Annotated in this window: 53 protein-coding genes, 3 tRNA genes and 2 pseudogenes (2 of these 58 running past the window's edge); 26 read left to right on the top strand and 32 right to left on the bottom strand. The window is 68.2% G+C overall.

Features of this window, described 5'->3' with window-relative positions:
- Together rplC and rpsJ are read right to left on the bottom strand one after the other, a co-directional pair.
- Positions 1-555 carry the 5' portion of a 50S ribosomal protein L3 gene (gene rplC / locus AB0959_RS16245; RefSeq protein ID WP_366827046.1) on the bottom strand. 90 nt of this gene lie to the left of the window's left edge, so 555 of the gene's 645 nt are visible here — the first part of the coding sequence; the start codon lies at positions 553-555; the stop codon falls past the left edge of the window.
- A 17-nt stretch (positions 556-572) separates the two neighbouring features.
- Positions 573-881 carry a 30S ribosomal protein S10 gene (gene rpsJ / locus AB0959_RS16240; protein ID WP_003948644.1) on the bottom strand — a complete coding sequence of 103 codons (309 nt, stop codon included), beginning with the start codon at positions 879-881 and terminating at the stop codon, positions 573-575.
- Between the two features lie 552 nt (positions 882-1,433).
- On the opposite strand from rpsJ, the gene AB0959_RS16235 reads away from it, so the two are divergent.
- Together AB0959_RS16235 and AB0959_RS16230 are read left to right on the top strand one after the other, a co-directional pair.
- The gene (locus tag AB0959_RS16235) at positions 1,434-3,113 is read left to right on the top strand and encodes an RNA ligase family protein (protein ID WP_366827045.1); all 1,680 of its coding nucleotides are present in this window, start codon (positions 1,434-1,436) and stop codon (positions 3,111-3,113) included.
- A gap of 3 nt (positions 3,114-3,116) precedes the next feature.
- A complete protein-coding gene (locus tag AB0959_RS16230) occupies positions 3,117-5,948 on the top strand; it encodes a poly(A) polymerase (RefSeq protein WP_366827044.1) in 2,832 nt (943 codons plus the stop codon).
- 102 nt (positions 5,949-6,050) lie between these two features.
- Here the strand turns inward: AB0959_RS16230 and AB0959_RS16225 are convergent, their stop codons facing one another.
- The 6 genes from AB0959_RS16225 to rpsL all read right to left on the bottom strand — a co-directional run bounded on the left by AB0959_RS16225 (position 6,051) and on the right by rpsL (position 14,825).
- Positions 6,051-7,118: an endo-1,4-beta-xylanase gene (locus tag AB0959_RS16225; RefSeq protein ID WP_366827043.1), complete on the bottom strand. Its 1,068-nt coding sequence runs from the start codon at positions 7,116-7,118 to the stop codon at positions 6,051-6,053.
- Positions 7,119-7,135: 17 nt separating this feature from the next.
- Positions 7,136-10,276 (bottom strand): glycosyl hydrolase 115 family protein, encoded by a 3,141-nt coding sequence (locus AB0959_RS16220; protein ID WP_366827042.1) that lies wholly within the window; start codon positions 10,274-10,276, stop codon positions 7,136-7,138.
- A 189-nt stretch (positions 10,277-10,465) separates the two neighbouring features.
- The gene (gene tuf, locus AB0959_RS16215; protein ID WP_030839706.1) at positions 10,466-11,659 is read right to left on the bottom strand and encodes an elongation factor Tu; all 1,194 of its coding nucleotides are present in this window, start codon (positions 11,657-11,659) and stop codon (positions 10,466-10,468) included.
- A gap of 155 nt (positions 11,660-11,814) precedes the next feature.
- Positions 11,815-13,941, bottom strand: a complete 2,127-nt coding sequence (gene fusA / locus AB0959_RS16210; RefSeq protein ID WP_366827041.1) for an elongation factor G — start codon at positions 13,939-13,941, stop codon at positions 11,815-11,817.
- A gap of 39 nt (positions 13,942-13,980) precedes the next feature.
- The gene (gene rpsG, locus AB0959_RS16205) at positions 13,981-14,451 is read right to left on the bottom strand and encodes a 30S ribosomal protein S7 (RefSeq protein WP_366827040.1); all 471 of its coding nucleotides are present in this window, start codon (positions 14,449-14,451) and stop codon (positions 13,981-13,983) included.
- A 2-nt stretch (positions 14,452-14,453) separates the two neighbouring features.
- Entirely contained in the window at positions 14,454-14,825 is a 372-nt protein-coding gene (gene rpsL / locus AB0959_RS16200; RefSeq protein ID WP_003948652.1) for a 30S ribosomal protein S12, read from the bottom strand.
- A gap of 656 nt (positions 14,826-15,481) precedes the next feature.
- Between rpsL and AB0959_RS16195 the strand changes: the two genes are divergently transcribed.
- Positions 15,482-16,000, top strand: a complete 519-nt coding sequence (locus AB0959_RS16195) for a hypothetical protein (protein ID WP_366827039.1) — start codon at positions 15,482-15,484, stop codon at positions 15,998-16,000.
- Positions 16,001-16,182: 182 nt separating this feature from the next.
- On the opposite strand, the gene AB0959_RS16190 is transcribed toward AB0959_RS16195, so the two are convergent.
- Both AB0959_RS16190 and AB0959_RS16185 read right to left on the bottom strand, forming a co-directional pair.
- Entirely contained in the window at positions 16,183-16,392 is a 210-nt protein-coding gene (locus AB0959_RS16190; RefSeq protein WP_366827038.1) for a DUF397 domain-containing protein, read from the bottom strand.
- Positions 16,389-17,264 carry a helix-turn-helix transcriptional regulator gene (locus AB0959_RS16185; protein ID WP_366827037.1) on the bottom strand — a complete coding sequence of 292 codons (876 nt, stop codon included), beginning with the start codon at positions 17,262-17,264 and terminating at the stop codon, positions 16,389-16,391. The genes AB0959_RS16190 and AB0959_RS16185 overlap by 4 nt, the downstream gene beginning before the upstream one ends.
- A 157-nt stretch (positions 17,265-17,421) precedes the next feature.
- On the opposite strand from AB0959_RS16185, the gene AB0959_RS16180 reads away from it, so the two are divergent.
- The 3 genes from AB0959_RS16180 to AB0959_RS16170 all read left to right on the top strand — a co-directional run bounded on the left by AB0959_RS16180 (position 17,422) and on the right by AB0959_RS16170 (position 20,060).
- On the top strand, positions 17,422-17,910 hold the full coding sequence (locus AB0959_RS16180) for an ATP-binding protein (protein WP_366827036.1): 489 nt from the start codon (positions 17,422-17,424) through the stop codon (positions 17,908-17,910).
- 228 nt (positions 17,911-18,138) lie between these two features.
- A complete protein-coding gene (locus AB0959_RS16175; RefSeq protein WP_366827035.1) occupies positions 18,139-19,086 on the top strand; it encodes a helix-turn-helix domain-containing protein in 948 nt (315 codons plus the stop codon).
- A 92-nt stretch (positions 19,087-19,178) separates the two neighbouring features.
- The gene (locus AB0959_RS16170) at positions 19,179-20,060 is read left to right on the top strand and encodes a hypothetical protein (RefSeq protein ID WP_366827034.1); all 882 of its coding nucleotides are present in this window, start codon (positions 19,179-19,181) and stop codon (positions 20,058-20,060) included.
- A 110-nt stretch (positions 20,061-20,170) separates the two neighbouring features.
- Here the strand turns inward: AB0959_RS16170 and AB0959_RS16165 are convergent, their stop codons facing one another.
- The 11 genes from AB0959_RS16165 to AB0959_RS16115 all read right to left on the bottom strand — a co-directional run bounded on the left by AB0959_RS16165 (position 20,171) and on the right by AB0959_RS16115 (position 34,482).
- On the bottom strand, positions 20,171-24,070 hold the full coding sequence (locus AB0959_RS16165; RefSeq protein WP_366827033.1) for a DNA-directed RNA polymerase subunit beta': 3,900 nt from the start codon (positions 24,068-24,070) through the stop codon (positions 20,171-20,173).
- A gap of 118 nt (positions 24,071-24,188) precedes the next feature.
- The gene (rpoB, locus tag AB0959_RS16160) at positions 24,189-27,674 is read right to left on the bottom strand and encodes a DNA-directed RNA polymerase subunit beta (RefSeq protein WP_366827032.1); all 3,486 of its coding nucleotides are present in this window, start codon (positions 27,672-27,674) and stop codon (positions 24,189-24,191) included.
- A gap of 603 nt (positions 27,675-28,277) precedes the next feature.
- A complete protein-coding gene (rplL, locus tag AB0959_RS16155) occupies positions 28,278-28,661 on the bottom strand; it encodes a 50S ribosomal protein L7/L12 (protein ID WP_366827074.1) in 384 nt (127 codons plus the stop codon).
- 122 nt (positions 28,662-28,783) lie between these two features.
- Positions 28,784-29,314, bottom strand: a complete 531-nt coding sequence (gene rplJ, locus AB0959_RS16150; RefSeq protein WP_366827031.1) for a 50S ribosomal protein L10 — start codon at positions 29,312-29,314, stop codon at positions 28,784-28,786.
- A 336-nt stretch (positions 29,315-29,650) separates the two neighbouring features.
- A complete protein-coding gene (locus tag AB0959_RS16145) occupies positions 29,651-30,514 on the bottom strand; it encodes a DUF1396 domain-containing protein (RefSeq protein WP_366827030.1) in 864 nt (287 codons plus the stop codon).
- Between the two features lie 90 nt (positions 30,515-30,604).
- On the bottom strand, positions 30,605-31,504 hold the full coding sequence (locus AB0959_RS16140) for a hypothetical protein (RefSeq protein WP_366827029.1): 900 nt from the start codon (positions 31,502-31,504) through the stop codon (positions 30,605-30,607).
- 173 nt (positions 31,505-31,677) lie between these two features.
- Complete coding sequence (gene rplA / locus AB0959_RS16135; RefSeq protein WP_366827028.1) at positions 31,678-32,403, bottom strand: 50S ribosomal protein L1; 726 nt, start codon at positions 32,401-32,403, stop codon at positions 31,678-31,680.
- Positions 32,404-32,484: 81 nt separating this feature from the next.
- Positions 32,485-32,919 carry a 50S ribosomal protein L11 gene (rplK, locus tag AB0959_RS16130; RefSeq protein ID WP_019756559.1) on the bottom strand — a complete coding sequence of 145 codons (435 nt, stop codon included), beginning with the start codon at positions 32,917-32,919 and terminating at the stop codon, positions 32,485-32,487.
- 157 nt (positions 32,920-33,076) lie between these two features.
- Positions 33,077-33,931: a transcription termination/antitermination protein NusG gene (gene nusG, locus AB0959_RS16125; RefSeq protein ID WP_366827027.1), complete on the bottom strand. Its 855-nt coding sequence runs from the start codon at positions 33,929-33,931 to the stop codon at positions 33,077-33,079.
- 77 nt (positions 33,932-34,008) lie between these two features.
- Positions 34,009-34,293 (bottom strand): preprotein translocase subunit SecE, encoded by a 285-nt coding sequence (gene secE / locus AB0959_RS16120; RefSeq protein ID WP_366827026.1) that lies wholly within the window; start codon positions 34,291-34,293, stop codon positions 34,009-34,011.
- Between the two features lie 116 nt (positions 34,294-34,409).
- Positions 34,410-34,482: transfer RNA gene (locus AB0959_RS16115), tRNA-Trp, on the bottom strand.
- 351 nt (positions 34,483-34,833) lie between these two features.
- Here AB0959_RS16115 and AB0959_RS16110 point away from each other — a divergent pair.
- Both AB0959_RS16110 and AB0959_RS16105 read left to right on the top strand, forming a co-directional pair.
- Entirely contained in the window at positions 34,834-36,060 is a 1,227-nt protein-coding gene (locus AB0959_RS16110) for a pyridoxal phosphate-dependent aminotransferase (protein WP_366827025.1), read from the top strand.
- 140 nt (positions 36,061-36,200) lie between these two features.
- A complete protein-coding gene (locus AB0959_RS16105; protein WP_366827024.1) occupies positions 36,201-37,241 on the top strand; it encodes an adenosine deaminase in 1,041 nt (346 codons plus the stop codon).
- A 37-nt stretch (positions 37,242-37,278) separates the two neighbouring features.
- On the opposite strand, the gene AB0959_RS16100 is transcribed toward AB0959_RS16105, so the two are convergent.
- The 6 genes from AB0959_RS16100 to AB0959_RS16075 form a co-directional block, all read right to left on the bottom strand.
- On the bottom strand, positions 37,279-38,334 hold the full coding sequence (locus tag AB0959_RS16100; RefSeq protein WP_366827023.1) for a UDP-N-acetylmuramate dehydrogenase: 1,056 nt from the start codon (positions 38,332-38,334) through the stop codon (positions 37,279-37,281).
- A gap of 82 nt (positions 38,335-38,416) precedes the next feature.
- The gene (locus tag AB0959_RS16095; RefSeq protein WP_366827022.1) at positions 38,417-38,845 is read right to left on the bottom strand and encodes a MaoC family dehydratase; all 429 of its coding nucleotides are present in this window, start codon (positions 38,843-38,845) and stop codon (positions 38,417-38,419) included.
- Between the two features lie 4 nt (positions 38,846-38,849).
- Complete coding sequence (locus tag AB0959_RS16090) at positions 38,850-39,335, bottom strand: MaoC family dehydratase N-terminal domain-containing protein (protein WP_366827021.1); 486 nt, start codon at positions 39,333-39,335, stop codon at positions 38,850-38,852.
- Between the two features lie 163 nt (positions 39,336-39,498).
- The gene (gene rpmG / locus AB0959_RS16085) at positions 39,499-39,663 is read right to left on the bottom strand and encodes a 50S ribosomal protein L33 (protein ID WP_003948671.1); all 165 of its coding nucleotides are present in this window, start codon (positions 39,661-39,663) and stop codon (positions 39,499-39,501) included.
- Positions 39,664-39,752: 89 nt separating this feature from the next.
- A tRNA-Met gene (locus AB0959_RS16080) sits at positions 39,753-39,825 on the bottom strand.
- A 46-nt stretch (positions 39,826-39,871) separates the two neighbouring features.
- Positions 39,872-39,944: transfer RNA gene (locus AB0959_RS16075), tRNA-Thr, on the bottom strand.
- 301 nt (positions 39,945-40,245) lie between these two features.
- On the opposite strand from AB0959_RS16075, the gene AB0959_RS16070 reads away from it, so the two are divergent.
- Both AB0959_RS16070 and AB0959_RS16065 read left to right on the top strand, forming a co-directional pair.
- Positions 40,246-41,529 (top strand): amidohydrolase family protein, encoded by a 1,284-nt coding sequence (locus AB0959_RS16070; protein WP_366827020.1) that lies wholly within the window; start codon positions 40,246-40,248, stop codon positions 41,527-41,529.
- 187 nt (positions 41,530-41,716) lie between these two features.
- On the top strand, positions 41,717-42,373 hold the full coding sequence (locus AB0959_RS16065; protein WP_366827019.1) for an SDR family oxidoreductase: 657 nt from the start codon (positions 41,717-41,719) through the stop codon (positions 42,371-42,373).
- 86 nt (positions 42,374-42,459) lie between these two features.
- Here AB0959_RS16065 and AB0959_RS16060 read toward each other — a convergent pair whose 3' ends face one another.
- From AB0959_RS16060 to AB0959_RS16050, 3 genes are all read right to left on the bottom strand, one after another.
- Positions 42,460-42,666, bottom strand: a complete 207-nt coding sequence (locus tag AB0959_RS16060; RefSeq protein ID WP_366827018.1) for a hypothetical protein — start codon at positions 42,664-42,666, stop codon at positions 42,460-42,462.
- Positions 42,667-42,773: 107 nt separating this feature from the next.
- On the bottom strand, positions 42,774-43,106 hold the full coding sequence (locus tag AB0959_RS16055) for a peptidoglycan-binding domain-containing protein (protein ID WP_366827073.1): 333 nt from the start codon (positions 43,104-43,106) through the stop codon (positions 42,774-42,776).
- A gap of 365 nt (positions 43,107-43,471) precedes the next feature.
- The gene (locus AB0959_RS16050) at positions 43,472-43,840 is read right to left on the bottom strand and encodes a DUF6009 family protein (protein WP_366827017.1); all 369 of its coding nucleotides are present in this window, start codon (positions 43,838-43,840) and stop codon (positions 43,472-43,474) included.
- A gap of 369 nt (positions 43,841-44,209) precedes the next feature.
- On the opposite strand from AB0959_RS16050, the gene AB0959_RS16045 reads away from it, so the two are divergent.
- The 6 genes and pseudogenes from AB0959_RS16045 to AB0959_RS16020 all read left to right on the top strand — a co-directional run bounded on the left by AB0959_RS16045 (position 44,210) and on the right by AB0959_RS16020 (position 47,746).
- A complete protein-coding gene (locus AB0959_RS16045) occupies positions 44,210-44,728 on the top strand; it encodes a TIR domain-containing protein (RefSeq protein WP_366827016.1) in 519 nt (172 codons plus the stop codon).
- Between the two features lie 5 nt (positions 44,729-44,733).
- Positions 44,734-45,603, top strand: a complete 870-nt coding sequence (locus AB0959_RS16040) for a macro domain-containing protein (RefSeq protein ID WP_366827015.1) — start codon at positions 44,734-44,736, stop codon at positions 45,601-45,603.
- Positions 45,604-45,656: 53 nt separating this feature from the next.
- Positions 45,657-46,034 (top strand): annotated as a pseudogene (locus tag AB0959_RS16035) (toll/interleukin-1 receptor domain-containing protein); the annotation flags it as partial.
- A 357-nt stretch (positions 46,035-46,391) separates the two neighbouring features.
- Positions 46,392-46,547, top strand: a pseudogene (locus tag AB0959_RS16030) (Rho termination factor N-terminal domain-containing protein); the annotation flags it as partial.
- 168 nt (positions 46,548-46,715) lie between these two features.
- The gene (locus tag AB0959_RS16025) at positions 46,716-47,183 is read left to right on the top strand and encodes a GntR family transcriptional regulator (RefSeq protein ID WP_366827014.1); all 468 of its coding nucleotides are present in this window, start codon (positions 46,716-46,718) and stop codon (positions 47,181-47,183) included.
- Positions 47,180-47,746: an HD domain-containing protein gene (locus tag AB0959_RS16020; protein ID WP_366827013.1), complete on the top strand. Its 567-nt coding sequence runs from the start codon at positions 47,180-47,182 to the stop codon at positions 47,744-47,746. Before AB0959_RS16025 ends, AB0959_RS16020 begins: the two co-directional genes overlap by 4 nt.
- Here AB0959_RS16020 and AB0959_RS16015 read toward each other — a convergent pair.
- Positions 47,734-48,207 carry an NUDIX domain-containing protein gene (locus AB0959_RS16015; protein ID WP_366827012.1) on the bottom strand — a complete coding sequence of 158 codons (474 nt, stop codon included), beginning with the start codon at positions 48,205-48,207 and terminating at the stop codon, positions 47,734-47,736. The genes AB0959_RS16020 and AB0959_RS16015 overlap by 13 nt on opposite strands.
- 2 nt (positions 48,208-48,209) lie before the next feature.
- Positions 48,210-48,983, bottom strand: coding sequence for a helix-turn-helix transcriptional regulator (locus tag AB0959_RS16010; protein WP_366827011.1), 774 nt, complete (start codon positions 48,981-48,983; stop codon positions 48,210-48,212).
- Positions 48,984-49,648: 665 nt separating this feature from the next.
- On the opposite strand from AB0959_RS16010, the gene AB0959_RS16005 reads away from it, so the two are divergent.
- The 10 genes from AB0959_RS16005 to AB0959_RS15960 form a co-directional block, all read left to right on the top strand.
- Entirely contained in the window at positions 49,649-49,915 is a 267-nt protein-coding gene (locus AB0959_RS16005; RefSeq protein ID WP_366827010.1) for a DUF6284 family protein, read from the top strand.
- Positions 49,915-50,202: a DUF6303 family protein gene (locus AB0959_RS16000; RefSeq protein ID WP_366827009.1), complete on the top strand. Its 288-nt coding sequence runs from the start codon at positions 49,915-49,917 to the stop codon at positions 50,200-50,202. Before AB0959_RS16005 ends, AB0959_RS16000 begins: the two co-directional genes overlap by 1 nt.
- Positions 50,199-51,239: a DUF2637 domain-containing protein gene (locus tag AB0959_RS15995; RefSeq protein ID WP_366827072.1), complete on the top strand. Its 1,041-nt coding sequence runs from the start codon at positions 50,199-50,201 to the stop codon at positions 51,237-51,239. Before AB0959_RS16000 ends, AB0959_RS15995 begins: the two co-directional genes overlap by 4 nt.
- Positions 51,239-51,580: an RRQRL motif-containing zinc-binding protein gene (locus AB0959_RS15990; RefSeq protein ID WP_366827008.1), complete on the top strand. Its 342-nt coding sequence runs from the start codon at positions 51,239-51,241 to the stop codon at positions 51,578-51,580. The genes AB0959_RS15995 and AB0959_RS15990 overlap by 1 nt, the downstream gene beginning before the upstream one ends.
- Before the next feature lie 26 nt (positions 51,581-51,606).
- Positions 51,607-52,122, top strand: coding sequence for a hypothetical protein (locus tag AB0959_RS15985; RefSeq protein WP_366827007.1), 516 nt, complete (start codon positions 51,607-51,609; stop codon positions 52,120-52,122).
- Positions 52,122-52,664 (top strand): plasmid transfer protein TraA, encoded by a 543-nt coding sequence (gene traA, locus AB0959_RS15980; RefSeq protein ID WP_366827006.1) that lies wholly within the window; start codon positions 52,122-52,124, stop codon positions 52,662-52,664. Before AB0959_RS15985 ends, traA begins: the two co-directional genes overlap by 1 nt.
- A 12-nt stretch (positions 52,665-52,676) precedes the next feature.
- Positions 52,677-54,686, top strand: coding sequence for a plasmid transfer protein TraB (gene traB, locus AB0959_RS15975; RefSeq protein WP_366827005.1), 2,010 nt, complete (start codon positions 52,677-52,679; stop codon positions 54,684-54,686).
- Positions 54,687-54,856: 170 nt separating this feature from the next.
- The gene (locus AB0959_RS15970) at positions 54,857-55,165 is read left to right on the top strand and encodes a hypothetical protein (RefSeq protein WP_366827004.1); all 309 of its coding nucleotides are present in this window, start codon (positions 54,857-54,859) and stop codon (positions 55,163-55,165) included.
- 16 nt (positions 55,166-55,181) lie between these two features.
- Complete coding sequence (locus AB0959_RS15965; protein ID WP_366827003.1) at positions 55,182-55,472, top strand: hypothetical protein; 291 nt, start codon at positions 55,182-55,184, stop codon at positions 55,470-55,472.
- An 86-nt stretch (positions 55,473-55,558) separates the two neighbouring features.
- Positions 55,559-56,074, top strand: the 5' portion of a protein-coding gene (locus AB0959_RS15960; protein ID WP_366827002.1) for a DNA methylase. It continues 225 nt past the right edge of the window; the window shows 516 of its 741 coding nt (coding positions 1-516); the start codon lies at positions 55,559-55,561; its stop codon lies beyond the right edge, outside the window.

The raw sequence follows: 56,074 nt of genomic DNA, 5'->3' as shown, positions 1-56,074 counted from the left end.
GTCAACGGCGTGGACGGTCAGGTTCTGGGTGGTGACCCGCTCGTTGCCCATGCGACCCGCCATGCGGAGGCCCTTGAACACGCGGCCCGGGGTGGCGCAGCCACCGATCGAACCGGGGGAGCGGTGCTTGCGCTGGGTGCCGTGTCCGGCGCCGAGGCCACGGAAGTTGTGGCGCTTCATGACACCGGCGAAGCCCTTGCCCTTGCTCTTGCCGGTCACGTCGACCTTGAGGCCGGCCTCGAACACCTCGGCGGTGATCTCCTGGCCGAGGGTGTACTCGCTGGCGTCAGCGGTACGGATCTCGACGAGGTGGCGGCGGGGAGTGACGTCGGCCTTGGCGAAGTGGCCCTTGAGGGGCTTGTTCACCTTGCGCGGGTCGATCTCGCCGAACGCGATCTGGACGGACTCGTAGCCGTCGGCGTCGTTCGTGCGGACCTGGGTGACGACGTTGGGGCCGGCCTTGACGACGGTGACCGGAACAACACGGTTGTTCTCGTCCCACACCTGCGTCATGCCGAGCTTCTCGCCCAGGATGCCCTTGATCTGCTTAGCCATTCTCAGATCACCGGCCCTCAGAGCTTGATCTCGATGTCGACACCGGCCGGGAGGTCGAGTCGCATCAGAGAGTCAACGGTCTTGGGCGTCGGGTCGAGAATGTCGATCAGGCGCTTGTGCGTGCGCATCTCGAAGTGCTCGCGCGAGTCCTTGTACTTGTGCGGCGACTTGATGACGCAGTACACGTTCTTCTCAGTGGGCAGCGGCACCGGGCCCGCGACCGACGCACCAGTGCGAGTCACCGTCTCGACGATCTTCTTCGCCGAGGAGTCGATGACCTCGTGGTCGTAGGCCTTGAGCCGGATGCGGATCTTCTGTCCCGCCATGGCTACTTCGTAGTCCTGTCTCTCTTTACGCTCTGGAACCCGGTGTTCCCTTTGCTTCGTCCGACCCACGCGGTCGGGCGTGTCGCGCTTCCGCTGACACAGATGTCCCTTGTTCGAACATCCCTACCGGGGAAACGCGGCCCTATCAGAACCGCAGGCCGGGAGCAAAGTTGCCCACCGAATGCCTGGCCGGTGCCGCGCCCACACTTCCCGGAAGATTCCCGTACGTCCGTCCCAGCGCTGCCTTACGGCAGTTGGGACGACGAGTACTGTGGGACTCGCTTCCAGTCCTCCCGGCGGGAGGCGCGCAGCATCAACACTCGACCGAGCAACCCCGCTAGTCTGCCATACGGGACGCGGGGCTGGCCAATCGAGCCGTAGAGAGTACCCGGAGAGTGACGAAGGTCAAACCAAGGTTCGGTCGAGTCCCCCTCCCGGACGAGAGCGCACCTGGTCGCGGACCCTCTGGCCACCGCTAATCCGCTGGCCCGCCCCTCCCCCGCGCTCCTACGCTGATCGTGTACGTCGGTTGCCACGGGGGGAACGTTCAGCATGCGTACGCACTACCCACGCACCCGGCATCTTCCCTGGTCGCCCGGCGCGACGGCGGACGATCTCCGCGTCACGGACCTCTCGGGCCTGCGGGGACGCGAGGTCGTCGTCACCGAGAAGCTCGACGGCGAGAACACCACCCTGTACGCCGACGGCCTGCACGCCCGTTCGCTCGACTCGGCCCACCACCCCTCCCGAGCCTGGGTCAAGGCGCTCCAGGGGCGTATCGGTCATGCGATCCCCGAGGGCTGGCGCGTGTGCGGCGAGAACATGTACGCCCGGCATTCGATCGCGTACGAGGACCTGGAGAGCTGGTTCTACGGCTTCTCCGTGTGGGACGCGGACGGCCGCTGCCTGGACTGGGACCGGACGGTCACGTTTCTGCGCGGGCTCGGCGTTCCCGTGCCGGGTGTGCTGTGGCGGGGCCCGTTCGACGAGCGCGCGCTGCGGGCGCTGCGGCTGGACCTCGGGAAGCAGGAGGGGTACGTCGTCCGGGTCGTCGACGCCTTCGACGCGCGGGAGTTCGGGCAGCGGGTCGCCAAGTGGGTGCGGGCCGGGCACGTGCGCACGGACACGCACTGGATGCACGCGGCCGTCGTGGAGAACGGGCTCGGGCCCGGGGCCGCTCTGTGGGCGGTGCGTTCGGGCGCGGCGGTCGACGCGGATGTCCTGCTGGGCGCGGTGGGCCTGGCCGGCGAGGGAGACCCGGAGGCAGCGGCCCGGTTCGATCCGGCGGGGCGGTCCGGGGACGACCGGCTCGCCGGTGTCCTGGCAGCGCTGCTCCACGGGGATCGGCGGGCCCGGATCGCGGCCAGGATCGCCGGGACGGCGGGGATGCCGCTCGCACGCCGGGTCGCGGACCTCGTCGGACTGCACCCGGCACTGCACCGCCCGTATCCGGACGAGGACCGGCGGTCCGGCCTGGTGCGGCTGTCGTACGCCGCCGATCTCGGTCTCCTGCACACGGTGGCCCGGGCCGCGGCGGACACGGACGAGGCACGTGAGCAAGTGGAGTGGTCGGCACTGCACGCCGAGGACGTCATCGGCTGTCTGGAAGAGAGCGGTCTGGACGGCGGCGGGCTGCGCGAGGCCTTCGCCGGTCTGCCGGGCGACGCCGCCGCCCGGTGCCGGGCCGAGGCGCGCGAGGCGTACGCGCGGGGGCGGATCCGCGGTCGCGACGAGGCGGTCGCCGCCACGTGGCGGTGGCGCTCCGGCGCCTTCCCCAAGCTGATCCAGACGGTCGGCCCCGCGGGCAGCGGCAAGAGCACCTTCGCCCGGGGCCTGCCCGGCGTGGACGCGTACATCAGCCTGGACGACCTGCGCGAGGCCCGCGGATCGCGCGCCGACCAGCGGGCGAACAAAGAGGTCCTGCGCGAGGGTCTCGACCGGCTGGACAGGGCCCTGGCCGCCGGAGGGACCGTGGTGTGGGACGCCACGTCCCTCAACAAACAGCAGCGCTCACTCGTCCCCGCGCTCGCCCACCGCCACGACGCCCTGCTCACCCACGCCGTGTTCCTGGTCGACGAGGACGAGCTGGTACGGCGCAACGCCCGCCGCGAGCACCCGGTGCCGCCCGAGGTGCTCACCGCCCAGCTGCGCCGCTTCGGGCCGCCGTACCCGGGCGACGCGCACCGCACCTGGTACATCGGGGCGGGCGGGACCGTCGAGGAGGAGGTCTGAGGGGTGCGCACGAGCGAGGAGATCTATCACCGGGTGCGCTGGGACGCACGCTTCGACCCGGCCCGCTTCGTGCTGGGCGTGCTGCAGCGGGGCGCCGGACCCAAGCGCGTTCCGCTGCCCGCCTTCGTGCCGGGCGGTGAGATCCCGTGGCACCGGGTGCTGTTCTTCGAGGCCGACGGCGAGGTGGTGTGGGACCGGACCACGGGGGTGGACCGGATCGACGCGACGGAGGCCGGGCGGGTGCGGGAGGCACGACGGCTCCGGGCGCCGTTCTTCACGGCCCGTACGCCGCACGCGTGGGACGGCGAGGACTGGCGTCCCGTGCCCCCGCCCCACGCCTCCGTGTCCGGTGTCGGCCCCGGTGCCGGTTCCGGTGATGTGCGGGTGCTGACCTGGAACACCCTGTGGGACCGGTACGACGCCGACCGGATCGACACCGCCCGACGCCGGCCACTGCTCCTGTGGGCCCTGCGGGAGGCCGACGTGGACGTGATCGCGCTGCAGGAGGTCGAGGCCGGGCTGCTGGGCATGCTGCTGAGGGAGCCGTGGGTCCGGGCGGACTGGACGCTGGGCACGGACCCCGGCGGTGGGGACGTGGACGACTGCGGCCTGCTGCTCCTGAGCCGGTTGCCCGTCCGCGAGGCGGCGCACCACGCGCTGGGCCCGCACAAGGCGGTCTCCGCCCTGGTCGTGGAGACGGGCACCGGGTCCCTCGTCGTCGCCGCGACCCACCTCAGCAGCGACCACTCCGAGAACGGCGCCGGCCGGCGCGAGGCCGAGCTCGTCCGTATCGCCGAGGGCCTGGCGGGCCTGGAGGACGACCTGGTCCTGATGGGCGACTTCAACGACGGCGGCGACGCGCCCCAGGTGACCCTCGGTATGCGGGATGCCTGGAGCGAGGCGCACGGAGCCGACGACTCGACGCCGACGTTCGACCCGGGCGCCAACCCGTTGGCCGCGGTCTCCTCCCTGACCGGCCGGGCCTCCCGGCTGGACCGGGTGCTGCTGCGCGCACAGGACCTGCGGGTACGGCGGGCCGAGCTGTACGGCGACAGGCCCTCGGCCGAGGGCCTCCACATCTCCGATCACTACGGGGTGCGGGTCGAGGTGGTGCCGGACTCGGCCGGGCCGGGGGCGGACGACGTCCTCGACGCGCGGCCGACTCCCCGTACGGCCCTCGCGTGGATCCCGCCCCGGGAGCTGTGGCCGTCCGTCCAGGACATCCGCCGGGACCACGACCCGCAGATCCACCGCTGGCCCCCGCACGTGAACCTGCTCTTCGGTTTCGTACCGGAGCACGCGTTCGAGGAGGCGGCGACGGTGCTCGCCACGGCCGCGGCCGCCACGGCTCCCTTCGAGGCCCGGCTGGAGGGCGTGCACTGGTTCGGCCACCGGGACGCGGCCACCGTCTGGCTCGACCCCGCTGCCGACGGCGAGGAGCCGTGGGCCGCCCTGCACCGGACCCTGGTGCGGCGCTTCCCCCGCTGCCGTGGCCGCCACGCGGGCTTCACCCCTCATCTGAGCCTGGGCCGCACCACCGATCCGAACGCCCTGGCCGCCGACTGCGAGGCCCGTCTCGCTCCGATGCCGGTCCGGGTGGGCGAGCTGGCGCTGCTGTCGCGCCGCGGGGACGAGCCGATGCGCGTACGGGCGACGGTGACGCTGGGGACGGGTGAGGTCCGCTGGGCCCAGGACGCCGCTCGGTTCGCGGACGCAGCCGTCCCCGCCGAGAGCGCCACGGCCGAGACCGCCACGGCCGACCGGATCGTCACCCGCGTCTCGGACGCGCTCGCCGACGGCGTCGTCCACCTCGTGGGCTCCCGGCGGATGGGCTGCGCACTGCCAGGGGCGGACGTGGACCTGGTGGCGGCACTGCCGGGCTCGGTCGACCTCACTGCCGTACAGGAGCGACTGGCGTCCGCGCTCCCCGACGCGACCGACGTGTGCGAGGTGGTCGGGGCACGCGTACCCGGCCTGCGGTTGCGGGTCGACGGGCTGGGCGTGGACCTGGCCGTCGTCGCCACCGGCCCGATGGACCCCGCCGACGCGGTGGCCCGCCGGGCCGAGCTGGGAGAGGGAGCCGAGATCGCGCTCAGCGCCGTGAGCGACGCCGACGCGCTCCTCGCCTCGGTCGGCGCCCGCAGACCGGCCTTCGTCAGGCTGGCCGGGCAGGTCAAGACGTGGGCGAAGGCGCGCGGCCTGGACTCGGCCCCGTTCGGCGGGCTGCCGGGCCTGGCCTGGTCCGTCCTGGCGGCCCGTACCGCGAGCGAGGCCGGCGACCTGCCCCCGGCCGATCTCCTCCGGCACTTCTTCGCGACGTGGGCCGCCTGGGACTGGCGCGAACCGGTGGGAGAGCCGGCCGAACCAAGTGCCCGGGCTCTCCCCCTGACGATCACGACGCCCTCCGCCCCGGTGCGCCCCTGCACGGACCAGGTCACGGCGGGCATGCGGGACCTCGTCACCCAAGAGCTCTTCCGGGCCTGGGAGATGCTGGACTCCTCCAGTGGCCCGTTCCCGTGCCCCGAGCTGCTGACCTCTCCCCCGCTCCACCGCCGTCACGCGGCCTGGGCGGTCGTGACGGTGGGCCCAGGCTCGGACGAGGGCCGGGTACGGGGCCGGATGCGGGCCCTGCTGACCGAGCTGTCGGAGATGGCTCCGGCCGCCCACGCCTGGCCGCGCCCCTTCACCACGGACCCGATCCGCTATGCCATCGGCCTGGGCCCCACCCCACCGGCTCCCGACCGCCTCGCGGCCGTCGCCGAACGCCGGCTGCGGGGCCTGCCGGGGGTCACGCTGAGGAGAGCCGAGGGCGGCGAGGTCCCGACCCTGTACTGATCGGCGTGCGGTTTCTACCGCGGGTGCAATCGTGGCTGATCGCGCAGTTCCCCGCGCCCCTTAAAAGCCTGGGGCGCGGGCTCGTACCGATCGGCGTGCCGGTCAGCGCCCCGCTGCCAGCAGCCCCTCCCGCAGCGCCCCGTACGCCGGTTTCCGCCCGAATTCCTCGTCCATCGGCGTCGCCGCGCCCTGCCCGGTGAAGACTCCGGGCACCCACGAGTACTTGTCGGTGTAGCCCCACACCGTGAACGACCTGCAGCTACGGGCGCCCAGGCACGCGTCCAGCAGCCGTCGGAAGTAGTCCGCCTGGGTCGCGAGCTTCGCCGAGTCCGCCGGCAGGACCATCCGTACGTCCACCTCGGTGAACGCCGTCTGCATACCCAGCGCCTCGAAGCGGGCCAGGTTCTCGGCGACCTGCCCCGGGAAGCCGTACTGGATCGCGAGGTGACCCTGGATGCCGAAGCCCTGGACGGGGACGCCCTCAGCCCGGAGCCGTTTCGCGAGGTCGTAGTAGGCCGTGGACTTCGCGTTGACGCCCTCGACGTTGTAGTCGTTCAGGAAGAGCTTCGCCTTCGGGTCGGCCGCGTGGGCCCAGCGGAAGGCGTCGGCGATGTACGACGGGCCCAGCTTCTGGAGCCAGATCGAGTTCCGAAGCGAGCCGTCCTCCTCGAAGACCTCGTTCACGACGTCCCATTGCTGGATCTTGCCCTTGTACCGTTTGACCTCGGTCGTGATGTGGTCCCGGAGTATGCCGCGCAGCTCCTTCGCGTCGATCGAGCCGTCCGCCACCCCGGCCGTCAGCCAGGTCGGCAGCTGGCTGTGCCAGACCAGCGTGTGGCCGCGCACGACCTGACCGTGGGCGCGGGCGAAGCGGACCAGGTCGTCGGCCTTCTTCCAGTCGTACTCGCCTCGCCGGGGCTCCACCGACTCCCACTTCATGACGTTCTCGGCGGTCACCGAGTCGAACTCGCGGGCGGTCGTTCTTCGGTACGTCCTGTCCTCGGCCAGCGCCGTCATGTCCACGGCCGTGCCGACGCGTACGCCGGCGCGGTCGGCGAGGACGCGCAGCGGGGCCGGGGAGTGAGCGGCGGCGGGCTGCGCCACGGCGCCCGTGACCAGGAGTGCCGTACCCAGCAGGGCAACGGCGGCGGGCAGGCGGAAGCGGTTCATGTGCGGATCCCCTCTCGTCAGCGAACGCGGTGGCTCTCCAGCGGGCCCAGATACGTCGGTGTGAGTCCTCCCGTGTCGATCACCAGCCGTTGCAGCACCACCGTCGGGTCGACCATCCAGAACTTCAGGCGGTGCACGCCCGCGCGGGCCATCGTGTGCTGCGTCGCCGTCACGTTGACGTTGTCCGACGTGTTCCGGGCCCACTGCTTGTTCATCAGGCCGTCGTCGGCGCCGGTGGCCGCGTGGATGTCGACGACCTGCGGCTCGCCGTCGTCGAACGACACCCCGTACCGCAGGCCACCCGTCACCAGCGCCGGGTTCCGTGGCGAGAGGTACGACCAGACCGTCACCTCGCCGGCCGACAGCAGCGTCACGTCGTACTCCAGGCGCGGCCCGGCACCGCCCGGTGTCTGGCGCGGTGCCGTCACCGGCCACGGGGCCATTCCCGCTCCCGTACGCCCGATCCGGTCGATGCGCCTCCAGCGCACGCTCCGGGTTCCGACGACCCTCGTGGTGTTCTCCGCGTCGATCGCCACGTACCCGCCCGCCTCCACGAAACCCCGCAGCCCGCGCCGCGCCGGTTTCTCGGCCACGGCCCTGACGGTCACCGAGGCCCCGGCGCCGCGCACCACCACCGCCCCCTCCGCGCGGCCCTCCGGTACCCGCGCCCAGTCCACCGTCAGCGTCACCCGCACCTGCTGCTCGACCCGGCCCCGGGGACGGTCGGCCCGCAGCCACGGCACCGAGGGCTCGATCCGGTACTCGAAGGGCGCCCGGCCCCGGTTGAAGACCTCGATGTACTGGTCGGGGCGGGTCTGGTACGGGCTGAACGCCGGGAGCACGGCCGTGCCCGAGGCGCCACCCGGCCACCACTCCCCCGAGTCCAGCGAACCGTCGACCGTCACCCCCAGTTCGGCGGCGGACGGCACCTCGATCCTCTTCACCTTGGGGAAGATCTCGTCGGGCAGCGCCACGTTGTCCTTCTCGGGCTGCTGCCAGCCCGCGTTCGGCCCGTACCGCTCCACGTCCCCGTAGCCGATGTGCGGCTGCGTCTGGAAGCCGTCCCACTTGCCGCCCGCCACCTCGGTGTTGAAGCGCCGGGCGAGAGCGAAGTCGCGTTCCAGGCCGGCCTCCGCCTCGGCCGCCCGGTCGTTCGTCGCCGCTCGGCCCTGGGCCGCGTACAGCAGGTTCGTGAACTCGGCCTCGCGCAGCGCGTACAGGTTGGCGGTCGCCTGCACCTGGTATCCGACCAGCTCGAACCACGCGTCCCGCACCCGCGCCGGAAGCCGCCGGGCGATCCGGTCCGCCGACTTCGCCAGCCTCCGCCACTCCTCGGTGACCCGCTCCAGCTCACGGTGGCCGAAGTAGTACGGCGTCTCCTGGTCGTCGTACACGACCGCGGACTCCTCCGTGGTCGGGTCCTTCGCCGGGTCGAGCGTGATCCGGCGGTTCAGCAGCTCGGGCTTGCGGCGCGCCTGGAGCTGTCCGTACGCGGCGAGCACGGCGGCGACGCCCTCCGCCTGTGCCGGCCCGAAGTTCTGCCGCGCGTAGCGCCGTTCCCACTCCTCCAGGTCCTCCAGCCCCAGGCGCTCGGGGTTCCAGGCGTAGTTCAGGAAGAACTCGGTCGGCAGCTCGTTGCCCTTGAGGTCGCCGACGTTCGTCACCCACAGCCCGTGGTTGCCGTAGGCGTGTGCCTGGTGGAGCTGGTCCCAGAGGTTGGCGAGGTTGGCGGTGTCGACCCACTTGTAGTTGCGGCCCACGCCGACGTAGTCGAAGTGGTAGTACAGGCCGTGGCCGCCGCCCCGGGGCGCCTGCGGGTCCGGGTGCTTGCGGATGTTGCCCCAGTTGTCGTCCGTGAGGACCACGGTCACGTCGTCGGGCGCGCGCAGTCCGCGGTCCCAGTAGCGCTGGACCTCCTTGTAGAGCGTCCACACCTGCGGGGTCTCCTCCACCGGCCGTCCCGTGACCTCCGCGATGATCTGCCGCTGGGTCGCGATGATCTCCCGCATGAGCTCGATGCCGTCGCCGTCCGGGAGGCTGGTGTCCCCGTTCCCCCGCATGCCGAGCGTGACGACGCCCTCGAAGTCCTGCTCGACCATGCGCCGGATGCCGTCGCGCCAGTAGGCCTTGATGGCTTCGGCGTTGCGCCGGTACGACCACTCGCCCGTGCCGCCGTACGGGTCGCTGCCCGGCTTCACGATGGCGCCCGTCGCGTCCCGCACCGCGGGCACGGCATGGCGGTTCCACTCCTCGATGCCCCGCATCATGGGCGCCTCGTGGGACGTGCCCATGACAATTCCGTACTCCTTGGCCCGCGCGTGGTTCTCCGGATCGTCCTCGGCGAAGGCCCTTCCCCACACCGCGGGCCAGAGGTAGTTCCCCTTCAGCCGCAGCACCACCTCGAAGACCTTGGCCCAGAAGTCCGCGTTGAAGCCCCCGGGATGCCCCGGCGCCTTCCCCGGACCGAAGTACTTCGGCGCCCACGTCCCGAGCGCCGGGTTCTCGTCGTTGATGAAGACACCCCGGTACCTCACGGTCGGCGCGCCCTGGCTGAACCGGCCCGGCAGCACGTACACCGCGTCCCGGTGGACCGGCGGCACGTCGTCCCACCAGTACCAGGGCGAGACCCCGATGCCGTACGAGACGTCGTACGCGCCGAAGATCGTGCCGCGCGGATCGCTGCCCGCGATGACAAGTGCGCGCTCGACCCCGGGCATCGGGCGCTCGACGACGGTCTGCAACGAGGTCTCCCACCTGCCCCGCACACCCGTCACGTCGAGCTTGCCCGCGGCGATCAGTCCGTCGATCAGTGGACTGCGGCCGATCGTCCCCACCAGCACGGCCTCCCGCGCGACCGTCCCGCCGGGCCGCACGCCCGTCACCCGCTCGATGTCGTCACGGAGGTCCCCGGCCACCCGTACGACTCCGGGGTGGTCCTCGGGGCTGACGACGACCGGGACGCCGACGAGCGGGAGGGCGCCCGCCTTCGGCGAGAAGGAGATGTACGCCCCGGGATCGGTCGCCTTCAGCGCCCCCGCCCCGGCCCCCACCTCCGCTTCCGCATCCCCCTCCGCCCACGCGACCCCGGACAACGCGGGCAGCGCCACAAGCCCCGCCCCCGCGCCGAGTACGGCTCTGCGCCTGACGCGTCCAGACATGCCTCACCCCTCGGTCCGCATGCGACTCGAATTTGCTCAGCGGCATGACAAATAGTGAGGGGAGTGACGGGCGAGGGGAACGGTCCGTCCGGGTCGAATAGTTTCGTAACAGCTGGCAGGACACAGCAAGGAGGCCCGTACGACCGAAGTCGTACGGGCCTCCTTGGAGACTACCGAGTCAGTTCAAGATCACTTGTTGATCTTGGTGACCTGGCCGGCGCCCACGGTCCGACCACCCTCACGGATGGCGAACTTCAGGCCCTCCTCCATGGCGACGGGCTGGATGAGCTCCACCTTCATCTCGGTGTTGTCACCCGGCATGACCATCTCGGTGCCCTCGGGGAGGGTCACGACGCCGGTCACGTCCGTCGTACGGAAGTAGAACTGCGGACGGTAGTTGTTGAAGAACGGCGTGTGGCGGCCACCCTCGTCCTTGGAGAGGATGTAGGCCTGCGCCTCGAACTCGGTGTGCGGGGTGACCGAGCCCGGCTTGATGATGACCTGGCCGCGCTCGACGTCCTCGCGCTTGATGCCGCGGAGCAGCAGACCGACGTTCTCACCGGCCTGGCCCTCGTCGAGCAGCTTGCGGAACATCTCGATGCCGGTGACCGTGGTGGTGGTCTTCTCCTGCTTGATGCCCACGATGTCGACGGTCTCGTTGACCTTGAGGACACCACGCTCGATACGGCCGGTGACGACCGTACCGCGACCGGTGATCGTGAAGACGTCCTCGATCGGCATGAGGAACGGCTTGTCGACGTCACGCTCGGGCTGCGGGATGTTCTCGTCCACGGCCTTCATCAGCTCGAGGACGGAGTTGCCCCACTCCTTGTCGCCCTCAAGGGCCTTGAGCGCCGAGACCTTGACGACCGGCAGGTCGTCGCCCGGGAACTCGTACTCGGAGAGCAGCTCGCGGACCTCGAGCTCGACGAGCTCCAGGATCTCCTCGTCGTCCACCATGTCGGCCTTGTTCAGGGCGACGACGATGTACGGAACGCCGACCTGGCGGGCCAGGAGCACGTGCTCCTTGGTCTGCGGCATCGGGCCGTCGGTGGCGGCGACCACGAGGATGGCGCCGTCCATCTGGGCAGCACCGGTGATCATGTTCTTGATGTAGTCCGCGTGACCCGGGCAGTCGACGTGCGCGTAGTGACGCGTCTCCGTCTGGTACTCGACGTGCGCGATGGAGATGGTGATACCGCGCTGGCGCTCCTCGGGAGCCTTGTCGATCTGGTCGAAGGCCGAGGCCTCGTTCAGGTCCGGGTACGCGTCGTGCAGCACCTTGGTAATGGCGGCCGTGAGGGTCGTCTTACCGTGGTCGATGTGACCGATGGTGCCGATGTTGACGTGCGGCTTAGTCCGCTCGAACTTCGCCTTCGCCACTGGGGTCCTCCTGTGGAGTGGTTCTGAACGCCTTGCTTCATCGGCGCCAGGTGATCTTTGCTGGAAAGCCCGGGCCCCGGGGCATTCCCCCACGAACGCGGGTGAATGCCCCTCAAGGCTCCGGAGTCAAGCCTACGGCGTGTGAACGGGGTGCGTTACTCGCCCTTGGCCTTCGCGATGATCTCCTCGGCGACGTTCCGCGGAACCTCGGCGTAGGAGTCGAACTGCATCGAGTAGCTCGCGCGACCCGACGTCTTGCTGCGGAGGTCGCCGACGTAGCCGAACATCTCCGACAGCGGCACCAGGCCCTTCACGACGCGGGCACCGGCACGCTCCTCCATGGCCTGGATCTGGCCACGGCGGGAGTTGATGTCACCGATGACCTCACCCATGTAGTCCTCGGGCGTGGTGACCTCGACGGCCATCATGGGCTCGAGCAGCACGGGGCTGGCCTTGCGCGCGGCCTCCTTGAAGGCCTGCGAACCGGCGATCTTGAACGCCAGCTCGGAGGAGTCGACCTCGTGGTAGGCGCCGTCGATCAGCGTGACGCGGACGCCGGTCATCTCGTAACCGGCGAGGATGCCGAACTGCATGGCCTCCTGCGCACCGGCGTCGACCGAAGGGATGTACTCCTTCGGGATACGGCCACCGGTCACCTTGTTCACGAACTCGTACGACGTGTCGCCGCCCTCGAGGGGCTCGATCGCGATCTGCACCTTGGCGAACTGGCCGGTACCACCAGTCTGCTTCTTGTGCGTGTAGTCGACGCGCTCGACGGCCTTGCGGATCGTCTCGCGGTAGGCGACCTGCGGCTTGCCGACGTTGGCCTCGACCTTGAACTCACGGCGCATACGGTCGACCAGCACCTCGAGGTGCAGCTCGCCCATGCCGCCGATGATGGTCTGGCCGGTCTCCTCGTCGGAGTGGACCTGGAAGGAGGGGTCCTCCTCCGCGAGACGCTGGATCGCGACGCCCAGCTTCTCCTGGTCACCCTTGGACTTGGGCTCGATGGCGACCTGGATGACCGGCGCCGGGAAGTCCATGGACTCCAGGATGACCGGGTTCTTGTCGTCGCTCAGCGTCTCACCGGTGGTGGTCTGCTTCAGGCCCATGACGGCGACGATGTCGCCGGCGCCCACCGCGTCGATCTCCTCACGCTTGTTCGCGTGCATGCGGTAGATCTTGCCGATGCGCTCCTTCTTGCCCTTGACCGAGTTCAGCACCGCGGTGCCGGACTGGAGGCGGCCCGAGTAGACCCGGACGAAGGTGAGCTTGCCGAGGTGCGGGTCGCTCATGATCTTGAACGCCAGCGCGGACAGCGGCTCGTCCTCGGACGGCTTGCGCTTGACGACCAGCTCCGGGTCCTTCACGTCGTGGCCCTCGATGGCCTCGACGTCGAGCGGAGTCGGCAGGTAGCGCACGACCGCGTCGAGCAGGGGCTGGACGCCCTTGTTCTTGAACGCGGTGCCACAGAACACCGGGGTGACCGTGGTGTCGTTGGACTTGCCGGACGCGATGGTGATGCGACGGATCGCGGCGTACAGCTGCTCCTCGGAGGGCTCCTCGCCCTCCAGGTACAGCTCCATGATCTCTTCGTCGTTCTCGGCGACGGCCTCGAGCAGCTTGCCGCGCCACTCCTCGGCGGCCTCGGCGTGCGTGGCCGGGATGTCGACGGTGTCGTACATCTCGCCCTTGGCGGCCTCGGCGGACCACACGAGCGCCTTCATGCGGACCAGGTCCACGACGCCCTTGAAGTCGGCCTCGGCGCCGATCGGAAGCTGCATGACGAGCGGCTGGGCGCCCAGGCGGTCCGAGATCATGTCCACGCAGCGGTGGAACTCGGCGCCGGTACGGTCCAGCTTGTTGACGAAGCAGATGCGCGGCACGCCGTAACGGTCGGCCTGACGCCACACCGTCTCGGACTGCGGCTCGACACCGGCGACACCGTCGAACACCGTCACGGCACCGTCGAGCACACGCAGGGAGCGCTCCACCTCAACGGTGAAGTCGACGTGCCCCGGGGTGTCGATGATGTTGATGGTGTAGTCGTTGTCCTCGAGCGGCCAGTGACAGGTGGTCGCAGCAGACGTGATCGTGATGCCACGCTCCTGCTCCTGCTCCATCCAGTCCATGGTGGCGGCGCCGTCGTGGACCTCACCGATCTTGTAGCTGACGCCGGTGTAGAAGAGGATCCGCTCGGTGGTGGTCGTCTTGCCCGCGTCGATGTGGGCCATGATCCCGATGTTGCGGACCCTGGCCAGGTCAAGTGAAGTGGTAGCCATAAGGCTTCAGTCTTCTCTCGGTCTCGATGGGGTCTGCGACTACCAGCGGTAGTGCGCGAAGGCCTTGTTGGACTCGGCCATCTTGTGGGTGTCCTCGCGCTTCTTCACAGCGGCACCGAGGCCGTTGGAGGCGTCGAGGAGCTCGTTGAGCAGACGCTCGGTCATGGTCTTCTCGCGACGGGCGCGGGAGTAACCCACCAGCCAGCGCAGCGCCAGGGTGTTGGCGCGGCCGGGCTTGACCTCGATCGGGACCTGGTAGGTGGCGCCACCGACACGGCGGGACTTGACCTCGAGGGTCGGCTTGATGTTCTCGAGAGCGCGCTTCAGCGTGATGACCGGGTCGTTGCCGGTCTTCGTGCGCAGGCCCTCCATGGCGCCGTAGACGATGCGCTCGGCGGTGGAGCGCTTGCCGTTCAGCAGCACCTTGTTGATGAGCGACGTGACCAGAGGAGAACCGTAGACCGGGTCGATGATGACCGGGCGCTTCGGGGCGGGGCCCTTACGAGGCATTCTTACTTCTCCTTCTTGGCGCCGTAGCGGGAACGGGCCTGCTTGCGGTTCTTGACACCCTGGGTGTCGAGGGAGCCTCGGATGATCTTGTAGCGAACACCCGGCAGGTCCTTCACACGGCCGCCGCGCACGAGCACGATGGAGTGCTCCTGCAGGTTGTGTCCCTCACCCGGAATGTAAGCGGTGACCTCGATCCCGCTGGTCAGACGCACACGCGCGACCTTACGCAGGGCCGAGTTCGGCTTCTTCGGGGTGGTCGTGAACACACGCGTGCAGACGCCCCGGCGCTGAGGAGAACCCTCGAGTGCGGGCGTCTTGTTCTTCTCGACCTTGTCCTGCCGGCCCTTGCGGACCAGCTGCTGGATCGTAGGCACTACTTCTCCGGTTTCTGTGTGCCGAATGGTGAAGCTAACCTGGAACGTCGCCGACCCACGCGGTCGGGTGTGTCGAATCCGGCAGGCTCCCGCCGCAAGGCAGGAAGGGCGCAGATCACAGTGGCCGCTTACGGCTCCCCCAGTGCGGTGTGAAGGCACGCACGAGAGCCAGGGCACACCCCAGGCACAAGGTCTGAGCGTACCTAGCGCAAGGACTCCGGTCAAAACAAATGGGCAGCGCATGACACGCCAGAGGTTTAAGCGGGGGCGCGACTGGTGAGAAGGGCAGCTCGGCGGGGCCGGGTGCTGTTGTCGAGAGCACCGCCATGAGGTCATCGAGTGGCTCGCGAGTCCCAGCGTCACAGCGCTTTCACGGCGTGTGGCTGGGACTGGGAAACCAATTGGTCTCGTCTGCGGATTCGCCGGCGGCGTCGGGCCGGGATCGGGACCAGGGCCCCGCCGGACCTCGTGTGCCCGGGGTGGCCTGGCGCACCGCTACGTACGGACCCTCGTGAGCTCGGGTGGCTCCGCAGGCAGCGGTACGGCGCACAGCCCCGTTCTGTACGTTCGCTGCGTGGAGTGGGAATGTGAAGGCCTGCGGTGGTCGGGCCCGTCCTCGGCTGCAGGCCTTCCACTCGCCGTAGAGAGGATCGAACGTGGCCTCGGACCGCGACGTGGCCTCGGACCGCGACGTGTTGTGGCGTCGTTGCGCACACCTGGGCCGTGTCCTGCTGCCGCTGGTGGATCAGGAGCCATGGCGGCAGGCGCGTCGCCGCGAGACGCTGCGGGCCTGGGGCATCGACATGGTGGTGGGCGAGCGGCTGATCGAGGTCTTCGCGGCCGTGGCCGCCCATGCCGTCGCGGTCGACGCTTCTCTGTCCGCCGCGGGATTCGATGCTCTGCCCCTCAGGGACGTGGCCGACGCTGCGACTGGCAAGCGCGACTACGAACTGCTCGCCGGGCTCCCGGACACCTTCGCCGACGACCGTGACGGACAGGCGGTCAATGTCTTCCGCCTGCACATCTACAAGGGCGGACAGCACCGCCACCGGCTCTTCCGGCTGAGCGCGGAACTGCGCCATACGCTGATCGTCCTCGCCGAACGCTCGCCGATAGCGTCCCCCACGTGTGGGGACGTCTTCCGCCGGGCGGCCGAGCTCGGCCTGCCGCAGTGATCACGAAGATCAGACGAGCTGAGGGTGCACCCCCACGGTGCCGTCGGGACGGCGGTACGTCACTTGCGCCGCCGTCGGCCCGAACGACCTCACCGCGACGACGGCGACGTCACTGTCGGTGGCGATGTCCGATGCGGCACGCCCCCGGTGACGAACACGTCCGGGCTCTGGGCACTGAGGAGTCAGTACTGCGAGGCGTACGTCACGAAGCTCGTCCACGCGTCGGGCGCCAGGGCCAGCTGTGGGCCTGGGATGTGCTTGGAGTCGCGGACGTGGACGGTGCCCAGAGCGTGGGCGATCTCGACGCAGGAGTTGCCGTCGTTGCCGCTGCTGTAGCTGCTCTTGAACCACGCCAGCTCGGAGGCGTCCCCGGCAGTGGTCTTGCGGATCATGTTTCTCCCAGCAGTTTCTCGATGAAGGCCAGCGACTCCCGTGGGGCGAGCGCCTGAGCGCGGATGGTGCCATACCGCAGTTCCAGGATGCGCAGCTGTTTGGGTTCGGAGGTCGGCCGACCGTTGAACGCTCCGTCGGAACGGCCCACCGCCGATCCGTCCGCGAACTTCAGCAGCTCGATCTTGCCGTCCATGCCGGAGTGGGTCTCGCAGTTCAACGGCATCACCTGGAGAACGACGTTGCGCAACCGCCCCACCTCCAACAGGCGTTCGAGCTGCTGGCGCCAGACCATTGTGCCCCCGATCGGGCGCCGCAGGGCCGCCTCTTCCAGGACGAAGCTGAGCGCGGGAGCGGGTGAGCGCTCGAAGATCGACGCGCGAGCCACGCGGGCGACCACCATGCGCTCCACCTCGTCCGGGGAGTACGGAGGTTGCATGGCCTCGAACAACGCCCGTGCATGATCAGAGGTCTGCAAGAGACCGTTGACGCCGTTGCACTCGTACACGCCGATCTCGACCGCCTGAGCCTCCAGCTTCGCCAGTTCCCGAACCTTCTTCGGGTACCGGACCTTCTTCACGTCCTCCCAGGCCGCCGCGATGAGCCCACCCGCGTCCAGCACCTCGTCGGCCCTGTCCAGATAGTCCTTCCGGGGAATCCGCTTCCCGCCCTCGATCTTGTAGACGAGGTCCTCCCCGTACCCGACCGCCGTCCCGAACTCGGCGGCCCGCATCCCCACCGCCTCCCGCCGCAGCTTCAACTGCCGCCCCACGGTGGTGATGACCGCGACACCCCACGCGTCGTCCGGGTCCACCTCCCAACCCGGCTCGTCCGCCTCACCCTTGAGCCGTCCCGCGTCCGTGTCCACCGACATTCCGCGCGCCCCTCCGCCGTACCTCGTCGTACCGCCACGCCCCTGCCCGTACGCCCCGCCCGACAGCCCGGACACCACCGGACAAGCTCCGGACAGTCACCGTACGCAACGGCGCAGTCACTCCCTACGGTAGGCGTGTGCGGCCACGCTGAGTGACATGAATCAAGAAACCCGGGAAACCGCCGACCCCACGGCCCAACTCGGCACCCGCATCCGCAACTTCAGCCTGCTCCTGTCCCCCACACCCCGCGGCGCCCGCCTCGCCCGCCTCCTCGCCACCGAGCAACTCCGCACCTGGGGACTGCCGTCGCACCCGGCGGAGCACATCGTGGCCGAACTGGCCGCCAACGCCGTCACCCACGGACGCGTCCCCGGCCGGGACTTCCGCCTCACGCTCAACGTCGTCGGCGTCACTCTCCGCATCGAGGTCACCGACACACGCGGTGACCGGCTGCCGTACGCCCAAGAGACCGCCCCCGATGGCGAGTCCGGCCGTGGCCTCCTCCTCGTGGACGCGCTCGCCGACCGCTGGGGAGTGGCCCACGGTCCCGCCCCGTGCAAGACCGTCTGGGCCGAAGTGGAGTTCCGTGCCACCGGATCGCGGCCCGCCTCGCGCCGGTGCCCCACCGACCGGCCCGACGCGTGATCAAAGCTTTTCCATGCCCCTGGAGCGAATACCCACCCAGCCCCACCTCACCGAACCCCCACAGAAACCCTGGTCACCCGGAAGAGTGGCAATCCTCAACTCGGCTGGATTTCAGACCGGTTCGCAGGCATATGCTCGCCGCGATCACACCACAGACATGCGACGGCCCCCGCCGGGACTGCAATCCCAGTGCGAGGGCCTGACCACCGAGGAAGTAGGAGCTTCCTGATGGATACGCAGAACCTTAGCGCTCCGGCGCGCCCTCAGCAGCTCAATCCCCGCGGTATCACCCACATCAACACCCCCCACACCACCCGCTACACGGTCGTCGGCAACCATCTCGCCCAGCACCGGCAGCTCTCCCTCAACGCGATCGGGCTCGCCCTGCACATCCAGTCGCTGCCCGACCAGGCCCGGGTCGACATCAAGACCCTCGCCGACCGCTTCCCCGAGGGCGAGACCCGTATCGCCGCCGCCCTGCGCGAGCTGAAGGCCCACGGCTACCTGGCGCAGGTCCGCAAACGCCTCCCCAACGGCCGCGTCGTCACGCACACGGTGTCGTACAACCAGCCGCAGGCCCAGCACCCCGAGAGCGGTCCCGCTCCCGCAGCCCCCAGGACACCACCCCGGCCGGCCTCCGACGACCTACCGGCACCGGCTCCACTCACCGATCCGGACCCCACCCCCGAGCCCGACCCCGACCCCACCGCGACGCCTCCCGCTCCCCCGCCCTCGCCCGCCCCCAAGCCCTCACTCCCCGAACCTCAGACCCCCGACCTGGACCGCCACCGCACCGCCACCGCCCTCCTCACCACGCTCCACCACGACGACCCCCGCCTCCTTCTCTCCGAACGCGCCGTCCGCCACCTCGCCCCGGCCGTGGCCGCCTGGCTCGAACGCGGCGCGCGCATCGGGGCCGTACGTCACACGCTGACCGCTGACCTCCCCGAGCCCCTCCGCAATCCGGCCGCCCTCCTCGCCCACCGCCTCACCGAGCTGCTGCCGCCGCCTGCACCGGCGACACCACCCCTGCCGCACGGCAACCGCCAGCCCGCCGCCCCTCCTCCGTTCCTCAACTGCGAAGGCTGCGAGCGCGCCATCCGAACACGGATGCCGGGCACCTACTGCCGCGAGTGCCGCGAGGCGGGCCTGGTCACCCACGACGCGGCGGCGTGAACGGCGCGGCGGCACGACCGACCTCGACAGCCAGACCGGCCGGCATGCACCGCCACCAGCCGTCCGGCACCCCCTACAGAACAAGGAACCACATGGTCAGTCCGCCCCACGAGGCGATGCACCGCATCTTCCAGGAGTACCCGGGCCTGTTCGCCGGTGTCTCCAAGGCCCTTGACCTCGACTTCGCCCCGCCCACATCCGTCACGATCCTGCCGACGGACCTGACGGAGGCCCGCCCCGTCGAACGACGCGTGGACACACTGCTCCGATTCGATTCCGAGGACGACGACTCGTTCCTGCTGGCTGTCGAGGCTCAGCGCGAGAAGGACCCGGACAAGCCGTCCAGCTGGGCCTACTACCTGTCCTTCCTGAGCACCAAGTACAAGCTCCCGGTCATGCTGCTGGTCGTCTGCCAGGACCGGGCCACAGCGGAGTGGGCCACGCAGCACGTCTCCCTCGGGCCTCGGCAGTGGCCCGCACTCACCCTGCGCCCGCTCGTCGCGGGCCCGCACAACATGCCCGTCATCACCGACCCGGACGAAGCCACCGCCGACCTGGCACTGGCGACGCTGTCCGCCATCACCCACGCGAAACAACCGGTCATCGATGGGATACTCAAAGCACTGTCCACCGCTGTGCTGGACGTACCCGAAGCTGTTGCCGACCCCATCATCGAACTCACCACACAAGGCCTGGACAGCGCGCCCCGGGCCCTTGAACTCTGGAGGACACTGGTGGCCGTGGATCTCTCTTTCTACAAGTCGTCCATCTCCGAGGAAATCCGCGACCAAGGCCGCGCCCAGCGCGGGGCCGAGGACATCCTCGTCGTCCTGGAAGCCCGCGGCTTCGACATCCCCGACGAGATCCGCGAACGCGTCACCAGCTGCGACGACCCCGCCCTCCTGCGCCGCTGGCTTACCCGCGCCGTCACCGCGCCGTCCGCCGAAGAGATCTTCACGGACGAAGACGCCTAAGTCCCGGCCACGTCCTGCGGGCTTACCCGTCCCAGTCCACTTCACGAGGCTGAACACGCCGAAGGGCGGTCACCCCACCGGGTGACCGCCCTTCGTCTCAAGCGACTCGCTTACTGGTTGTACGGACCGTAGTCGTAGTCCTCCAGCGGCACGGCCTGGCCGGAGCCCGTGCCGAACGGCGAGTAGTCGATGTCGTCGTAGCCCACGGCCGAGTACATCGCGGCCTTGGCCTCCTCGGTCGGCTCGACCCGGATGTTGCGGTAGCGGGACAGACCCGTACCGGCCGGGATGAGCTTACCGATGATGACGTTCTCCTTGAGGCCGATCAGGGAGTCGGACTTGGCGTTGATCGCCGCGTCCGTGAGGACCCTGGTCGTCTCCTGGAAGGACGCCGCCGACAGCCAGGACTCGGTCGCCAGCGAGGCCTTGGTGATACCCATGAGCTGCGGACGACCGGAGGCCGGGTGACCGCCCTCCTGGACCACACGACGGTTCTCGGTCTCGAACTTCGAGCGCTCCACGAGCTCACCGGGCAGCAGCTCGGCGTCGCCGGACTCGATGATCGTCACACGGCGCAGCATCTGCCGGATGATGATCTCGATGTGCTTGTCGTGGATCGACACACCCTGCGAGTTGTAGACCTTCTGGACCTCGCCGACCAGGTGGACCTGGACGGCACGCTGACCCAGGATGCGCAGCACGTCGTGCGGGTTGGTGGCACCCACGGTGAGCTGCTGGCCGACCTCGACGTGGTCGCCCTCACGGACCAGGACCTTGGCACGCTTCGAGATCGGGAACGCCGTCTCGTCGCTGCCGTCGTCCGGGGTGACGACGAGCTTCTTGGTCTTCTCGGTCTCCTCGATACGGACTCGGCCGGAGGCCTCCGAAATCGGGGCGACACCCTTGGGCGTACGGGCTTCGAAGAGCTCGACGACACGGGGCAGACCCTGGGTGATGTCGTCACCGGCCACACCACCGGTGTGGAAGGTACGCATCGTCAGCTGGGTACCGGGCTCACCGATGGACTGGGCGGCGATGATGCCGACCGCCTCACCGATGTCGACCAGCTTGCCGGTGGCCAGCGAGCGGCCGTAGCACATGGCGCAGGTGCCGACCTGGGACTCACAGGTCAGGATCGAGCGGGTCTTCACCTGCTCGATGCCGTGGTGCACCAGCTGGTCGATGAGCACGTCGCCCAGGTCCACGTTGGCCGGCGCGATCACCTTGCCGTCGATGACGACGTCCTCGGCGAGCATGCGGGCGTAGACGCTGGTCTCGACGTCGTCGGTCTTGCGCAGCGTACCGTCGGCGCCGCGCTCGGCGATCTTCAGCTTCAGACCGCGCTCGGTACCGCAGTCCTCCTCGCGAATGATGACGTCCTGGGAGACGTCGACCAGACGACGGGTGAGGTAACCCGAGTCGGCGGTACGGAGGGCCGTGTCCGCCAGACCCTTACGAGCGCCGTGCGTCGAGATGAAGTACTCCAGCACCGACAGGCCCTCGCGGAACGAGGCCTTGATCGGACGCGGGATCGTCTCGTTCTTGGCGTTCGACACCAGACCACGCATACCGGCGATCTGACGCATCTGCATCATGTTGCCTCGTGCACCCGAGTTCACCATCATGAAGATCGGGTTGGTCTTCGGGAAGTTCTCGTTCATCGCCTCGGCGACCTCGTTGGTCGCCTTGGTCCAGATCGCGATGAGCTCCTGCGTGCGCTCGTCCTTGGTGATCAGACCGCGCTCGTACTGCTTCTGGACCTTCTCGTCCTGCGCCTCGTAGCCCTTGACGATCTCCTTCTTCGCCTCGGGAACGACGACGTCGGAGATGGCCACGGTGACGCCGGAACGGGTCGCCCAGTAGAAGCCGGAAGCCTTCAGGTTGTCGAGCGTCGCCGCCACGATGACCTTGGGGTAGCGCTCGGCGAGGTCGTTGACGATCTCGGAGAGCTGCTTCTTGCCGACCTCGTAGTCGACGAACGGGTAGTCCTCGGGCAGCAGCTCGTTGAAGAGCGCGCGGCCCAGCGTGGTGGTCAGCCGGAAGCTGTCACCCTGCTGCCACTCCGGCTCGCCCTCTTCCTGGGCCGGCGGGGTCCAGCCGCGCGGCGGGATGGTGCCCACCGGGAAGCGGATGTCCACCTTCGACTGCAGCGAGAGCTCGCCGGCGTCGAACGCCATGATCGCCTCGGCCACGGAGGAGAAGGAGCGCTCCTCGCCCTTGACCTCGCGCATCTCGCCGTCGGTGGTGAGGAAGAACAGACCGAGGACCATGTCCTGGGTCGGCATCGTCACCGGACGGCCGTCGGCGGGCTTGAGGATGTTGTTCGAGGACAGCATCAGGATGCGGGCCTCGGCCTGCGCCTCCGCGGACAGCGGCAGGTGCACGGCCATCTGGTCACCGTCGAAGTCCGCGTTGAACGCGGTGCAGACGAGCGGGTGGATCTGGATGGCCTTGCCCTCGACCAGCTGCGGCTCGAAGGCCTGGATGCCGAGGCGGTGCAGCGTGGGCGCACGGTTCAGCAGAACCGGGTGCTCCGCGATGACCTCTTCCAGCACGTCGTACACGACCGTGCGGCCGCGCTCGACCATGCGCTTGGCGCTCTTGATGTTCTGCGCGTGGTTCAGGTCGACCAGACGCTTCATCACGAACGGCTTGAACAGCTCCAGCGCCATCGCCTTCGGCAGACCGCACTGGTGCAGCTTCAGCTGCGGACCGACGACGATCACGGAACGCGCGGAGTAGTCCACACGCTTACCGAGCAGGTTCTGACGGAAGCGACCCTGCTTACCCTTCAGCATGTCGCTGAGGGACTTCAGCGGGCGGTTACCGGGACCGGTCACCGGGCGGCCGCGACGACCGTTGTCGAAGAGGGCGTCAACAGCCTCCTGAAGCATGCGCTTCTCGTTGTTGACGATGATCTCCGGGGCACCGAGGTCCAGGAGCCTCTTCAGACGGTTGTTGCGGTTGATCACACGGCGGTACAGGTCGTTCAGGTCGGAGGTCGCGAAGCGGCCACCGTCCAGCTGCACCATCGGGCGAAGGTCCGGCGGGATGACCGGCACGCAGTCGAGCACCATGCCCTTGGGGCTGTTGCTGGTCTGCAGGAACGCGGAGACGACCTTCAGGCGCTTGAGCGCACGGGTCTTCTTCTGGCCCTTGCCGGTACGGATGATCTCGCGGAGGCGCTCGGCCTCCTCGTCCAGGTCGAAGGACTCCAGGCGCTTCTGCAGCGCCGCGGCGCCCATCGAGCCGTCGAAGTACGTGCCGAAGCGGTCACGCAGCTCGCGGTAGAGGAGCTCGTCGCCCTCCAGGTCCTGGACCTTGAGGTTCTTGAACCGGGTCCACACCTCGTCGAGACGGTCGATCTCGCGCTGCGCACGGTCGCGCAGCTGCTTCATCTCGCGCTCGGCACCCTCGCGCACCTTGCGGCGCACGTCGGCCTTGGCGCCCTCGGCCTCCAGCTCGGCCAGGTCGGTCTCGAGCTTCTTGGCGCGGCCTTCGAGGTCGGAGTCGCGGCGGTTCTCGATCTGCTGCCGCTCGACGGAGACGTGCGCCTCCAGGGAGGGCAGGTCACGCGTGCGGCGCTCCTCGTCGACGTACGTGATCATGTACGCCGCGAAGTAGATGACCTTCTCGAGGTCCTTGGGAGCCAGGTCGAGCAGGTAGCCCAGACGGCTCGGGACGCCCTTGAAGTACCAGATGTGCGTGACGGGAGCGGCCAGTTCGATGTGGCCCATCCGCTCACGGCGCACCTTCGCGCGCGTGACCTCGACGCCACAGCGCTCGCAGATGATGCCCTTGAAGCGGACGCGCTTGTACTTGCCGCAGTAGCACTCCCAGTCCCGGGTGGGGCCGAAGATCTTCTCGCAGAAGAGTCCGTCCTTTTCGGGCTTGAGCGTGCGGTAGTTGATCGTCTCGGGCTTCTTGACCTCGCCGTGGCTCCACTGACGGATGTCGTCAGCGGTGGCCAGGCCGATCCGGAGCTCGTCGAAGAAGTTGACGTCGAGCACTATGCGTCAATCCCTCTCAGGGTTGTAAGTCTTGGGGTCTGAAACGGGGGTCCCGGGGCCGGCGGACCTTTGCCTCTGTGAGTCGCCTCTGTGAGTCAAAAGGCCCGCCGAACTCCCGTCAGACCTCTTCGACGCTGCTCGGCTCACGCCGGGACAGGTCGATGCCGAGCTCCTCCGCAGCGCGGAAGACGTCCTCGTCGGTGTCGCGCATCTCGATGGACATACCGTCGCTGGACAGCACCTCCACATTCAGGCACAGGGACTGCATCTCCTTGATGAGCACCTTGAAGGACTCGGGGATGCCGGGTTCGGGGATGTTCTCGCCCTTGACGATGGCCTCGTAGACCTTCACGCGGCCGGTGACGTCGTCGGACTTGATGGTCAGCAGCTCCTGGAGGGCGTACGCGGCGCCGTACGCCTCCAGCGCCCACACCTCCATCTCGCCGAACCGCTGGCCACCGAACTGGGCCTTACCACCCAGCGGCTGCTGGGTGATCATCGAGTACGGACCGGTCGAGCGGGCGTGCAGCTTGTCGTCGACCAGGTGGTGCAGCTTCAGGATGTACATGTAGCCGACCGAGATCGGCTCCGGGAACGGCTCGCCGGAGCGGCCGTCGAACAGCGGCGCCTTGCCGGACGGGAGCACCATGCGCTCGCCGTCGCGGTTCGGGATCGTGTGGTTCAGCAGGCCCGCGAGCTCGTCCTCGCGCGCACCGTCGAAGACGGGGGTCGCGACGTTCGTGCCCGGGTCGACCCGGTCGGCCTCGATGGCCTGCAGGCGCTGCGCCCAGTCGTCCGCGAGGCCGGAGACGTCCCAGCCGCGGCTGGCGAGCCAGCCGAGGTGGATCTCCAGAACCTGTCCCGGGTTCATTCGGGACGGCACACCCAGCGGGTTGAGGATGATGTCGACCGGGGTGCCGTCCTCCAGGAACGGCATGTCCTCGATCGGCAGGATCTTCGAGATGACGCCCTTGTTGCCGTGACGGCCGGCGAGCTTGTCACCGTCGGTGATCTTGCGCTTCTGCGCCACGTACACGCGCACCAGCTGGTTCACACCGGGGGGAAGCTCGTCGCCCTCCTCGCGGTCGAAGACGCGGACGCCGATGACCTTGCCGGTCTCGCCGTGCGGCACCTTCAGCGAGGTGTCACGGACCTCACGGGCCTTCTCACCGAAGATCGCGCGCAGCAGGCGCTCCTCCGGCGTCAGCTCGGTCTCACCCTTGGGGGTCACCTTGCCGACGAGGATGTCGCCGGCGATGACCTCGGCACCGATGCGGATGATGCCGCGCTCGTCGAGGTCGGCGAGGACCTCCTCGGAGACGTTCGGGATGTCCCGGGTGATCTCCTCGGGGCCGAGCTTGGTGTCACGGGCGTCGACCTCGTGCTCCTCGATGTGGATCGAGGAGAGGACGTCGTCCTGCACGAGGCGCTGCGACAGGATGATCGCGTCCTCGTAGTTGTGACCCTCCCACGGCATGAACGCCACGAGCAGGTTCTTGCCGAGCGCCATCTCGCCGTTCTGGGTGGCCGGACCGTCGGCGAGGACCTGGCCCTCGATGATCCGGTCGCCCTCGTTGACGATGACCTTCTGGTTGACCGAGGTGCCCTGGTTGGAGCGGGCGAACTTGGCCAGGCGGTACGTGATGTACGTGCCGTCGTCGTTGGCGGTGGTGATGTAGTCCGCGGAGACCTCCTGGACCACACCCGCCTTCTCGGCCTTGACCACGTCGCCGGCGTCGGCGGCGGAGCGGTACTCCATGCCGGTGCCGACGAGCGGGGACTCGGACTTGATGAGCGGCACGGCCTGACGCATCATGTTCGCGCCCATGAGGGCACGGTTGGCGTCGTCGTGCTCCAGGAACGGGATCATGGCGGTCGCGACCGACACCATCTGGCGCGGCGAGACGTCCATGTAGTCCACGTCGTCACCGGCGACGTAGTCGACCTCGCCGCCACGGCGGCGCACCAGGACGCGCGCCTCGACGAAGCGGAAGTCGTCGTTCAGCGTGGCGTTGGCCTGCGCGATGACGAACCGGTCCTCTTCGTCGGCCGTGAGGTAGTCGACCTCGTCGGTGACCTGACCGTCGACGACCTTGCGGTACGGCGTCTCGATGAAGCCGAACGCGTTGATGCGGCCGTACGAGGCGAGCGAACCGATCAGACCGATGTTCGGGCCTTCGGGCGTCTCGATCGGGCACATGCGGCCGTAGTGCGACGGGTGCACGTCGCGGACCTCGAAGCCGGCCCGCTCACGGGAGAGACCACCCGGGCCGAGGGCGTTGAGACGACGCTTGTGCGTCAGGCCCGACAGCGGGTTGTTCTGGTCCATGAACTGGGACAGCTGGCTGGTGCCGAAGAACTCCTTGATGGAGGCGACGACCGGCCGGATGTTGATCAGGGTCTGCGGCGTGATCGCCTCGACGTCCTGCGTGGTCATGCGCTCACGCACGACGCGCTCCATACGGGCGAGACCCGTACGGACCTGGTTCTGGATCAGCTCGCCGACGTTGCGGATACGGCGGTTGCCGAAGTGGTCGATGTCGTCGGTCTCGACGATGATCTCGCGACCCGACTCGGCGACCGTCTCGGTCTCACCGGCGTGCAGCTTCACCAGGTACTTGATGGTGGCGATGACGTCGTCGGTGGTGAGCACGCCGGCGTCCAGCGGCTCGTTCGCACCGAGCTTCTTGTTCACCTTGTAGCGGCCGACCTTCGCCAGGTCGTAGCGCTTGGGGTTGAAGTAGAGGTTCTCCAGCAGCGTCTGCGCGGCCTCACGCGTGGGGGGCTCGCCCGGGCGCAGCTTGCGGTAGATGTCGAGCAGCGCGTCGTCCTGGCCCTGGGTGTGGTCCTTCTCCAGGGTGGCGCGCATGGACTCGTACTCGCCGAACTCCTCGAGGATCTGCTCGGTCGTCCAACCGAGAGCCTTGAGCAGGACGGTGACGGACTGCTTGCGCTTGCGGTCGATGCGCACACCGACCATGTCGCGCTTGTCGATCTCCATCTCCAGCCAGGCACCGCGCGACGGGATGACCTTGGCGGAGAAGATGTCCTTGTCGGACGTCTTGTCGATCGAGGAGTCGAAGTAGACACCCGGCGAACGGACCAGCTGCGAGACCACGACACGCTCGGTGCCGTTGATGACGAACGTGCCCTTGTTCGTCATGAGCGGGAAGTCGCCCATGAAGACGGTCTGGGACTTGATCTCGCCGGTCTCGTTGTTGGTGAACTCGGCCGTGACGAAGAGGGGCGCGGCGTACGTGAAGTCGCGCTCCTTGCACTCGTCGATGCTGTTCTTCGGCGGCTCGAAGCGGTGGTCGCGGAACGTCAGCGACATCGACCCGGAGAAGTCCTCGATCGGGGAGATCTCCTCGAAGATCTCCTCCAGACCGGACTTGGTGGGGACGTCCTGACCGGACTCCAGAGCCTCCTCGACCCGACTCTGCCAAGCGGTGTTGCCGAGCAGCCAGTCAAAGCTCTCGGTCTGCAGCGCGAGCAGGTTGGGAACCTCGAGAGGCTCCTTGATCTTTGCAAAGGAAATGCGCAGCGGGGCGGTGCTGGCGCCGTTGTTCGTATTCGCGTTCGAGGCAGTGCGCGAGGCGGCCAAGAGGGGGTCCTTCCGAGGGCTCGGACTCACTACGCGCGTACCGGCCCCTCGAGCGGGCACAGAGATAGAAATCCCAGGTCAGAGACAGTTCTATCGTCGGTGCTCGAGCGAGGGCATGTTCCTGGTGACGGGCAGGAAGCAGCTAACAGGCAGCGCAAAGGGTCAGTGTAGCCACTTGGCTCACTGATGTCCAGTGCGGGTTTGCGGACCCTCGAAAACCCTCGTTGTTCGTCAACACCTGCGACAAGCCACGCCCTCGATGCACATCGATACTTCCCTCTCCGTCGCCGATCCATGCCTCGGATGCGGATCGTTGTGACGACGCGTCCTGAGAATTGCGCGCTGCGTGCGGTTCGTCAAGGCCCCCCATGCCCGAGCCCGGTGCTGCGATCGTCACTCGCAGCGGATCACCGGGGGTGCCCGGAGGCACAACGAAGATCACCATACTCGTCGGAACCCACAGTGCAAGGCAGCCGTCCGACGACGTCAGGAACGCCGAAGGGCGACCACCCACTTGGATGATCGCCCTTCAGTGCGTTCGCGTTACAGCCCTACGGAAAGAGCTGTGCGGCGTACAGGAGTCCGTGCGGACCCGCGAAGGTCTTACTTGACCTCGACGGAGGCGCCGGCGCCCTTGAGGGACTCGGCGGCCTTCTCGGCGGCGTCCTTGGCGACCTTCTCGAGAACGGGCTTCGGGGCGCCGTCCACGAGGTCCTTGGCCTCCTTCAGACCCAGGGAGGTCAGCTCGCGCACGACCTTGATGACCTGGATCTTCTTGTCGCCCGCACCGGTGAGGATGACGTCGAACTCGTCCTTCTCCTCCTCGGCCTCGACCGGGGCGCCCGGGGCACCCGGAGCGGCAACGGCGACCGCGGCGGCGGCGGTGACGTCGAACTTCTCCTCGAACGCCTTCACGAACTCGGAGAGCTGGATGAGGGTCATGCCCTCGAACTCGGCGAGCAGTTCGTCCTGGGTGAGAGCCACGATGGCTTTCCTTCCACTAATTCGGCTGGTGCCGGATGTACATGTCTGGCGGGCGTACGTTCGGCCCGCTACGACCCCCTGCCTGCGGCGGGCTGCCTCAGGCGGCGGTCATTTCGCGAGCCGAGTTACTCGGCACCGCCCTGCTCGTCCTGCTTGGCACGAAGCGCGTCCACGGTGCGGACGAGCTTCGACGGGAGCGCCTGGAAGACCTGAGCAGCCTGCGTCTGCTTGCCCTTCAGGGCGCCCGCCAGCTTGGCGAGCAGAACCTCGCGGGACTCGAGGTCCGCAAGCTTCTTGATCTCGTCGGCGGACAGCGCCTTGCCGTCAAGGACACCGCCCTTGATGACGAGAGCGGGGTTGTCCTTGGCGAAGTCACGCAGACCCTTCGCCGCCTCGACCGGGTCACCGGTCACGAAGGCGACGGCCGTCGAGCCACTGAGGTGCTCGTCCAGCACGGAGATCCCGGCCTCCTGGGCCGCGATCTTGGTGAGCGTGTTCTTCACCACTCGGTACTGAGCGTTCTCGCCGAGAGAACGGCGGAGCTGCTTGAGCTGCGCCACGCTCAGCCCGGTGTAGGACGTCACAACAGCGGCGTTGGAGTTACGGAGCTTCCCCGTGATCTCCTCAACGGCATCGACCTTGTCGGGTGTCGCCATGAGCCTCGGCCTCCTTCCGGGTGATGAGGACCGCTCGGAAGGGGCTGGGATAAACGAAACGCCCCGGCGCAGGCGCACGGGGCATAGCTCAACCGGACGAATTCCGTTGGATCACGGAAACGGCCCAGGAGCTCTTCCACAGTCACCTGCGCGGGTCGTCCGCAGTTCAGCGGATCCTTCGGCCGCCGGGCCCTCTCACGAGCACCACGGCAACGACCAGCGGTCTTTGGCTTCCCCGGAAGCGTACGGGAACGGATCGCTGTCAAGCAAATCCGCGCGGCTGCGCCTCCGGGAGGGACGCAGCCGCGGGCGCGCGAGCGCGGCCGCCGGGGGCCGTCAGCCCTGCTGAACCGCCTTCATCATCTCCGCGAGGTCCATCGTGTCCTTGGCCGGCGGGGCCTTGACGGTCACCGGCTTGTTGTAGTCGAGGAACGTGATGGTCATGTCGAGCGGGCCCTTGTCGGCGTCGCCCTTCATGCGGAACTGCTTGGTGTGGTCCTCGCCGTCGATCCACATGTGCATCGCGAGGCTCTTGACGCCCATCTTCTCGTACTGCTCCAGGGCCTTCTCGCGCTGCTCCCGGGTCTTCTTGTCCTCGTCCTTCAGGGACGCGCGGAACTCGTCGAGAGTGACCGTGCCCTTGTAGTGGGTGGTCTTGACGCCGTCGACGGTCTCGGTGCCGACCTCCTCCACGTCCTTGGAGCCAGTGAGCAGGGTGGACTCCTGCGCCGGGTTCTTGTCGGCCTGTCCGGCGCCCACCGACTCGCCGCCCAGGGCGTCGGCGTCCTTGCCGAGCGCGGCCATGTCGAACTTGATCCAGCTCTTCCCGTCCATCTCCTTCGCGGCCGCGGCGCCCCCGTCGATGTACATGGCCTTGTCCACGAGCCGGATCTCGACCTGGTTGTCCGTGGGCTGGTCGAGTGCCGTCATCTTCATGCTCATGGCCACCGTGGGCTTCATGCGCATCTGCGCCTCGCCCTTGATGCGGCCCTCCTCCGGGACCTTGCCGGTCACCCGGTAGCGCAGGGACGTGATGTCCTCCGCGTTCTTCGCCGCCTTCGCCACGGCCGCCGCGGGGGTCATCTTCGGCGACTCCCCCTCCGTCTTGCCGCAGGCGACCGCTCCCCCACCGAGTACCAGCGCGGCGAGTGCCGTCCCGGTCGCCCCGCGCCGCACGGATCCGCGCACAGAAATCCCCATGTTTCCCCCCTGGAAATACTTTGTTCGATTCACAGACAAGACCGCGAGCGTATCCCAGGGGGATTCCCGTGTCCCCGGAGTTTCAGAGCCCTACACCGCCGGCTGCTTGCCCAGCAGCTCGGTGAAGTCCACCGTGTCCCCGGCCGGAGGCGTCTGGGTGGAGACCTTCACGCCGTAGTCGCTGTAGTACGCCGTCTGGGACATCGTGCCGGACGTCATCTCGCCCTTCTCGACCTTCTTGACCAGCAGATCCCTGTCGTTGACCCAGATGTCGATGGTCTCCGTGGTGATCTGGGCCCGCTGCAGCTGCTTCTTCAGGTCGGCGAGCTGCTTCTCGGTCAGGTCGGAGTTCTTCTCGGCGAGATCCGCGACCTCGACCGTGCCCGAGTAGTGCGTGGTCTTCTCACCGCGCACGGTCTCCTCGCCGACCTTCTTCACGTCGCCGGAGGCGAGCAGGAGCTTCACCGACTGGTTCGGCGTGGTGTTCTGCATCTGGTCCTTCATGTACGCACCCGAGCCGCCCGCCGCTTCCGCCAGGGCGTCGTAGTCGTACTTGATCCAGTGCTTGCCGCCCGCCTGGTCCGCGAAGGTGTCGCCCATCCGCGCGTAGTAGGCGTCGGGCAGGTAGCGGGCCTCCATCGTGGTGGTGCCCATCTGGCGCATCTGGTCGGCCATCGTGCCGCCGGTGTACTCGATGGTCATCGTGCCGGTGTAGCCGTCGGACCAGTCGAGGGCGCCGTCCGCCGCCATGGACATCATGGTGCCCATCGTGGTCGTGGACTTCACGCGCGCGGAGTCGGCGCTGGACGTGGACTTCTCCGCCAGGCGCAGGGCCGCGAGGGGGCCCACGGCCGCCCCGCCCTCGCGGCCCGCCCTGTCGTCCTTGCCGGAGCCCCCGGAGGACTCCGGGGAGCTGCACGCGGCCGCTCCCGCCAGCGCGGTCACCACCGCGATCGAAACGGCCACCCGGCGCACGGATGTGCTGGTCATTCGTCCCTACCCCCCTGAGATTCCCGTGCTGCGCACGCTAGCGCAGAGCACCGACACTCGTACGCGTGCCAAAAACGTGTGCCAGAAAAGGGACGAGCCCCGCACCTCGAAAGGTTGCGGGGCTCGCTGACCGGAACGCGTTGCGCGACCGACTACCGAACTGGGCGCGGGGCTCAGACGGCGGCCGGGTCCTCCTCGACGAGGAGGTTGCGGGTGCGGTTGGGGTCGAGCGGAATGCCGGGGCCCATCGTGGTGGTGAGGGCGGCCTTCTTGATGTAGCGACCCTTCGCGGCGGACGGCTTGAGACGGGTGATCTCCTCCAGCGCCGCGGCGTAGTTCTCCACCAGCTTGGTGTCGTCGAAGGACGTCTTGCCGATGATGAAGTGCAGGTTCGAGTGCTTGTCGACGCGGAACTCGATCTTGCCGCCCTTGATGTCGTTGACAGCCTTGACGACGTCCGGGGTCACGGTGCCGGTCTTGGGGTTCGGCATGAGGCCACGGGGACCGAGCACACGGCCGAGACGGCCGACCTTGCCCATGAGGTCCGGGGTGGCGACGACGGCGTCGAAGTCCAGACGGCCCTTCGACACCTCGTCGATCAGTTCGTCGGAGCCGACGATGTCGGCGCCCGCGGCACGCGCGGCCTCGGCACGGTCACCGGTCGCGAAGACCAGGACCCGGGCGGTCTTACCGGTGCCGTGCGGGAGGTTCACGGTGCCACGGACCATCTGGTCGGCCTTGCGCGGGTCGACACCCAGACGGAAGGCGACCTCGACGGTGCCGTCGAACTTGGACGTGGAGGTCTCCTTGGCGAGACGGACGGCCTCGAGCGGGGCGTACAGCTTCTCCCGGTCGATCTTGGCGTCCGCAGCGCGGAGAGCCTTGCTGCGCTTGCTCACAACTGCTCCTGTGTGTTCTGAAAGGAGTCGTGGTACAGGCCGAGCAGGCCCTGCCACGGTGTTTCTTTACGGGGGTTGAGGTCAGCCCTCGACCGTGACGCCCATGGAACGCGCGGTACCGGCGATGATCTTCGCGGCGGCGTCCAGGTCGTTGGCGTTGAGGTCGGGCAGCTTGGTCTGGGCGATCTCGCGGACCTGCGCCTCGGTGATCTTGGCGACCTTGGTCTTGTGCGGCTCGCCGGAGCCCTTCTCCACGCCCGCGGCCTTGAGGATCATCTTGGCGGCCGGCGGCGTCTTGGTGATGAAGGTGAAGGAGCGGTCCTCGTAGACCGTGATCTCCACCGGGATGACCCAACCGCGCTGCGACTCGGTCGCGGCGTTGTAGGCCTTGCAGAACTCCATGATGTTGACGCCGTGCTGACCCAGCGCCGGGCCGACCGGCGGGGCCGGGTTCGCGGCACCAGCCTGGATCTGGAGCTTGATGAGCCCCGTGACCTTCTTCTTCTTGGGAGGCATTGCTCTCCGGGTCCTTTCGATTCGAGTGCGCCTCCGACCGGGTCGCGTCCCGGATGGAGGCATACCGCACAACGATAACGGGTATAGATGCGCGGCCAAAAACCGAGCAGGTCAGACAAGCTCCGGGAGCCTGCCTGACCTGCTCGGAAGCTGTGTGCTAGTTCTTCTGGATCTGGTCGAAGCTCAGCTCGACCGGCGTCTCGCGGCCGAAGATCTCGACGAGGCCCTTGACCTTCTTCGAGTCGGCGTTGATCTCGTTGATGGTCGCCTGGAGCGTGGCGAACGGGCCGTCGGTGACGGTGACCGAGTCGCCGACCTCGAAGTCGAGCACCTGCACCTCGACCTTGCGGGCGGGAGCCGGCTTGCCCTCGGCCTCGGCGGCCTCGCGAGCGGCCTTCTCCTCGGCCTCCGGGGCGAGCATCTTGACGATCTCGTCGAGCGTCAGCGGGTACGGGTCGTAGGCGTTGCCCACGAAGCCGGTGACGCCGGGCGTGTTGCGGACGACGCCCCAGGACTCGTTCGTCAGGTCCATGCGCACCAGGACGTAGCCCGGGAGCTTGTTCTGACGGATGGTCTTGCGCTCGCCGTTCTTGATCTGCGCGACCTCTTCCTGCGGCACCTCGGCCTGGAAGATGAAGTCCTCGACGTTCAGCGAGACGGCGCGCTGCTCCAGGTTGGTCTTCACGCGGTTCTCGTAGCCGGCGTACGTGTGGATGACGTACCACTCGCCGGGCAGGGTCCGCAGTTCCTCGCGCAGGGCGGCGACGGGGTCGACGGGCTCGGCCTCCTCTTCGGCGGCCTCCTCCGCGGCCTCCTCTTCGGTGGCCTCCTCGACCTCGTCCTCGTCCTCGACGTGCAGGGCGGCTTCCTCAGCCGGCTCCCCCGCCTCGGCTTCGGCAGCCTCGAACTCGTCGACCTCGTCCGCTCCCTCGACGATGTCGAGCTCGTCGTCCGCGGACTCGACACCTTCTCCACGAGGCTCGATGGCGTCGTTCACGTTCGGGTCAGACACGGTGGCTGCTTCTTCCTGGATTCATGGCGGTGGAACACGCGAAAGGGGCGCCGGGTACGGCGCCCTTCGCTTTCGGCTCAGCCGAAGACGTACTTGGCGGCCTTGTCGAGTCCGAAGTCAATCACAGTCACCAGACCGATCATGATGACGACGAAGACAATCACCACGGTCGTGTACGTCGTCAGCTGCGAGCGGGTCGGCCAGACGACCTTCCGGAGCTCCGCGACGATCTGGCGGTAGAACGTTGCCAGTCGCTTGAACGGGCCCTTCTTACCGCGCTTGCCGCCCTTGCGGGCCTTCTTGGACTCCGGCGCCTCATCCTGGGCATCAGGCATGTCGATGGAGCCCACGGCGTCCGTCACTCGTCCTCACCTGATTCCGGGTCGTGGCCGTGCCGCGCCCGGTCTGAGCCGCACGGCGGTGCATTCCTGCTGTACGTACATGCGCACACACACATCCTGGCGTAAGGAGTGTGTAGCAGGGCCGGAGGGACTTGAACCCCCAACCGCTGGTTTTGGAGACCAGTGCTCTACCAATTGAGCTACGACCCTTTGGTTCCCCCCAAACGTACCGCATCCGCCCGAGTGCTCGGTGTGCACCCAGTGAGCGCGGCCGGTGGAGGCCAACGAGGTGAGAGTGTACGTGGTCCGGAGCCGGGCGTCGAACAGAAAGTGTTCTCAGGGGCGTTGTCGGTCGCGGTTTTGCCGGTGCGTGGCTCGCAGACGGGCGTGTTTTCGGTCTCCCCGGCCGCTGCCGTCCGGTCGGCCGCCCCGGCCCGTGCACACTGGCTGCAGCGGCTCGGTCCGCCTGTGTGACGGCCCTGTCGCGCATCTGTTCACCGCCATGACCAGTCCGTGAAACCCGCGTGCCGCGGGCGTTTCGTGTCTGAAACGATGGGGTCCATGAGCGCTGCAACCCCTCCCACCGAGCGCCGGGTCTCCGCCCGAGTCGGCGCGATCTCCGAGTCCGCCACCCTCGCCGTGGACGCCAAGGCCAAGGCCCTCAAGGCCGCCGGGCGTCCGGTGATCGGCTTCGGCGCCGGTGAGCCCGACTTCCCGACGCCGGACTACATCGTCGAAGCGGCCGTCGAGGCCTGCAAGAACCCGAAGTACCACCGCTACACGCCGGCGGGGGGTCTGCCCGAGCTGAAGGCCGCGATCGCCGCGAAGACGCTGCGGGACTCGGGTTACGAGCCCGACGTCTCCCAGATCCTGGTCACCAACGGCGGCAAGCAGGCCATCTACGAGGCCTTCGCCGCGATCCTCGACCCGGGTGACGAGGTCATCGTCCCGGCGCCGTACTGGACGACCTACCCGGAGTCGATCCGCCTCGCCGGCGGCGTCCCGGTCGAGGTCGTCGCGGACGAGACCACGGGCTACCGGGTCTCGGTCGAGCAGCTGGAGGCCGCGCGCACGGAGAAGACCAAGGTCGTCCTCTTCGTGTCGCCGTCCAACCCGACCGGCTCCGTCTACAGCGAGGCCGAGACCGAGGCGATCGGCCGCTGGGCCGTCGAGCACGGCCTGTGGGTCCTCACCGACGAGATCTACGAGCACCTGGTCTACGGCGACGCGGTCTCCGTGTCCCTCCCCGCGCTCCTGCCGGAGCTGCGCGACAAGTGCATCGTGGTCAACGGCGTCGCCAAGACGTACGCCATGACCGGCTGGCGCGTGGGCTGGGTCATCGGCCCGAAGGACGTCGTCAAGGCCGCGACCAACCTCCAGTCGCACGCCACGTCCAACGTCTCGAACGTCGCCCAGGTGGCCGCGATCGCCGCCGTCTCCGGTGACCTGGACGCCGTCGCGAAGATGCGCGAGGCCTTCGACCGCCGCCGCCGGACCATCGTCCGGATGCTCAACGAGATCGACGGCGTGCTCTGCCCGGAGCCCGAGGGCGCCTTCTACGCGTACCCCTCCGTCAAGGCCCTCGTCGGCAAGGAGATTCGCGGCAAGCGTCCGCAGAACACCGTCGAGCTGGCCGCGCTCATCCTGGAGGAGGCCGAGGTCGCGGTCGTCCCGGGCGAGGCGTTCGGCACGCCGGGATACCTGCGGCTGTCGTACGCGCTGGGTGACGAGGATCTCGTAGAGGGCGTGAGCCGCGTCCAGAAGCTCTTGTCCGAGGCGCGGGACTGACGTTTTTCGCGCTCTGCGCGCGGGGACGCGACTACTCACGTGAGTAGTCGCGTCCCCTTTTTTTCGTGTTTGCGTGCGAGCAAGACCACGATCGGGGAAAGCGCTACCGATACGTAATCCCCGTACGGCAGGATCCTGGGATGGAGCACGTACGTGATGTCTCTGAGCTGCCGAAGGCTCATCTGCACCTGCACTTCACCGGGTCGATGCGGCCCGGAACCGTCCTCGAACTCGCCGACAAGTACGGCGTGCGGCTGCCCGAGTCCCTGACGGACGCACTGACCAGCGGGGAGCCGCCGAGGCTGCGGGCGACGGACGAGCGGGGCTGGTTCCGCTTCCAGCGGCTGTACGACGCGGCGCGGTCCTGCGTCAGAGAGCCCGAGGACATCCAGCGGCTGGTGCGCGAGGCGGCCGAGGAGGACCTCCGGGACGGCTCCGGCTGGCTGGAGATCCAGGTCGACCCCACCTCGTACGCGCCCCGGCTGGGCGGGCTCATCCCGGCCCTGGAGATCATCCTGGACGCGGTGGACAGGACCGTCCGCGACACCGGTCTCGGGATGCGCGTCCTCGTCGCCGCGAACCGCATGAAGCACCCGCTGGACGCGCGCACGCTGGCCCGGCTGGCCGTGCGGTACGCGGACCGCGGGATCGTCGGTTTCGGGCTCTCCAACGACGAGCGGCGGGGCATGGCACGGGACTTCGACCGGGCGTTCGCGATCGCGCGCGACGGCGGGCTTCTGGCGGCGCCGCACGGCGGTGAGCTGACCGGCCCGTCGTCGGTCCGGGACTGCCTGGACGACCTGCACGCCTCGCGGATCGGGCACGGGGTGCGCGCGGCGGAGGACCCGCGGCTGCTGAAGCGGCTCGCCGAGCGGGGGATCACCTGCGAGGTGTGCCCGGCCTCCAACGTCGCGCTCGGCGTCTACGAGAAGCCCGAGGACGTACCCCTGAGGACTCTGTTCGAGGCCGGGGTTCCGATGGCGCTCGGCGCGGACGACCCGCTGTTGTTCGGTTCACGCGTCGCGGCCCAGTACGAGATCGCCCGCCACCACCACGGCTTCACGGACGAGGAGCTTGCCGAGCTGGCCCGTCAGTCGGTACGCGGCTCGGCGGCTCCGGACGACGTCAAGGAGAAGCTGCTGTCGGGGGTCGAGGACTGGCTCGCCGCCCCGGCCGGCTGAAGCGGGTGACGGCCGGCTGAAGCGGGTGACGGCCGCCTCAGAGGCTGACGCCCACCGTCACGGGCTCGTTCACGAGAGTGATCCCGAAGGCGTCCCGGACGCCCGCGACGACCTCCCGGGCGAGGGCCAGCAGGTCCTCGGTGGTCGCGCCCCCGCGGTTGGTCAGGGCCAGCGTGTGCTTGGTGGAGATACGGGCCGGACCGGTGCCGTAGCCCTTGGTGAAGCCCGCCTTGTCGATCAGCCAGGCCGCCGAGGTCTTGGTGCGGCCCTCGCCCGCCGGATAGGCGGGCGGGACGGCTCCGTCGCCCAGGCGCTCCCGCACGCGCGCGTGGAACACGGCGAAGTCCTCGTCGGTGAGGATCGGGTTGGTGAAGAAGGACCCGGCCGACCAGGTGTCGTGATCCTCGGGGTCGAGCACCATGCCCTTCCCGGAGCGCAGCTTCAGCACCGCCTCGCGGGCGGCCGCGAGGGGCACGCGGTCGCCCGGTTCGACCCCGAGGGTCCGGGCCGTCTCGGCGTACTTGATCGGAGCCGACAGCCCGTCGGCGTCCTCCAGCTCGAAGCGGACGCGCAGCACGACGTATCGCCGGGGGTCGGCCTTGAAGCGGCTGTGCCGGTACGAGAAGACGCAGTCGGCGTTCGCGACGGTGACCGTCTCGTGGGTGACGCGGTCGTAGGCGACCACTTCGGTGATGGTGGAGGAGACCTCCTGCCCGTACGCGCCGACGTTCTGGATCGGCGTAGCGCCCGCCGAGCCGGGGATTCCGGCGAGGCACTCGATGCCCGCGAGTCCGGCCTCGACGGTGCGGGCGACGGCGTCGGTCCACACCTCGCCGGCCGCCAGCTCCAGCTGTGTGCCGTCGAGCGCGAAGCCCTTGGTCGCGATGACGAGCGCGGTCCCGGCGAACCCCTTGTCACCGATGACCAGGTTGGATCCGCCGCCGATGAGCAGCAGGGGTGTACCGGAGTCGTCGGCCTCACGGACGGCGGAGATCACTTCCGCGTCGGTCGTCGCGGTGATCAGCCGGTCCGCGGGACCGCCGAGCCGGAAGGTTGTCAGGGGAGCGAGCGGGGCGTCGTGGAGTTCCTGCACGGGCACAAGGGTACGAGACGGCGTAGTAAGGGGTGCCCTGCCATGGAGGACACCCCTTACAAGCCCTGACAAGCGCGCCGCTCTAGGCGAGCCGTACGACCGCCCGTGACATGCCGAGCACCTTCTGGCCGGCGCTCATGACGGTCAGGTCGACGCGGACGGTGTCGTCGTCGAGCTTGGCCGCGACCTTGCCGCTGACCTCGATGGTCGCGCCCTCGTCGTCGTTCGGGACGACCACGGGCCGGGTGAAGCGGACCCCGTACTCCACGACCGCGGCCGGGTCGCCCGCCCAGTCGGTGACCACCCGGATCGCCTCGGCCATGGTGAACATGCCGTGCGCGATGACGTCGGGCAGTCCGACCTCCTTGGCGAACTTCTCGTTCCAGTGGATCGGGTTGAAGTCGCCGGAGGCGCCCGCGTACTGCACGAGCGTGGCGCGGGTGACGGGGAAGGTCCTGGCGGGCAGTTCCGTGCCGACCTCGACGTCCGCGTACTGGATCTGTGCCGTCATCGGCTCACGCCTGCCCTTCTGCCGCGGCCTTGTCGTCGGCCGCGTCGTCCTCCGCACGGGCGACGAGCTTGGTCCAGGCGGTCACCACGTGCTCGCCCGCCTCGTCGTGGACCTCGCCCCGGATGTCCAGGATGTCGTTGCCGGCCATGGACTTGATCTTCTCGATGGTCGAGATGACCGTGAGCCGGTCGCCCGCGCGCACGGGACGCGTGTACACGAACTTCTGGTCGCCGTGCACGACGCGGCTGTAGTCGAGACCCAGCTGGGGGTCCTGGACGACCTGTCCCGCGGCCTTGAAGGTGATCGCGAACACGAAGGTGGGTGGAGCGATCACGTCGGGGTGCCCGAGCGCCTTGGCGGCCTCCGGGTCCGTGTACGCCGGGTTGGTGTCCCCCACGGCCTCCGCGAACTCGCGGATCTTCTCCCGGCCGACCTCATAGGGATCGGTGGGCGGATAGGACCGCCCCACGAACGACTGGTCGAGCGCCATGGGCTCGGCACCTCCTGATGTCTTGCTGTGGTGGTTCAGCGAACGACCGCTCGCCGGCGCCCTGCCTGACAGCGCCCTGCCTGATAACGAGCGTTCGCCACAGTGGCCGAAACGACGCGAGGCCGCCCCCTGTTACGGGGACGGCCTCGCGTACGAGCCTGTTTTATCGCGTCTCGCGGTGCGCGGTGTGCGCGTTGCAACGCGGGCAGTGCTTCTTCATCTCAAGACGGTCCGGGTTGTTACGCCGGTTCTTCTTGGTGATGTAGTTCCGCTCCTTGCACTCCACGCAGGCCAGCGTGATCTTCGGGCGGACGTCGGTGGCAGCCACGTGAGTGCTCCTTGACGAACGGATGGAATTGGCTTAACGCAAGAAGAGTAGCCGATCGAAGGACCGACCCCACAATCGGCTACTGTCTGTAGCGGTGACCGGACTTGAACCGGTGACACAGCGATTATGAGCCGCTTGCTCTACCGACTGAGCTACACCGCTTCGATGCGATCGATCCCCGCCTCGCGACGGGAACCCCTCACACCAGAGCCCCAATACGGAATCGAACCGTAGACCTTCTCCTTACCATGGAGACGCTCTGCCGACTGAGCTATTGGGGCGAGCGATGAAGACATTACACGCCCCACCGCCGTTCCCCCAAATCCGTTTCGAGGCCCCCACCCAGGCCCCCGCCGGGACGCTTCACCGCCCTCGGCCACCTCACATGTCACGGCCGCCATCGCCCTGGACCAGGAGGGCAAGCCGTCGGGACCGTCCCCGATCACACCCCGCAGACGCGGAGGACCACACCGGTACGACTATTCCGCTCCTCCCTGAAGCCGGCGGTCCGCCGCCCTAGGCTCGACTCACTCTGCGTGATCTTGCGCGTCCTCCTCGCGCACGGCCTACCCCAGGAGTGCGATGCCCGACAGTCAGCCGCAGCCCTCCTCTTCCGCGTCGAACCCTTCATCGGGCTCCGCGTCGGGACAGCCCGAGGGATCCGCCCTGCTGTTGTGCGGGGCGCGGCTCACCGACGGCCGGACCGTGGACGTACGGCTGTGCCGCGGACGCATCGAGGCGGTGGGCACGGCGGGGAGTCTGGCGGGCGGAGGGGGCGGCGGCCCCGGCGGGCACTCCGCGCGCGTGGACCTCGGCGGCTACCTGCTGCTGCCGGCCCCGGCCGAGCCGCACGCACACGGCGACACGGCACTGTCGGCCGACGCCGACGGACCGGTCTCGTACGACACCGAGGACGTCCAGCGGCGGTCCACCGAGGCGGCGCTGCTCCAGCTCGGCCACGGGACGACGGCCCTGCGCTCGCACGTCCACGTGGGCGACGTACAAGGGCTTGGCGCGCTGGCGGCGGTGCTCCGGGCGGGGCGGTCGCTGCGCGGCATGGTCGAGCTGACGACGGTGGCGATGCCGCGGCTGCTGACCGGCGTCGCGGGGGCCGACGGGCTCGCGATGCTGCGGGACGCGGTGAAGATGGGCGCCTCCGTGGTGGGCGGCCGTCCGGATCTGGACCCTGATCCCACGGGGTACGTGGAGGCGGTCCTGGAGATCGCCTCCGAACAGGGCTGCCCGGTCGACCTGCACGTCGACGGCTCCGACCCGGCGCGGCTCAGCCGGCTCGCCGCGATGGCGGGCGGCCTGCGGCCCGGGGTGGCGCTCGGTCCGTGCGGCGGGCTCGAGCGCCTGCCCGCCGAGGCGGCGGCGCGAGCGGCGGACCAGCTCGCGGCGGCGGGGATCAGTGTGGTGTGCCTCCCTCAGGGCGGCTGCGGGGGCGCGGACGACCGGGGCACGGCTCCCGTACGGCTGCTGCGCGCGGCCGGAGTACGGGTCGCGGCGGGCAGTGGCGCCCTGCGTGACGTGTCGAACCCGGTGGGGCGCGGCGATCCGCTGGAGGCGGCGTACCTGCTGGCCTCCCGCCACGGCCTGCGGGCCGAGGACGCGTACGACACGGTGAGTACGTCGGCGCGGAGGGTTCTGGGGCTCCCCGAGGTGCGGGTGGAGGCGGGTTTCCCGGCGGAACTCCTCGCTGTTCGGGGCGACCGGCTCTCGGGGGCGCTCTCACTGGCGTACAGCCGGATCGTGGTGCACCGGGGGCGCGTGGTGGCACGGACCAGCGCGGTGCGCGAGTACTGCAACTCGGCGGCGGCCGCGGCACTGGACCTGCCCAGACAGGGCCGGGGCGAGCCGTCTTAAGGGCTTCTGAGGGCCGGAGGGCGGGGGCTCTCGCGGGCGACTCGCGGGCGACTCTCGGGGACGGCGGGGGCTCTCGGGGGCGGCCTCTCGGGGGTGGCGGAGCCGGTCGGCGTCGGGTCGGAGTCGGGTCGGAGTCGGTCGGCAAGCCATGCGGCGGATGGGTCCGGTCGGGCGTACGGTCGAAGACATGCGCATTGTTATCGCTGGGGGTCATGGTCAGATCGCGCTGCGGCTGGAGCGGCTGCTCGCCGGGCGCGGCGACGAGGTCGCGGGCATCATCCGCCGTCCCGAACAGGGCGACGACCTGCGGCTGGTCGGTGCCGAACCGGTGCTGTGCGACCTGGAGTCGGCCACGGTCGAGCAGGTCGCCGCGCATCTGCAGGGCGCGGACGCGGCCGTCTTCGCGGCGGGCGCGGGCCCGGGCAGCGGAGCGGCCCGCAAGGACACCGTGGACCGCGACGCCGCCGTGCTCTTCGCGGACGCCGCGGTACGGACGGGCGTACGCCGCCACATCGTGGTGTCGGCGATGGCCGCCGACCCGGATCACCAGGGTGACGACGTCTTCGACGCGTACCTGCGCGCCAAGGGCAAGGCCGACGAATACGTCCGGAAGCAGAGCGCCCTGGACTGGACGATCCTGCGCCCCGGTTCGCTGACGAACGACCCCGGTACCGGCCTCGTCCGCCTGGAGGCCTCAACGGGGCGCGGCTCGATCCCGCGCGACGACGTGGCCACCGTCCTCGCGGAACTGGTGGACACCCCGGCCACAGCCGGCCTGACCCTGGAACTGATCAGCGGCTCGACGCCGGTGTCGGTGGCGGTGAAGTCGGTGGCGGGCAACTGAGGCCGAGCCTGAGGCCGAGCCGCGGGATGGCTTCGCGGATGCGGTGAGCACGTCTGCGACGATGCGGTGAGCACCTCTGCGACGCCTCAGAACAGCGGCAGTTGGCCAGGGAAGTCGGGAACCACGTACCCGTCCAGCGTCGGCTGGGCCGCTCCCGCCTCCGCCTGCCTGCGCGACCCGGGACACGACACCAGCCCACCGTTCGACCCCGGCGGATCATGGCGCGCGAACCGCCCGGCGACCACGGCGATCTCGCGACGACACTCGGGGCACCTTCTGCGACGCGACGACATGGTCTCAGTGTGCCCTCAGTGTGTCCGGCGGGCCCTGCCACAGGAGTTGGGTCGCACAGGAGTCAGGAGTCAGGAGTTGGGAGGCGGGCCGGTGGCGAACGGTCGGATCAGCAGACGGTGTCCGTCGAGTTGGCCCAGAAGACCAGGAAGGACCACGTCTGGGCGCCCACGACCCCGTCCACGGTGATGCCGGCGCAGTGCTGGAACCGCAGTACCGCCGATTTGGTGACCGACCCGAAGTCGCCGTCCACGTCCAGGTTTCCGCTACTCATGGCGTTGTTGAGATAGCACTGGGCCTGCTGGACAGCGCGTCCTGAGGAGCCGATCTGCAGCGTTGGACGCTGTTTGGTGAAGTTGCAGACATCCTGGGATCCGTGCTCGGGCAGCACCGCACTCGCCGACGTCGCACGAGGCGCCTCCGACTGGGCGCTGTGAGGCACTGCCAAGGCCGTGCCTCCCCCAAAGACGAGAGAGGCGACCAGAGTCACGCTGGGAAACACGTGTCGCATGTTCATCACCTCCAAACGACGCACCCCCAGTACCACCGTGCCCTTTCACCCCACTGGTCGCATCCCGAAAAGGCATGCTGAAGGAGGGCGAGGAAAGATGGCATGACGAAGGGCCCGTGACCTGCTCCTACAGCAGGTCACGGGCCCTTCGTTCCCGTGTGGCGGCGCCAGGATTCGAACCTGGGAAGGCTGAGCCGGCAGATTTACAGACCGCGCGGCAGACAGGACCTGACTAGGGGATTCCGCCGCAGAGCGCCCTAGTGCCCCACGTGTGCCCCAGAGGCTGAGTCAGATGCCTAGCCCTCAGACAGTGGAGCCCCCCACGCGCGCTCAGTGAGTTCCCCCCAGACGCCCGGAGCTACTGTCCGTGGGTCAACTGCCTCACTCGGCGCGGTGCGGCTATACGTACCGTTCGGCTGTTCGGACCTGTCGTGCTCCTTGACCCAAAAGACCCGCCGAACGAAGTTGCCGGGCACATCTCCACTCGGAGCATCGGGACGAAGCACGGCGTAGCCGACCCGCCGCCCGGTGCCTCGCCAAGGGACGGGGCGCCGGCGCGTCGCGGCAGATAGTTCAACGGACTGCCGAACATAGTCGAACTGCTCAATGTCCTCTGTCCATACGATGCCGTCCTCGTGCTCAAGAGCCTTACGGTTCTCCCCCACTGGTTCCTCCCGCTGTTGGCAGTCAGAACATCAGTGTGACCGCTTCGGCCTGGCAGACCATCTACTTCTGGCCCTTGTACACGGGCACCGCGATCCCGATCGACAGCCGGCGGTCGCGGATGGGGCTGGGCACGCGGGTCTAGCTGGCTTAACACCATGAGGGCGCGGCAGTCAGCCGCGCCCTCATGGTCGTTGGTGGTCGCCGTTGGCCGGCCTCGGACGGCCCGGCTCTCAGCCATCCTGTCTAGTCCCCCGTAGTGCCGCATTGTTCCGAAGTATCTGGCGGTGCCGTCTGCCATGGTCTAACGTCGTCCCATTAAGCGGGTTCCGTCGCAGTGGCGTTACGGAGCGGCAGGAAAGTGGGGGGCTATGGCTTATCGCAACAAGACTTACGTTGCCTTCGCCAGCGAAGATATTCACTGCTACCGCCTCATGGAGGCATGGCGCGACAACGTGAATATTGATTTCGATTTCTTCGATGCGCACGATATAAATATTGCCCTCGACACGAGCCACCCGGATACGATCCGTCGCAGGTTGGGCGAGCGACTCTCTAACACAAAGCAGACGGTAGTCCTTCTGAGTGACACTACCCGCCCCAAAGCCGCCAGACCTTCGAGCTTTCTGTATTATGAGATCGAGGCCATTAAGCGCCGAAATCTTCCAGTTGTCTTTGCTAACCTCAACGGCTCCAGGTCTATCCAGTCGGCGAAAATTCCGTCGACGCTGAGCGAACATTATTCGATCAGCGTCTCCTTCCAACCAACCATAATTGCGCATGCGCTCAACGAATACGTTGCCGCATTCACAAGCAACATCGTCAGCGCGACACCAAAAATCGGACCACATTTTTACAAGAAATCCGCCTACGAGCGACTGGGCCTCTGATTATCATGCATGACCTGGGTCAACTGTTCAGGACTCAGAGAGGCCTGACGCTTTTTTCACAGAACACGCTCGGAGCTTTCGGTCTTCTTTCCGCTGTTCTGCAGGTAGCTCTTGCCCTTTGGGGGGACGTCCGGCCGTCCACTTCACAGCGTTGGATCCTACTCGCAGCGCTCCTCGCTGCCTCACTGGTCTTCGGCATAATCAGATCCTGGCCTCAGCGCAGCGTGTCCCGGTCTTTCTCCAACCCTGACATGACCGTAACGGTAAAGGTGGGGGATCTCTTCGAGCAGCCCTCCCATCTCATAGTCGGCTTCACTGATACCTTTGATACGGATCTTACGGACGGTCTCGTCATCTCTCCCGAGAGCGTCCAAGGCCAGTTCCAAAAAAAAGTATACGCGGGGGACACCTTAAAGCTTGATGACGACTTGTCAGATCGACTCAGCAGCGTCCCTGCACGAACTAGCGAAAGCAGATCAGACAAGCCGAACGGAAAGCTGACACGCTACCCTATATCTACCGTGGTAACACTCGGAGAACCTTCACAGCACTACTTCTGCGTCGCCTACTCCGAGATGCAGAACGATCTTATCGCGAAATCTAATGTTGACTACTTGTGGAGAAGTCTAGACGCTGCATGGAACGCTGTTTACCTCCACGCCCAAAGGAAGACCGTCTCAATGCCGATCATCGGATCGGAGTTGGCGCGAGTGTCCTGCTTGAACAGAGAAAGCCTACTCAAGATGATTGCCCTTTCTTTCGTGGCACGCTCAAGACAGGACCCAGTGTGTAAGCACCTTCAAATCGTAGTCCACCCGAAAGACTACGACCACATAAACATGCTGGAAATTGACGCTTTTCTTCGCACTCTCTAGAAAGAAGCGGGCCCGTACGTATTGCTGCCCAGTTGAGCTTGCGCAATACGTGAGTGCGAATACGGCACCTGACGGAGGAAGTCTTGGATAACGCCTTGAAAGTATTTCTGAGCTGGTCTGGAGACCGCGCCAAGGCGATGGCACTGGCACTCAAGACATGGCTCCCTGATGTAATCCAGGCCGTAGAACCGTGGGTTTCTCCTCAGGACATCATGAAGGGAAGTCGGGGCCTGAGAGACATAGCCGACGAACTCTCAGAGTCGCGCTACGGGATCATTTGCGTCACACCGGAGAATCAAAACTCACCGTGGGTTAATTTCGAAGCTGGCGCGCTTTCTAAGGAGATCGACGAGTCTCTCGTCAGCCCTCTTTTGCTCGACATGAGCCCCGCAGACCTGACTGGCCCTCTGTCACAGTTCCAGGCCACTGATAGCGCGTCCAAGGACGACGTGCATAAGCTTATGCGAGACATTAACACAGCTCTAAAAGGAGCTGGCATACCGACAGAAAGGCTGGACAGGGCTTTCGAGCGCTCTTGGCCAGACCTGAACTCAGAGCTAGCGAAGATTCGAAAGGCACCCGGGAGCGCACGGGCTCACTCCTCCCGCAGTAACGCGGATATTCTGGCAGAACTGTTGGTTCTCATCCGGCAGCAGGAACGACGCCTAGTAGACATTGAGGATGCAGTCCGCTACTCACGAAGCGGCGTGCAGAGAGTAACCGTGGAGAGGCCAGCTTACAGAGTGGCATCTGTTGCGCCAGACGGCGGTATTGACCATGCGCGGCAATTGCAGGGGCTTCCTCTGGCTGAGCTGCAGGAATTTGCCCAACGTGTGGGCATAAGGGGAACTCAGCGCTTGCGGAAGAGTCAGTTGATTAAGGCGATCGAGGAGCATTTGGCTGAGAACGCACCGGATCTAGAGCCCCCCGGCCCGGTGCTGTGACAAGTTTACGATCGTGCAAGGTGCCCTGCTAGTTCCTCACCTACCCCGTGCTCCGGTGGGCACTCTCACGCTGGGTGAGGCCGTGCTCCGCACCCAGTTGGGCTCACAGTGCCGTGCACACTGGCAAGTACGTATAGACGGTGAAGGACAACCAGGGAGGGGTACCGCATGGCGCAGGAGGCCAACCCTCGGGGGACTTTCCTGGAGATCGCGGCAGCGGTGGAGGCTCAGATCAAGGCCAACCTGGACATGACGGAGCTGCCGTCGGCAGCCGAGCTCATGAAGGCTCATGGAGTATCGCGCGGGGTCGTGCTCCGGGCATTCGGCGCGCTGCAGAAAGAAGGCGTCGCCGAACCGGTGCCGGGTGGGCGTTGGCGGGTCGTACGAGCAGGTGAGCGGACTGACCGCCGGCCGCTGGCAGACCGCATCGGGGACATCATCAGGGATGAGGGCATACCGGTAGGGGCAGCGTTTCCCAGCGCATCGGTTCTGGCCGAGCGGTTCGGAGTCTCACGCCCCACCGTGACTAAGGCTCTGGACAAACTGGAGGCAGCCGGATGGCTGTCGGAGGGAGGGCAGGGCAAGGTGCGAACCGTCCGCGCGGTGCCGAGTCGAGAGGGGCGTTCGCAGCCTTGACGGGATTGACGGAGTGGGCCTACCCCCTCGCCGAATCGTTGCTATCAGAGCCACTGCCGCGCCGCTGGAAGCACTCACTCGGGGTCGCAGAACGGGCACGCACGCTTGCACCCATGCTGGGCCCGGATGCTGAACTACTGGAAGCGGCGGCGGTCCTCCATGACGTCGGCTACGCCCCGGACTTGGCCAAGACCGGCTTTCACCCGCTGGACGGCGCCCGGTACCTGCGGGACGTGGCGCAGGCCGATGACAGGGTCGTGCGGCTCGTTGCCCACCACTCCTGCGCGTGGATGGAAGCGGAAGCCCGCGGACTACGCGAGGAACTGGAGGCAGAGTTCCCGCGCGAAACTCCCGAACTCACGGACGCGCTCATCTACTGCGACATGAACACAACGCCTGACGGCGTGCCGACGGGCCCCGTCGACCGTGTGAACGAGATCGCCGGACGGTACGGGCCGGACAGTCTCATTGGGACGTTCATCCGCCGCGCTGAGCCGGAGATCCTTGCGAGCACGGCGCGCGTCCTCGAACGGCTCGCCGCGGTCAAGCGTCAGCCGATGTAGGGAGCGGTCCGTGTCCGGTCCATGGCGTGGTGGATCCTAAGTCGCATGGTCGGGTGGATGTCGTACTCAGACAGGTCCGTCGGGGCAACCCAACGGACCTGTGTCGTCTCACTGCTCGTACGGATGTCACCGCCGATTAGCCGCGCGCGGAAGCACATGCTGAACTGCTGACGGACTTCCCCGTCGTCGTACTTGAGGACGTGCCCAGGGTCGGTGTAGATGCCCGTCAGCTCGGTGACCTCGACCTTCATCCCGGTCTCTTCCCAGACCTCCCGCACGACCGTGCCACTGATGAATTCGCCCGCGTCATGCCCGCCCCCAGGGAGCGCCCAACGGCCATTGTCGGAGCGCTTGATCAGGAGCACATCCCCTACCGCGTTCTGCACGAACGCCACGACGGAGGGCACCACCGAGTTGGCCGGCGGCGCGGCGGGGTCGTTGTAGTAGTCGACGCGTCCCATGCTCAGGCTCCCTTGAAGTCTGCTTCTGTCGCCTGACGTGCTCCACCCCAGGTCTGTTCGATGCTATTCGCGTACGTCTCGAACAGTCCGCCGCCCGGCACGCGGCGCAGGTGAAGAACGGGCGCGAGGTAGGCGGGCACCCCGTAAACGTGGGTGTTCACCAGGATCTCGTCATCCGCCCGGTACAGGGAGTTGTACAGCGTGGAGTCGTGCAGCCGGAACCGGATCTCCGGGTGGCTGTCGAACAGCGGACGATAGTTGATCAAGGCGTTGCGAATCTTGCCGTCCATGATGCCGTGGCCCTCATCTATGCCGCGCTGCCTCACCGCCGCACAGTCAGGGTCGCCTAGCAGGATGCGCACCTGCGTCTGCCCCATGGTCCCTCCGGCCTCTACCTTCTGCCGAAGGAGTTCGAGGAATCGCGGATCTTCGGACAGGAAGAGTCCCGAGTAGACCAGGACATCGAGGTACTGCTGAGCACGCCCATACATCTCGTGCCACAGCCCGGACGGGACCAGGTGGCGGTGCGGGTAGACCGTGATGATCTCCGCCTTGCTCAGATCCGCCGAACTCTCCGTGTTACGGCTGTCATCCCACAAGGTCGTCACGCCCACTCGGAGCGCTGACGCCGTCGCGTACTGATGACGCCGGTAAGGCACCTTCCCCTGGGTTATCCAGCGTTCGACCGTCTTCGGGTTGACCCCGATCTCGTCAGCCAGGCTCTGCACCGTCATGCCTCGCGCCAACAGGGCTGACCTCAAGCGCTCGTTGGACATCTGCACCCCCGATGGGACGTCTAGGGACGTCTCGACGGTAGCCAGATGCCCCGAAGCTGTCTACGGGCGAGGTGCACAACTCCCCTGACCTGGAGTGATTCTGATGGTGCGCCAAGAAGTTCCGGCGCAACCCAAGAAGTCCCGTCGGACAACTTGACGAGACTATGATGCAGTACCTGTAATACAGGTACTGCATCACGCAAGACCGGTGAGCGGCCCTCAGTGGCCGTTCCCGAGCGCTGAAGGCGGGGACGCTGCAATCCCGCTAAAGGCCAGGTGGAACAGGGTTTCGGCCCGTACTGGCGAGGTGGCCCGGTGACCGCGAGCAACGGCCGGCGTGTGGGGACTTGGTCCCCCTTGCAGTGCTTCATCCCTGTTGATCTCGACTGAGAGGAACCCCGGTGTACCGACGACATCGGTGGGCGCCGCCGCGATGGACCGGCCAGCGGCGCCCGTACGGCATTCCCGGTCCGCCCTCTTCCTGGCATCGCAGCGGCTAGCGCTGCGGCCGGCTGCCTCTCCCGCCCGTCCACCGCCGCACGCGGTTGGTCGACGGACGGGAGCACGGGGAGCCGGATCGTCCGACTTCAAACGGCGCGCGGCCCCGGTGCTCGAACACCGGGGCCGCTGTTCGGGCCGTACCACCCTGAGAGGAACCACGACCCATGAAGCACATCGGTGCTGTTCAGGCGGTTGTTACCGCCGCCGACGACTTCGACCGCGAGCCGACGTTCGCGGAGCTGGACGCCATCGCGCACGAGACGCCGCTGATCGAGGCTGACGTTGAGTTGCTGGACGTGCAGATCAGCCTGCTCGACCGGACGCCGACCGAGGTGGACCACCAGCGCATCCGCCGGGCGCGGCGCAAGGTGCTGGCCGCGCGCCGGACCCTGGCGAACCGGGGCGGTGCCGTTTCATCGGTGGTGGCCTGATGGCGGGCGAGTTCACGGCGCAGATGTCTGTGTTCAAGGGCCGGTGGCGGCTGTACGTGGTGCTGTTCAACACCACCGAGCGTTGGCCGGAGTTCGGCTTTGACCGGGCGCTGCCGGTGCCGACGCTCACCGAGCGTTCACAGGCGCTCAGCGTGCTCGGGTTCGAGCCGGTCCCGGGCGCAGAGTGGCAGTGGACCGAGGACCGCGACGACCCCGAGGACCCCGCTTCGCCGGTCGTCCTGATCGCCGCCGTGCGGGTGCGTTCATGGACGGGGGCGGGCGCGTGAACGCCGTTCAGATCCGTTCAGCCGAGCGCGCGCTGTCGATCGGTACGTGGCTGATCGTGGCGGGCGCGATGCTGTATTCGATCCTCACCGTCACCCCCCTCGCTGCCGAGCACACGCCGAATGAGTGGGACTGGACGGCCCCGATACTGCCCCTGGTGGTGGACGCCGCCGTGGTCATCGTGGTGCGGCTCGATGCGGTGCTGGCCCGTCTCGGGGGCCATGGCGGCCGGTGGCCGGTGGTCCTGCGGTGGATGACCGGCTGCATGACGCTCGCCCTGAACGTCGCTGACTCCGCGCTGGCGAAAGACCTGGTGGGCGTGGCCGTGCACGCGGTCGCCCCGTTGCTGCTGATCGTCACAGCGGAAACCGGGCTGGCCTACCGGCGCGCGATCGCGGCGGCCGTCACCGCGCTGGAAGAGCGGCAGCAAGCCGAACGGGAAGCACGCCGGCAAGCCGCACGCGAGGAGCGTGAGGCCGCTGTGCGGCTGGCCCGTGAGGAGCGCGAGCATGCCGCGATGCTGGCCCGTGAACAGCGCGACCACGAAGCCCAATTGGCCCGTGAACAGACCGAGCGGGAAGAGCGGGCCCGCCGGGAGGAACGCGAGCAGGCGGCGGCGCGCGAGCGTGCCGAGCGTGAGGCCCGTGAACGCGCTGAGCGCGAGCGTGAACACCAGCGGCAGGAGCGTGAACGCCGTGAACGCGAGGAGGCCGAGCGCCGCGAACGCGAGCGTGCCGAGCGGGAGCGCCGTGAACACGCCGCACGGATCGAGCAGGCCGAGCGTGAACGCCGTGAACGCGCTGAGCGCGAGGAGCGGGCCGAGCGTGAACGCGCCGCGCTGCTGGCCGCCGGGCCCGCCACGGAGAAGCTCCCCGAGGACCGTGCTCACGCGGTCGTGAGGGCCGCGTTCGAGGCTGGGTTGCCGGTGCGGGCCGCCGCCGAACTGTGCGGCTGGTCGGTCGGCTGGGTCTCCACCCGCTACGCGGAACACCGCGACCCCGGCACCGGTGGCGCTGAGCTGGCGATCGCGGGCCGCTGATGGCCGCGATACCAGTCTACGTCTGGCGTCTGGCGCCGGACGGGTTGGCCACCCGCCGTCAGCTCCGTGCCAAGGGGCTACGGCCGGGTGGTCAGGACGTGGTCGCGCAGATCGAGCGTCCACGCCGTCGCCGTCCGCCGCTGGTCGCCTACCTCTACGCGGTCGACCAGGCCAAGCCCGTGCGCCCCATGACCCCGGCCAAGTGGGCGGCGCTCGGCAAGGCCAACACTGCCCGCCGCACCTGCCCGCAGTGCCGCACCGACGCCGGATACGTCATCCCCGCCTCGCTCGGCGTGTGTGTGCCGTGTGCGTTCCCCGACGACGAACAGCGCGCCGCCTAAAACCCCTCCGACCTGGGAGTTTCGCTGTGTCCAGCCGTACCCGTACCCGCGCCGTGAAGACGGCGGCGGGTGTCCACACCGTCCGTATCCCCCGTCAGCGTGGGCGGCGCTCCGACCCGTTCGTGATCGTCGTCCCCGAGCGCCCCTCCCTGACCCGCGAAGCGTTCGGGTTCATCGGCCGCGCGCTGTGGCGCTTCCGCCGCGCGCTCGCCCCGACCGCCCTCGCCGTCCTCGCACTGCCGGTGACCGCCATCCTGCACGTGCTGGCGTGGTGGTCCGGGCTGCTCCTCGCCCCCGTCGCCGCGGCGCCGCTGGTGTGGCTGCTGGTCATGCAGCGCCGCCGCCCCGCCACCGGAACCACCCTCGGCTGGCGCACCGGCCTGGCCGCGCTGGCGGTCACCGCGTCCGCGTGGGTGGCGCTGGCCGCCGGGTTCGGCCCCCTCGCTGGGCCGCTGGAGCTGCTCTGGCTGCTCACCCTGATCGCCGCGCAGACCGTGTGGCTCATCGTCCGCCGCACCCAGACCCCTGAGGAGATCGTCTGATGGCGCAGCACACCAATGGCCAGCGTGCGCGCGGGCCGGTCAACGACCCCAAGACTGGCAAGTTCGCCAACGCCGGCGCCGCCGCGGGCGGGTTCGTCGGCGCGATGGGCAGCTCGTTCGTTCCGCCGATCAACGTCACCGTGAACAACAACAAGAGCGTGGCCCGCACCGGCGGCGGGCCGCGCCCGGAGACCTTGCTCCCGGCGCCGGAGTTTCTCTCTCCGGCGCAGACCCGGCAGTACTGCAACACCCTGCGCGCCGCTGCCGTGGCTCTGTCCATCGAGGTGGCCATGGGTGCCGAGATCCTCAAGGGCGTGCTGAGCGAGGTGCCCGACCCCGAGGGCAAGCCGTTCGGCTCGCGCCGCCGTGCGGCCAAGGTGGCTCGCAAGATGCAGAAGGCCGCTGACGCGTTGCAGTCCGCGGGCAAGAACGCCGCCGCCTGCTACTCCGCCTATCAGCAGGAGTTCCAGGAGGAGATCAACCGCGTCCGCCACCGCGCCCGGAAGCCTCAGCGACCGGTCGTCAACTGGACCGACCAGTAAGGAGACCCGTACATGACCAGGAACAACAGGCGCGGCCGTGAAGTCATGGACCACCTTGGCAACGGTCTCGTCGCCACCTACGCCCAGCCCGGATACGGTCGTTCTGGTGGTATCGGGGAGTACCTGCTGGCCCGTGCCATGCCGCACCTTCCCCCGTGGCTGGTGACGGCGGGCGTCGGTATTGCAGGTGTCGGCGGCAATCAGATGTGGGCCGACTCGGCAGCGGCCGGTGTGGGCCTGACGCTCTCCTCCGTCGCGCTCACCGCGGTGACGTGGTGGGCCGGACGCAACACGAGCGCTCAGCGGCGCCTGCACTCCGCGATCACGGTGGCGGCCGGTACGACGTGGTTCACCGCGGCCGCGCTCGCCGGACCCCTCACCGGCCCGCTCCCGGACGCGTACCTCATGGGCGGGGCGACGCTCGCCCTGTCGTGGAACGTGCGGATGATGCTCCGCACCAGCGACGGCAGCGGCGAGAACTCCGACAAGGGCCTGCTGGAGAAGGTGGGCCTGGCCAAGGCGCAGATCGGCAACGTCACGGTGGAGCCCAACAAGGTCACCGTGCCCTACGCGCTGCCGGCCGGAGAGGGCACCAACGAAGACGTGGGCAAGGCTCTGCCGAACATCGCGGCAGCCCTCGACGTGCCCGCCAACAGCGTGCGCAACCGGCCCGACCCCGAGTCCGCGGCGCGCGGCACGGTCACCATCGTCCCGAAGGACATGCTGAAGGAGATCATCTGGTACCCCGGCCCGTCCGCCCCTGGTGGCTCGATCACGGAACCGATCGTCATCGGCGTCTACGAGGACGGACGCAAGCTGCAACTCACCATCCCCGAGGCACTGCACCTGCTCATCATGGGGATGACCGGCTCCGGCAAGACCGAGGGCGCCCTCGACGTCCTGTGCGAGGTGCTCACCCGCCGTGACGTGGCCGTGTGGCTGTCCGACCCCAAGGTCGGCCAGGACCTGGGCGAGGCATTCGCCGCATGTGACTGGGTGGTCACCACCCCGTCCGGCGCAGAGCTGATGATCGAGTCCCTGAAGGTGGCCATCCCGGCCCGCCAGAAGTGGCTCGGTGACCACAAGTACCGCAGCTGGGCACCAGAGGCCGCCCAGGTGCAGAACGCCCCTGCGCACTCCTGCCTGCGTGACGGGCGCGCGTGCGGCTGCCCCGGCATGCCGTACCTGATCTCCTGGTTCGAGGAGGCCGCGAACACGCTCCGCGCGGTCGACGACGACGCGTTCACCAACATCGCCCAAGAGGCGCGGTCGGCCGGTATCTGGCTGGTGGTCTCGATGCAGCGCGCGTCCGGATACCAGATCTCCACCGACACCCGCGCGTCCCTGCCCGCGTCGCTGTGCTTCGGCGTCGAAGAGAAAGACGCCGGATTCGCCCTCCCCTCCGAGGTCCTCGACGCCGGCGCCAACCCCGGGGCATGGGGCAACAAGCGACCCGGCTACAACTACCTGGTCGCCAAGGGCATCGACGAGGAACTGTGGTCCACCCCCGGCCGGACCTTCCGCAACGACCCCGTAGCGCTCACGTGGGTCACCCGCGAGTTCGCCGCCGTCCGCATGGCCATCGACCCCATCACCGAGGCCGCCGCAACCAGCGTCGCCGGACGCGCGTACACCGACCGGAACGCCGACGAGCAAGCCGTCGAGGAGGACGACGACATGCAGCATGAGCCGCTGGTGGACCCCGAGGACGACGACATCGACCCCGAGGCCGAACTCCCGGAGTCGGAACAGGGCGACGACACCCCGCTCGTCAGGCAGACCACCGGACGCAAGCCGTCGCCCGAGGAGGCACGGCAGCTCTTCGTCCAGGCGCTGGAGGAGTTCGAGCGCAAGGGACAGATGGTCGTCGGCCCGAAGGACTTCAACGACTGGTGCGACGAGCACAACCTGTCCCGCCCGTGGGTGTCCGAGCGCCTCAAGGAGGCGTACCTGGAGGGCCGGTTGAAGGAGACGGGCAAGACCGGCCGGTGGCGGATCATACCGACCCTGACACCCGCCTGACGCCTGACACCGTCAGGGCCCCGTGACACCCGTTCCCCTAGGCAGGCGCGGGTGTCACGCGCCCTGACAGCGACCGCTGACACCCCCTGACACTCACGCCTGACACCCGATCCCGCGGGCCCGCGCCACACCCCGGCGCGGGCCCGCCGCCGTCCCAGAAGGGAGCGCACATGACCCACCACGAACCGCCGGGGAACCTCGCCCCGCACATCCCCGCCGACGACTACCGCCGCGCACAGGCGACCGGCGCCCCGATCGTCATCGTCGTCAACGGCGCCACCCCCACCGGCATCCCGTGGCGGCGGGTGCTGATCCCGCTCGCCATCGCGGGCGCCGCCGCAGTCGGCGGCTGGGGGCTGGTCGTCGCCCTGTGCGCGCTCCTGGACGCCACCGCCCACGCCGTCACCGTCATCGCGGGCGCCGCCGGACCCATCGGCATCGGCGGCGGCATCACCTTCAAACTCGCCCGCCGCAAGTAGCCCGAAGGGAAACCCCATGGTCCGACTGCGTATCCAGCGCGCCACCTGGCCCCGACCCGCTCTGATCCTCACCGACACGCCCCGCCCGGACTGCACCGAGTGCGACGGCGTGGGCGGCATCGAGCACGACTACGGCGACTACGAGACCGGCGAGTACGCCGGCACCGACTGGGAGCCCTGCCCCTGCTGGACCGAGAGGCGCATGGTCCTGCTCCCCCTGCCGCGCCTGCCCCGGTGGATGCGGCGGCGCCACCGCGTCCGCGATCCGTGGGCCAGCCACGGCTACAGCAACGAACCGCCCTTCTAGCTACGCCAAGGGCGGCCCCCCTCTCGCCAAAGACCGGGGCCGCCCTTGCTCGCCAGCATCCACCAAGGAACTGGAGATCTCCCAGCATGACCCAACACACCCTCTTCCGGCGAGTGCCGGATACCTTCCGGCCCTTCCGGGTCCTGGACGCCTACTCCTGCATCGGCGGCGGCACCAAGGGCTACCGCGCCGCGTTCGGCGAGGACTGCCACATCACCGGCGTCGACAAGGAAGCCCAACCGGACTACTGCGGCGACGACTTCCACCAGGGCGACGCCATCGCCTTCATCCTCGCCCACGGCCACGAGTTCGACTTCATCCACGCCTCCCCGCCCTGCCAGGGAGAGGGCGCGCCGACCAAGGGCACGAACAAGGCCCGCAACGCGGCCATCGGCCGCACCTACCCGAGGCTCATCGCACCCACCCGCGCCGCGCTGGAGACCACCGGCCGCCCGTACGTGATCGAGAACGTGGCCGGCTCCGAGGTCCGCAAGGACATCCGTCTGTGCGGGGAACAGTTCGGCCTCGCCGTGCTCATGCACCGCTACTTCGAGCTGGGCGGCTGGACGACCGCGCGGCCGGCCCACCCCCGACACCGGGGC

The organism is Streptomyces sp. NPDC046862 (genome assembly GCF_040704615.1).
Classification (GTDB): domain Bacteria; phylum Actinomycetota; class Actinomycetes; order Streptomycetales; family Streptomycetaceae; genus Streptomyces.
Note: the sequence above shows the minus strand (reverse complement) of the source record. Positions and strands in the feature narration are given on the sequence as shown.

What these genes read in the sequence shown, in the direction of transcription:
- AB0959_RS16140 (WP_366827029.1), bottom strand. Translation starts at nt 31,504, where the DNA reads ATGACCAGCACATCCGTGCGCCGGGTGGCCGTTTCGATCGCGGTGGTG.
- rplJ (WP_366827031.1), bottom strand. Translation starts at nt 29,314, where the DNA reads ATGGCGACACCCGACAAGGTCGATGCCGTTGAGGAGATCACGGGGAAG.
- AB0959_RS16225 (WP_366827043.1), bottom strand. Translation starts at nt 7,118, where the DNA reads ATGAACCGCTTCCGCCTGCCCGCCGCCGTTGCCCTGCTGGGTACGGCA.
- fusA (WP_366827041.1), bottom strand. Translation starts at nt 13,941, where the DNA reads ATGGCTACCACTTCACTTGACCTGGCCAGGGTCCGCAACATCGGGATC.
- AB0959_RS16220 (WP_366827042.1), bottom strand. Translation starts at nt 10,276, where the DNA reads ATGTCTGGACGCGTCAGGCGCAGAGCCGTACTCGGCGCGGGGGCGGGG.
- AB0959_RS16180 (WP_366827036.1), top strand. Translation starts at nt 17,422, where the DNA reads ATGAATCAAGAAACCCGGGAAACCGCCGACCCCACGGCCCAACTCGGC.
- AB0959_RS16145 (WP_366827030.1), bottom strand. Translation starts at nt 30,514, where the DNA reads ATGGGGATTTCTGTGCGCGGATCCGTGCGGCGCGGGGCGACCGGGACG.
- AB0959_RS16105 (WP_366827024.1), top strand. Translation starts at nt 36,201, where the DNA reads ATGGAGCACGTACGTGATGTCTCTGAGCTGCCGAAGGCTCATCTGCAC.
- AB0959_RS16060 (WP_366827018.1), bottom strand. Translation starts at nt 42,666, where the DNA reads ATGTCGTCGCGTCGCAGAAGGTGCCCCGAGTGTCGTCGCGAGATCGCC.
- AB0959_RS16235 (WP_366827045.1), top strand. Translation starts at nt 1,434, where the DNA reads ATGCGTACGCACTACCCACGCACCCGGCATCTTCCCTGGTCGCCCGGC.
- AB0959_RS16045 (WP_366827016.1), top strand. Translation starts at nt 44,210, where the DNA reads ATGGCTTATCGCAACAAGACTTACGTTGCCTTCGCCAGCGAAGATATT.
- AB0959_RS16000 (WP_366827009.1), top strand. Translation starts at nt 49,915, where the DNA reads ATGGCGGGCGAGTTCACGGCGCAGATGTCTGTGTTCAAGGGCCGGTGG.
- AB0959_RS16095 (WP_366827022.1), bottom strand. Translation starts at nt 38,845, where the DNA reads ATGACGGCACAGATCCAGTACGCGGACGTCGAGGTCGGCACGGAACTG.
- AB0959_RS16170 (WP_366827034.1), top strand. Translation starts at nt 19,179, where the DNA reads ATGGTCAGTCCGCCCCACGAGGCGATGCACCGCATCTTCCAGGAGTAC.
- AB0959_RS16110 (WP_366827025.1), top strand. Translation starts at nt 34,834, where the DNA reads ATGAGCGCTGCAACCCCTCCCACCGAGCGCCGGGTCTCCGCCCGAGTC.
- AB0959_RS15990 (WP_366827008.1), top strand. Translation starts at nt 51,239, where the DNA reads ATGGCCGCGATACCAGTCTACGTCTGGCGTCTGGCGCCGGACGGGTTG.
- AB0959_RS16015 (WP_366827012.1), bottom strand. Translation starts at nt 48,207, where the DNA reads ATGGGACGCGTCGACTACTACAACGACCCCGCCGCGCCGCCGGCCAAC.
- rplK (WP_019756559.1), bottom strand. Translation starts at nt 32,919, where the DNA reads ATGCCTCCCAAGAAGAAGAAGGTCACGGGGCTCATCAAGCTCCAGATC.
- AB0959_RS16190 (WP_366827038.1), bottom strand. Translation starts at nt 16,392, where the DNA reads ATGATCCGCAAGACCACTGCCGGGGACGCCTCCGAGCTGGCGTGGTTC.
- AB0959_RS16185 (WP_366827037.1), bottom strand. Translation starts at nt 17,264, where the DNA reads ATGTCGGTGGACACGGACGCGGGACGGCTCAAGGGTGAGGCGGACGAG.
- AB0959_RS16005 (WP_366827010.1), top strand. Translation starts at nt 49,649, where the DNA reads ATGAAGCACATCGGTGCTGTTCAGGCGGTTGTTACCGCCGCCGACGAC.
- traB (WP_366827005.1), top strand. Translation starts at nt 52,677, where the DNA reads ATGACCAGGAACAACAGGCGCGGCCGTGAAGTCATGGACCACCTTGGC.
- AB0959_RS15965 (WP_366827003.1), top strand. Translation starts at nt 55,182, where the DNA reads ATGGTCCGACTGCGTATCCAGCGCGCCACCTGGCCCCGACCCGCTCTG.
- AB0959_RS16070 (WP_366827020.1), top strand. Translation starts at nt 40,246, where the DNA reads ATGCCCGACAGTCAGCCGCAGCCCTCCTCTTCCGCGTCGAACCCTTCA.
- AB0959_RS16175 (WP_366827035.1), top strand. Translation starts at nt 18,139, where the DNA reads ATGGATACGCAGAACCTTAGCGCTCCGGCGCGCCCTCAGCAGCTCAAT.
- traA (WP_366827006.1), top strand. Translation starts at nt 52,122, where the DNA reads ATGGCGCAGCACACCAATGGCCAGCGTGCGCGCGGGCCGGTCAACGAC.
- AB0959_RS16065 (WP_366827019.1), top strand. Translation starts at nt 41,717, where the DNA reads ATGCGCATTGTTATCGCTGGGGGTCATGGTCAGATCGCGCTGCGGCTG.
- AB0959_RS16010 (WP_366827011.1), bottom strand. Translation starts at nt 48,983, where the DNA reads ATGTCCAACGAGCGCTTGAGGTCAGCCCTGTTGGCGCGAGGCATGACG.
- rpsG (WP_366827040.1), bottom strand. Translation starts at nt 14,451, where the DNA reads ATGCCTCGTAAGGGCCCCGCCCCGAAGCGCCCGGTCATCATCGACCCG.
- AB0959_RS16040 (WP_366827015.1), top strand. Translation starts at nt 44,734, where the DNA reads ATGCATGACCTGGGTCAACTGTTCAGGACTCAGAGAGGCCTGACGCTT.
- AB0959_RS16025 (WP_366827014.1), top strand. Translation starts at nt 46,716, where the DNA reads ATGGCGCAGGAGGCCAACCCTCGGGGGACTTTCCTGGAGATCGCGGCA.
- rpsJ (WP_003948644.1), bottom strand. Translation starts at nt 881, where the DNA reads ATGGCGGGACAGAAGATCCGCATCCGGCTCAAGGCCTACGACCACGAG.
- AB0959_RS15970 (WP_366827004.1), top strand. Translation starts at nt 54,857, where the DNA reads ATGACCCACCACGAACCGCCGGGGAACCTCGCCCCGCACATCCCCGCC.
- AB0959_RS16090 (WP_366827021.1), bottom strand. Translation starts at nt 39,335, where the DNA reads ATGGCGCTCGACCAGTCGTTCGTGGGGCGGTCCTATCCGCCCACCGAT.